We start from the raw sequence: 57,671 nt of genomic DNA, 5'->3' as shown, positions 1-57,671 counted from the left end.
TGCGCGATATTCGGCCTCGGACTGACCAAGATTATGATCCTGATTTTGACTCTGCTTATCAAACGGCTTTTTATCTGAGCGAAAGCCGGTGCGTTTTGCGGCAGGGTTTTTATCGTTCAAGACCACGGTCCTTTATAGGGTTTTTCCGGCTCATCATCCGGTGAAGAATCGCTGCCCGCTGCCTGCCCCCACGGATTATTCCGTGACGGTGTGCTGCGCGGGCGGTTCTGTGATTGGCTATTTGTCGGGCTATATGCACCAGACTGACGGTTCTGAAAACCATTATCTGTATTATCATAGACAGAATTAATGCCCATTTCCTGCGCAATGCCCTCCAGAGCGGCAATACGGTTTGCCGTATCAGGGTGGGTGGAGAACAGATTATCCGCGCCGCGGCCGCTCAAAGGATTGATAATAAACATATGCGCGGTTGCCGGATTATGCTCGGCCTCTTCATTGACAGTTTCATGGGCGCCGCGCGCAATCTTGTTGAGAGCCGAGGCCAGCCAGAGCGGGTTGCCGCAGATTTCCGCGCCGCGCCGGTCAGCAGCATATTCACGGGTACGGCTGACGGCCATCTGCACAATCATGGCCGCAAACGGTGCAACAATCATCGCGATGATTGTGCCGATCATGCTCAGAGCATTGTTGTTTTCACGATTGCCGCCAAAGAACATAGCGAAATTGCCGAGCATGGAAATCGCACCGGCAAGCGTCGCGGTGATCGTCATGGTCAGCGTGTCGCGGTTTTGCACATGCGCCAGCTCATGCGCCATCACCGCAGCAACTTCCTGCTTGTTCAGGCGCTGCAACAGGCCGGTTGTGGCAGCAACAGCTGCATTTTCCGGATTGCGGCCGGTGGCAAAAGCATTGGGCTGATCTTCGTTGATGACATAGATTCTAGGTGTTGGCAGACCGGCGCGATCCGACAATTCACGGACGATGCGGTAATATTCCGGTGCAGTATTTTCATCCGCCTCCTGCGCATTATACATACGCAGCACCATCTTGTCGGAATTCCAGTAGCTGAAGAAATTCATGGCAACAGCTATCACCAGAGCAATCATCATGCCGCCTGAGCCGCCGATCAGATAACCGATACTCATAAACATGGCTGTCATGAAGGCAATCAGCATGGCAGTACGCATCATGTTCATTCAGTATCTCCGTTCCGGTTCGTCAATAAGGTCTTTTTCATGTGATGATAAAATGGGGCTTGCAGACTATATCTTCAATAAGACAAGGGCTATGATAGCACTGCTAAAACTTAATTTGATATATGCTGCAGACGGACAGGACAAAACCCATGGATAATGAAACACCATCAGCGAATAATAATGTGGTTTCATTGGCAGATTATCAAAAATCGGATGCCCCTGCACCACGCAAAAAATTTGAAGACCTGCCACCTGCCGCCCGGCGTGCTTTGCTGGAGGCTGAAGAGCGGCGCGCCGCAGAACAGCAGGCGGAAGCGGCAAAAGAAATCGGTGGTCGTGGCGGCAAAGATCCGGCACGCTATGGTGATTGGGAAATCAAAGGTCGCACGATTGATTTTTAAAGGCGGATTTTTCCTTTTCTATGATTCACGTGAAATGGCGGGGAGGCGGGCATAATAGATGTCCCATTCATCCTCGCCGGTTTTGTGAAAGCCGTGTTTTTCATAAAATCGTGCAGCATCGCTTTTTTGTAAGACACTGAGCTTTATAATTTTCTTTGCCTGTTCAGCTTCGGTAATCAGTTGCGCTAAAACAAGGCTTCCTAAACCGCACCCTTGAAAAGCCGGTGCAATGTAAAAATGTTCCAGAAGCCAGTCACCTTCGTCAGGCCCCAGCGCAACACATCCGGCGAACTGGTTACCGATCAAGATTAAGCGTGTGTGCTGCGGGCGGAAGCTGTTTTGAAAACGTTCAAACGCTCGCTGCGGATCAAAACGGCCGATCCGTTCAAGGCTTTCCTGCATGGTGAGCAGACGCAGCTCCAATAATCTGCTGAAATCTTCTGAACGTGCGGGGCTGAAGTGAAAATGCATGATCCGGTCTCATTTGGCTGCAAAGCGGTATGATTATTGCCAGAGCATTGCTATCAGGAAAACAGGTATTTCAAATACGGGTTTGACAGATGAAAATTGCGGTTACCGGTGCAGGCGGGTTTATCGGGCGCAGGCTTGTCATGCATCTGCGTGAACAGGCGCATGAAGTACGGATTATTGCTCGTCATGAGCTGAGTGAGCCTGATTTTTCCGGTATAGAATGTGTCATCCATTGTGCAGGCATTGCGCATAGAAGCGGAAGCAATGCTGCCTCTCCCGCAGAAATGGACGCGGTTAATCACCGGCTGGTTTTGGCTTTGGCTGAACAGGCACGCATGGCGGGAGTGAAGCGCTTCATCTTTGTTTCGACAATTAATGTGGTTGCGGGGCATCCGTCACCGCTGACAACAGATTTGTCCTATCGCCCGCTGTCTGATTACGGGCATGCAAAAGCGCTGGCGGAGCAGGGGCTTTTGAAAATGCAGGGCATTGAGATTGGTATTGCACGGCCTGCGCTGGTTTATGGTGCCGGTGCCCCCGGTAATCTGCGCCTGCTATTGAAGCTCTGCGACAGTGCTGTGCCTCTGCCCTTTGGCTGTGCCAATAATCAGCGCAGTTTTGTTTCTTGTAATAATGTGGTGCGGGCACTGGAATTTATGGCTCTGGCTGATCAGGCGCAGATTGACCGCCGGATTTTCCATCTGGCTGATCCGGTGTTGCTGTCGACAAAAGAGCTTATTACAAAGTTGCGGCAGGCAATGGGTAAAGCCAACAGAATGGTGCCTGTGCCACGCCCGCTGATGAAAGCAGGCCTGACACTCTTGGGTAAAAAAGCCATTTATGAGCAGCTTTTTGAAGATCTGATTATTGATGGCAGTGATCTGGAGGTCGCTGGTTTTACCTATCATGACGGTCTACCGGATATGACCGCAATGGCCGATGCCTATATAAATAAAAAGGCCGGTTGAACCGGCCTTTTATTCTATCACTTACGGTTCTGACGCTTTTCGATCAGATCATCCACCACTGCCGGATCGGCCAGTGTTGATGTATCGCCGAGTGCACCAAAATCATCTTCCGCAATTTTACGTAAGATTCGGCGCATGATCTTGCCCGAACGGGTCTTTGGCAGACCCGGTGCAAACTGGATCATATCCGGTGTTGCAATCGGTCCGATTTCACTGCGCACATGCTTGGTCAGTTCTTTGCGCAGCGCATCTTCATCATGCTCTGCTTCGCCGGTCATCAGCGTGACATAGCAATAGATGCCCTGACCCTTGATCGGATGCGGATAGCCGACAACGGCAGCTTCCGATACCGAGTGATGCGAAACCAGTGCCGATTCAATTTCCGCAGTGCCGAGACGGTGGCCGGAAATATTCAGCACGTCATCAACGCGACCGGTAATCCAGTAATAGCCGTCTTCATCACGGCGGCAGCCGTCACCGGTGAAATATTTGCCCTTATAGGTGGTGAAATAGGCCTCAATGAAGCGGCGGTGATCACCATAGAGTGTACGCATCTGACCTGGCCATGAATCGGTGATGCAGAGATTGCCGTCGGCTGCGCCTTCGATCACGGCACCTTCCGCGTCCACCAGCTGTGGCTTGATGCCGAAGAACGGACGGGTTGCCGAGCCCGGTTTCAGATCGGTTGCACCCGGCAGCGGGGTAATCAGAATGCCGCCGGTTTCGGTCTGCCACCATGTATCAACAATCGGGCAGGTCTGATCGCCGACCACATTATAATACCATTCCCATGCTTCCGGATTGATCGGTTCACCGACCGAGCCGAGCAGACGCAGGGATTTGCGGGAATTGCGGGTCACGAATTCATCACCGGCACCCATCAGAGCGCGGATCGCCGTTGGTGCGGTATAGAAAATATTGACCTGATGCTTGTCGACCACTTCCCAGAAACGTCCCTGATCCGGGAAGTTCGGCACGCCTTCAAACATCAGCGTGGTGGCACCATTGGCGAGCGGGCCATAAACGATATAGGAGTGACCGGTGACCCAGCCCACATCCGCTGTACACCAGTAAATATCGCCTTCATGATAATCGAAGACATATTCATGGGTCATCGAGGCATAAACGAGGTAACCGCCGGTGGTGTGCAGCACGCCTTTTGGCTTGCCGGTCGAGCCGGATGTATAAAGGATGAAGAGCGGGTCTTCAGCCTTCATTGGTTCCGGTTCGCAGACCGCATCGACGCTTGCAACTTCCTGATGATACCAGAGATCACGGCCGCGACCCCAGTTGATCTTGCCGCCGGTACGGCGCACAACCAAGACCTTGTTTACAAAAACATATTGCTTAGCGGCGATATCAATCGCGGTATCGGTATTTTCTTTCAGCGGAATAGGTTTGCCGCCGCGGATACCTTCATCTGAGGTGATGACGAATGTGGATTCACAGTCAATAATACGACCGGCCAGCGCCTCCGGTGAAAAGCCTGCAAAGACGATGGAATGTACTGCGCCGATACGCGCACAAGCCAGCATCGCATAGGCGGCTTCCGGAATCATCGGCAGATAGATGGTAACGCGGTCGCCTTTGCGAACGCCGTGTTTTTTCATCACATTGGCAAGGCGGCAGACATTCTCATGCAGTTCGCGATAGGTGATTTTCTTGTCGATATAAGGGTTGTCGCCTTCCCAGATAATCGCGGTCTGATCTCCGCGCTTTTCGAGGTGACGGTCAATACAGTTGTAAGAGACATTGGTGACGCCGTCTTCATACCAGCGGATAGAGACGTTATCTTCGAAAGACGTATCTTTCACCTTGGTATAAGGTGTGAACCAGTCAATACGTTTGCCGTGTTTGCCCCAGAATGCGTCAGGGTCGCTGATGCTTTCATTGTACCATGAAAGATAGGTGTCATTGTCGATCAGCGCGCGCGCTTTCGCCTCCGGCAAAATCGGATATTTCTTCTCGGACATAGTTCCTCCTCGCGCCGGCGGCCCTCCTTGCCGGCACATTGCATAAAAAACCGCACCATTGTTAATGCGTGCGGTTCGCATCGTAAATCAGGCAAAAAGTCTGATCTGCTCCCGTATTGGTGTCGGGGTGCCCCATAGCGTTCCCTCTTAGGGTTCAATGACGGCGTAATCCCTCCGGCACAATTGTCGGAATTGCGCCGGAGTTTATAATTGTTACAGGGTGAAGCAAGACAATTATTTGCGACAAGTTGTTGTACTGTAAGATTACAGTGAAAAACTGCACAGCCTTGAAAGAAGATTTAATCAGGCTTTTGTTAAAGGCGGACGGCTGCCGAAAATTGCTGAGCCGACACGCACATAAGTCGCGCCGAAAGCAATGGCGGTCTCGAAGTCACCGGACATACCCATTGATAATTCAGAGACGCCTGCTTCAGCCGCCAGCTTGCGTAGCAGGGCAAAATGCGGGCCCGGATTTTCATCAACCGGCGGAATGCACATCAGACCGGCAATCTCCAGCCCGTGGACATCACGGCAACGGGCAACAAAGGCAACAGCTTCACGCGGATCAATACCCGCTTTTTGCTCTTCGCTGCCGGTATTAACCTGAACGAATAATTTGACGGCGCGGTTCTGCTTCCTGATTTCTCCGGCAAGACTTGCGGCAATCTTTTCGCGGTCAACAGTCTGGATCACGTCGAACAAGGCTACAGCGTCTGCCGCTTTGTTGGATTGCAGCGGGCCTATCAGATGCAGCTCGACGCCTGAGAATTTCTCACGCAGTTGCGGCCATTTGGCTTCTGCTTCCTGAACACGGTTTTCACCGAAAATACGCTGTCCCGCTTCCAGTGCAGGTGTGATTTCTGCGGCATCAAAGGTCTTGGAAACCGCAACCAACTGCACCGAACCTGCTGTCCGCTGCGCTTCATGTTCACTTTGCGCAATGGCCGTGCAAACTGCTTTGAGATTGTCAGCAAGGGGGCTGGCGGGTGCATTCATGGTATAAATCTCCTTTTTCTGCCGCTTCACTATGGGAGAAGGTTGACGCTTTGGCCAATCCATGATGAAGGTCGCACTACATATTCCATTCTCTTTGCATGAGTAAATACAGCCATGGTAACTGAACGGGCAACCGAACGATATAATCCGCGCGTAAGCGAAGCCCATTGGCAGAAGATCTGGGAAGAAAACAAGATCTTCGAAACGTCCAATGATGATCCACGCGAAAAATATTACGTGCTGGAAATGTTTCCTTATCCGTCCGGCCGCATTCACATCGGCCATGTGCGCAATTACGCAATGGGCGACGTGATTGCCCGCTATAAGCGCGCGCGCGGTTTTAATGTTCTTCATCCGATGGGATGGGACGCCTTCGGTATGCCAGCAGAAAATGCGGCGATGCAGAACAAGGTTCATCCGAAAGAATGGACCTATCAGAATATCGCCACCATGAAACGTCAGCTCAAAACCATGGGTCTGTCGCTGGACTGGTCTCGTGAATTTGCGACCTGTGATGTGGATTATTACCACCGTCAGCAGATGCTGTTCCTTGATATGTTTGAAAAAGGTCTGGTGACCCGCAAAACTTCCAAGGTCAACTGGGATCCGGTCGATAATACGGTTCTGGCCAATGAGCAGGTTGTTGACGGCCGTGGCTGGCGCTCCGGTGCGCTGGTTGAACAGCGCGAACTGACCCAGTGGTTCTTCAAGATCACCGATTTCAGCGAAGAGCTGCTCGCCGGTCTGGATACGCTTGACCAGTGGCCGGACAAAGTACGTCTGATGCAGAAGAACTGGATCGGTAAATCGGAAGGCCTGCAGCTGCGTTTTGCGCTTGCTGAACGCGAAGGCGATATTGAGGTTTATACAACCCGTCCGGATACGCTGTTCGGTGCGTCTTTTGTGGCGATTGCTGCCGATCATCCGCTGGCAAAACAGCTCGCTGAAACCAACGAAGGTCTGGCTGCTTTTGCTGCTGAATGCCGTCAGCATGGCACATCTGTTGCCACGCTCGAAACCATTGAGAAAAAAGGTTTCGATACTGGTTTGCGCGTTCAGCATCCGTTTGATCCTTCATGGACATTGCCGGTCTATGTCGCCAATTTCGTGCTGATGGAATATGGTACAGGCGCGGTCTTCGGTTGCCCTGCACACGATCAGCGCGATCTGGATTTCGCCAATAAATATAAGCTGACTGTTACACCGGTTGTTCTGCCTGCCGGTGCAGATGCTGCAAGCTTCACAATCACCGATACGGCCTATAGCGACGAAGGCACGCTGATCAATTCGCGTTTCCTCGACGGCATGACACCGGAAGCTGCGTTTAATGAAGTGGCAGATCGTCTGGAAAAGACGGATCTCTATGGCAAGCCGCAGGCATTCCGCAAAACACAATATCGTCTGCGTGACTGGGGTATTTCCCGTCAGCGTTACTGGGGCTGCCCGATTCCGATGATTCATTGCGAATCCTGCGGAACCGTGCCTGTGCCGCGCAATGATCTGCCGGTGCAGCTGCCGGATGATGTTACTTTTGACCGTCCGGGCAATCCGCTCGACCGTCATGATGGCTGGCGCCATATTAACTGCCCGAAATGCGGCAGCAAAGCCCGCCGTGAAACCGATACGATGGATACATTTGTTGATTCATCCTGGTATTTTGCGCGCTTCACTGCGCCTTGGGAAAATGAACCGACTGACCGCAAGGCTGCTGATGAATGGTTGCCGGTCGATCAGTATATCGGTGGTGTGGAACATGCGATCCTGCATCTGCTCTATTCGCGCTTCTTCACCCGCGCCATGAAAGTGGCCGGTCATCTGGAAGTGGAAGAGCCGTTCAAGGGTCTGTTCACGCAAGGTATGGTGGTTCACGAGACCTATAAGCATAATGGTCAGTGGGTATCACCGCTGGAAATCCGTATTGAAGACAAAAACGGTGTTCGTTCGGCAACCATGCTGGATTCCGGTGAAACGGTAGAAATCGGCTCGATTGAAAAAATGTCGAAGTCGAAGAAAAACGTTGTCGATCCGGATGATATTATTTCATCTTATGGTGCGGATACCGCGCGCTGGTTCACTTTGTCGGATAGTCCGCCGGAGCGTGATATTGTGTGGACAGAAGCCGGCGCGGAAGGTGCGCATCGTTTTGTGCAGCGCGTCTGGCGTCTGATTTCTGAAGCCGGTGAAAACCTGCAAGGTGTTGCTCCAAAAGCTGCCTATGAAGGCGATGCCGCACAGATTTCCAAGGCTGCCCATAAGACAGTAAAAGCCGTCGGCGACGATATTGAGAAAATCGTCTTCAACCGTGCGATTGCCCGTCTTTATGAGCTGCTGAATGTGCTGAGCACACCTTTGCAGGCTGTTGCTGCCGGTAAAGCCGATGATGTGACCAAAGCTGCCACCCGTGAAGCGACAGATATGTTCATCAGCATGATTGCACCGATGATGCCGCATCTGGCTGAACAATGTAATGCGGTACTGGGCGCGACAGATCTGGTTGCTACCCGTGGCTGGCCGGTGATTGATGAAGCATTGCTCGTTGAAAATGACATTACACTGCCGGTACAGATTAACGGTAAGAAGCGTGGTGACATTACAATTGCGCGTGATGCGGATCAGGCAACAGTGCAAGCAGCGGTTTTGGCTCTTGACTTTGTTCAGGCTGCGTTGAACGGTAGTCAGCCTAAAAAGCTCGTTGTTGTACCGCAGAGGATTGTGAATGTCGTTGTCTGATCATCACACTAAAGACAAATCTCCGATCCGCAAAAAGCGGCTGGCAGTGCTGACAGGTCTCGTCCTGTCAGCGTTTGTTGCCGGTTGTACGGTGCAGCCGCTTTATTCATCAAGTGGCAGTGCCGGTGTCGGTGGTGTGCCTTCCAGTGTTAAAACCAAGCTGGCAACCATCAAAGTGGATGATGTGGATTCCATTCCGGCGCAGGCGGTGCGTAACCGCCTGATCTTCGGGCTGTCCGGCGGGGCAGGGGAACCGTCACAGCCGGCCTATCATCTGGCGCTTGGTTTCTCGACAAGCACAGAATCTGCTGTTGAAGTGGATGTGGGTGATTCAACGGAAGGCCGTGCATCTGCCGGTACAGTTCGTATGAGCTCAAATTATGTGCTGCGTGACAGGGATGGCAAGGTTGTAGCCACCGGCCGCCGTCAGGTCAGTTCATCTTATGACCGTCCGCGTCAGGAATTTGCGAATCTGCGTGCCCATCGTGATGCCCAGCAGCGTGCAGCCGAAGAGCTGGCGCAGTATCTTGTATTATCATTAGCTCAAGATATGCAGAAACTCCCATAGTACCTGCTCCAAAACCGCCAGACTGGGCTGCAAATGGCAATTTCCTGCGCTCCGGTACTCATGTACCTCAAAGTACATTCCGTTCCGGTGCTCAAAAATCACCATTTTCGCCACAGCCTGACAATTTTTGACCGAGGTTCTATATCCGCGTTTCGTGAATATTAAAAAAGCCCGCTTTTCAGCGGGCTTTTTTATTCATTCGTTTATTGCCGGATTAAGCAATCGACTGACCGGTTTTTGCCCAGTCTGCCAAAAATGCTTCCAGACCCTTGTCTGTCAGCGGGTGCTTGACGAGGGCTTTCAGTGTGGCAGGCGGTGCAGTGATGACGTCAGCGCCGATCAGTGCAGCTTCCTTAACGTGATTGACGGTACGCACGGAAGCAGCAAGAATCTGGGTTTCAAAACCGTAATTGTCATAGATCGTGCGGATTTCACCGATCAGATCCATGCCATTCAGACCGATATCATCGAGACGGCCGATGAAAGGCGAGATATAAGTCGCACCGGCTTTGGCTGCAAGCAGCGCCTGATTGGCCGAGAAGCACAGGGTCAGGTTGGTTTCATGGCCATCAGAGGTCAGAGCCTTACAGGCTTTCAGACCATCCAGCGTTACCGGCAGTTTGATGCAGATATTGTCAGCGATTTTCGCCAGAACAGCTGCTTCTTTCATCATGCCTGCATAGTCAGTTGCGGTGACTTCTGCGGAAACAGGACCTTTAACAATCGAGCAGATTTCCTTGGTCACATCAATGATGTTGCCACCGGATTTCAGGATCAGCGATGGATTGGTGGTAACGCCGTCAACCAGTCCCAGATCGTTGAGTTCACGGATGTCTTTGACATCGGCGGTATCCACAAAGAATTTCATTTCAGCTTATCCTCCGTTATGGGCTTGCTGTACAGACGGTATTATATCCGACAAAGATAGGATTGTTTAACGCATATTTCCATAAACCGAAACTGCCTTTGGTGAATAACAGCGCATCTCATCAAGAATTGAATATAAGCAGTGTTTGCGGTTAAGTGCAGTTGTGAAAAATAGCGGTGAAAACAGCATGCCGGAACTGATCGGGATAATTTTTTGAACGGGAAAACAGAGATTAAGACGCGTCGTGTTGTTCCGGTTCTTGTGCCGATGCCAGCGGAACGTCCCTATAGTTATCTGGTTCCTGAGGAAATGGATGTTCAGGCCGGTTCAATTGTGCGCGTGCCGCTGGGCCCGCGTGAAGTAGCTGGTATTGTCACCGATGATGCGAGCGATCAGGTCGATCCTAAAAAGCTGAAATCCATTCTGCATGTTTTCGACTGCCCGCCGGTGAGCCGCGATATGCTGCGCTTTATCCGCTGGACGGCAGATTATACATTGTCACCGCCCGGTATGGTGGCAAAAATGGTGCTGCGTGCACCGGCCGCTTTCGATCCTGAACCGTTCATTCCGGGCTTGCGCTATATTGGCGGCAAAGCCGAGCGGCTGACAGCAGCGCGTGAAAAAGTGCTGGAGGTTGCCAATAATGGTCTGAGCTGGACGAAGTCCGGCCTTGCCCATGCAGCCGGTGTTTCCGGCAGCGTGGTTGAAGGGCTGAAAGCGCAGGGGCTGTTCGAAGAGGTGATGATCCCACCGCCGCCGGTGGTCGGTGAACCAGATCCGTTTTACGGGCAGGCGGAGCTGTCCGAGGATCAGCAGGCTGCAGCACAATGTCTTGTCGAAGCGGTGGAAGAGCAAGTCTATTCGGTCTCGCTGCTTCATGGTGTGACCGGTTCCGGTAAGACAGAAGTTTATTTTGAAGCTGTGGCGCGTGCTGTCGAGTTGGGCAAACAGGTTCTGATCCTGCTGCCGGAAATTGCACTGACTCAGCAATTTCTTGATCGTTTTGAAAGCCGTTTTGGCACGCGTCCTGCAGAATGGCATTCTGATCTGGCACCACGCCAGCGGGAGCGCGTCTGGCGGCAGATTGCGGAAGGTACGGTCAAAGTCGTGGCCGGAGCGCGCTCGGCTTTGTTTTTGCCTTTTGCCAATCCCGGTCTGATTATTGTCGATGAAGAACATGACCCCGCCTATAAGCAGGAAGACCGTGTGTTTTATAATGCCCGCGATATGGCAGTGGTGCGTGGTTCTATCGGAAAATTCCCTGTTATTCTGGCCTCGGCAACACCGTCGATTGAAAGTCTGGTCAATGCCAATCAGGGGCGCTATCGTTATGTGCCGTTGCAGGGACGCTATGCCGATGCGGCTTTGCCGGATCTAAAACCGGTTGATATGCGCCGTTCGCCACCAGTGGCAGGACGGTTTTTGTCACCGGCTTTGACGGAAGCTGTCAGGCAGGTTTTGCAGCGTAAAGAACAGGCTTTGCTGTTTCTCAACCGGCGCGGTTATGCGCCGCTGACTTTGTGTCGCGTCTGCGGGCACCGTTTTCAATGTCCGGATTGTTCAAGCTGGCTGGTAGAACATCGCTTTCGTGGTCAGTTGATGTGCCATCAATGCGGCTATCACGAGAAAAGTCCTGAAGCCTGTCCGTCCTGTGGGGCGCTGGATCATCTGGTGGCTTGCGGTCCCGGTGTGGAGCGTATTGCCGAGGAAACTGCTGCAACCTTTCCGGATGCGCGGATTATCGTGCTTTCATCCGATATGCTTGGCGGGGTGACACGGCTGCGTATGGAGATGGAGGCGATTGCCAAAGGGGAGGCGGATATTGTGATCGGCACCCAGCTGGTCGCCAAAGGCCACAACTTTCCTTTGATTACGCTAGTCGGTGTGATTGATGCCGATCTCGGTCTGGCCAATGGTGATCCGCGTGCTGCAGAGCGCACATTTCAGCTGCTCAATCAGGTGACAGGTCGTGCAGGGCGTACAGGGCGTAAAAGTGTTGGTCTCATTCAGACCTATCAGCCCGATCATCCGGTATTGAAAGCGATTATTGCCGGTGATGAGCAGGCTTTTTATGAACGGGAAATTGAAGAGCGTCAGCGCGGTATGTTGCCGCCTTTCGGGCGGCTGGCGGCGCTGATTATTTCGGCTGACAGCAGAGCAGAAGCGGAGAGCCATGCCCGTGCATTGCGACGTGCTGCGCCGAGAGATAGCGAGATTGAAGTGCTGGGGCCTGCTGAAGCGCCTTTGGCAGTGATTCGCGGGCGACATCGCTTCCGGTTGCTGGTGCAGGGATCGAAACGTTCTGATCTGCAGTCCTATTTGCGGGCATTGCTGCAGGCAGCGCCAAAAGCGCGCGGCTCCTTACGGGTGCAGGTGGATATTGATCCGCAAAGCTTCCTGTAACTTGCAGAGTTTTAGAAGCCTTGCTTGGCAGCGGTATCAATGCGAACCGATAATTTTGCTTTGCTTGGCTCGAAGTCAGGAATATAGCTCACTTATCGTGTTATGTTTGGTGCTGCTCACAGAGAAGCAACGACGGTTTTAAGAGGTGTAACGTGGCGTTTTATCTACCTTCAAGTCAGGGTGAATGGCTGGCATGGACTGTGGGCGTTATCACGTTGCTCTTTGGTTTGATCCTGATGTTTGCACCGGGAATGTCGCTGAAAATTCTGCGCCTCAACGCTCCTGATCTGCGTGCCAATGCTCTTTCATCGGTACGGGCGACCATTGCGGGGCCTTATATCGGCCTTGGCGTGGCCTGTCTGTTATTCGCGCAACCGTTCTTATGGATGGCGCTGGGTTGCGTCTGGGGCTTTGTGCTTTTCGGCCGTCTGATTTCGATGATGTCGGATAAGGCTAACAGTTTTTATAACTGGATTGCCGTTGTAGTTGAGTTGATGCTGGCCGCAGGCCCGTTGCTCTTTGCTTTCGGCTTTGTTGCCTGACTTTTGAAACAGGCCGCGCTTCAGCAGAATCTGTCAGACAGAGGCTGAAGCGGGAATCAGTTGCGGCTGAATTATGCTCCAAAGAAAAATCGTATGATGTGAGCATAATTTTGCCGGAATTCTACAAATGGTTAGCGAAATGCCTGTTTGGATAATCCGGCATTTTCTTCGCGGTAAAAACATCCTGAATATTCATTTAAGCTATTGTTATATTTGAATAATTATAAGCGGCGATGATTTTTACAGCCTGCAGTGCTTATGAACTTTAGCTCATGAAACTTGTCCGCAGCATCAAAATAGCACTGTAAAGCGCATGAAACGGCGGGATTCGCGTGTTGCGAGTCCTGATTGTCTATGCTAGACGGCTTTCGAATTTCAATGCAGTCAGGCGGGTCGTCCGCAGGGCACAGATGGCGGTGCAAATCGGCACTTCATCGGGGGGTATTGAAAAACATCAATAAAATCGCTGTTTTTGTGCATGGATAAACTATGCGTTAAAAGCGGGATTTCAACCAAGAGAGATGGTTATTCGTGACAGGATCGTCTTCGCTCATTTCCGGTGTTGCTCAGCGCTATGCTGGATCCCTGTTTGATCTGGCGCTTGAGTCTAAATCCGTTGCTCAGGTGGAGAAAGATCTTGGCCGCATCGAGGCTATGATCGGTGAAAGCGAAGAACTTCGCCGCCTGATCCACAGCCCGGTCTTCTCTGCTGAAGATCAGCTCCATGCAATCGCTGCAGTTGCAGACAAAGCCGGTATCACCGGTCTGGTCGGCAATTTCCTGCGTGTTGTTGCTGGTAATCGCCGGCTTTTCGTATTGCCGGACATGATCAAAGCTTTTTATCTGATCGCCGCTGAAAGCCGCGGTGAAGTTGCAGCTGATGTGACTTCTGCCCGTGAATTGACGCAGGCGCAGCAAAATGAATTGAAGGCGACGCTGAAGAGTGTGGCCGGCAAGGACGTGACAATCAATGTCACTGTCGATCCGTCGATTCTTGGCGGTCTCATTGTGAAGCTGGGATCGCGTCAGATTGACACTTCCCTTCGCACTAAACTTTCTTCTCTTAAGCTTGCACTGAAAGAGGTCGGCTGATGGACATCCGCGCTGCGGAAATTTCCGCAATTCTGAAAGAGCAAATCAAGAATTTTGGCCAGGAGGCAGAAGTCTCCGAAGTTGGTCAGGTTCTTTCCGTTGGTGACGGTATCGCCCGTGTATACGGTCTGGACAATGTTCAGGCCGGTGAAATGGTCGAATTTCCGGGTGGCATCCGCGGTATGGCGCTCAACCTTGAAAGCGACAACGTTGGTGTTGTTATTTTCGGTTCTGACCGTGACATTAAAGAAGGCGATACCGTTAAACGTACCGGCGCCATCGTTGACGTTCCAGTCGGTCCTGGCCTGCTCGGCCGCGTTGTTGATGCTCTTGGTAACCCGATCGACGGCAAAGGCCCGATCGTTGCAACCGAGCGTCGCCGCGTAGACGTTAAAGCTCCTGGTATCATTCCGCGTAAATCGGTTCACGAACCGATGTCGACCGGTCTGAAAGCCATTGACGCTCTTATCCCTGTTGGTCGTGGTCAGCGCGAGCTGGTTATCGGTGACCGTCAGACCGGTAAGACCGCAATCATTCTCGACACCTTCCTGAATCAGAAGCCGATCCATGATAACGGCCCTGACAAAGACAAGCTGTTCTGCATCTATGTTGCGATCGGCCAGAAGCGCTCGACCGTTGCCCAGTTCGTTAAAGTGCTCGAAGAGCGCGGCGCACTGGAATATTCGGTTGTTATCGCTGCGACTGCTTCCGATGCTGCGCCTCTGCAGTATCTGGCGCCGTTCACAGGCTGTGCAATCGGTGAATATTTCCGCGATAACAGCCAGCACGCTCTGATCGGTTATGATGACCTTTCCAAGCAGGCTGTTGCTTATCGTCAGATGTCCCTGCTGCTGCGTCGTCCTCCGGGCCGTGAAGCTTACCCAGGTGACGTATTCTATCTTCACTCCCGTCTTCTCGAGCGTTCAGCTAAGCTGAATGACGAACTCGGTGCAGGTTCTCTGACCGCTCTGCCGGTTATTGAAACTCAGGGCGGTGACGTTTCCGCGTTTATTCCGACCAACGTGATTTCGATCACAGACGGTCAGATCTTCCTTGAAACCAACCTGTTCCACCAGGGTATCCGCCCTGCTGTTAACGTTGGTCTGTCGGTTTCCCGCGTGGGTTCTGCCGCTCAGATTAAAGCGATGAAACAGGTTGCCGGTTCGATTAAGGGTGAGCTCGCTCAGTATCGTGAAATGGCTGCGTTTGCGCAGTTCGGTTCCGATCTGGATGCTGCAACCCAGCGTCTTCTGAACCGCGGTGCGCGTCTGACTGAACTGCTCAAGCAGCCACAGTTCTCGCCGCTGAAAACCGAAGAACAGGTTGCTGTGATTTTCGCCGGTGTTAACGGTTATCTCGATAAGCTGGCTGTTAATCAGGTTGGCAAATTTGAAGCCGGTCTTCTGGCATCGCTGCGCAACGAGCACAAAGATGTGCTGGATGCGATCCGCGATCAGAAGGCAATCAGCGACGAAATCAAGGGCAAACTCAAGGCAGCTATCGACGCTTTCGCCAAGAACTTTGCTTGATTAACTCTGACGGGATGAACGGATGCCTTCACTAAAGGATCTGAGAAACCGTATCGCCTCGGTTAAGGCGACGCAGAAAATTACCAAGGCGATGCAAATGGTCGCTGCGGCTAAGCTGCGTCGTGCCCAGGAAGCAGCCGAAGCGGCACGGCCGTATTCTCAGCGGATGAGTGCAGTTCTGGCCAATATTGCCCAGAATGTAAGCGGTGATGATGCACCGAAACTGATGGCGGGTACCGGTAAAGACGATGTGCATCTGCTCATCGTCGCTACTGCGGAACGTGGTCTGTGCGGTGGTTTCAACTCGCAGATCGCACGTCTCGCCCGTGAACATGCCCGCCAGTTGCTGGCAAAGGGTAAGACAGTAAAAATCATTACTGTCGGCAAAAAAGGTGCGGACATTCTGCGTCGTGACTTTAGCGGTCAGATCATCGATCACGTTGATCTGCGCGAAGTTAAGCAGCTTGGTTTCGCCAATGCCGACCAGATCGGTCGCAAACTGATCGCGCTTTTCAACAAGGGCGAGTTTGATGTTGCGACACTGTTCTACTCGCAGTTCAAGTCGGTGATTAATCAGGTTCCGACTGCTCAGCAGCTTATTCCGGCATCTGCCAATGGCGGAGCTGGTGATGCTGGGGAAGCGGTTTCTACTGGTGGTGCGATCTATGAATATGAGCCGGATGCGGCTGCTATTCTTGACGATCTTCTGCCGCGCAACATCTCTGTCCAGATTTTCAGCGCTCTGCTTGAAAATGTGGCCGGTGAAATGGGCGCAAAAATGAGCGCGATGGATAACGCAACGCGTAATGCGGGCGATATGATCAACAAGCTGTCGATCACATATAACCGTCAGCGTCAGGCTCAGATCACCACAGAACTGATTGAAATTATTGCGGGCGCGGAAGCGCTCTAATCGGAAGGTAAGGATCGATGGCTAAAGCAGCGACACCGAAAACTACCAAGACCACGGCAAAGGCTAAGTCCGGCGAGGCTGCATCTGGTGCAGTCGGCCGTATCAAGCAGGTCATCGGCGCTGTCGTCGACGTCCAGTTTGATGATCATCTGCCTCTGATCCTGAACGCGCTGGAAACCGACAACCTCGGTAACCGTCTCGTTCTGGAAGTTGCTCAGCATCTTGGCGAAAATACAGTACGTACCATTGCTATGGACTCGACCGAAGGTCTGGTTCGCGGTCAGGAAGTACGTGATACCGGCGATGCGATCCGCGTTCCGGTAGGGCCTGAAACACTCGGCCGTATCATGAACGTGATCGGTGAACCAGTTGATGAAGCTGGTCCGATCGTGACTGCTGCGACCCGCGGTATTCACCAGCCGGCTCCTGAATATATCGAACAGTCACCTGAATCCGAGATTCTGGTAACCGGTATTAAGGTTGTGGATCTTCTCGCCCCTTACGCTAAAGGTGGTAAGATTGGTCTGTTCGGCGGTGCGGGCGTTGGTAAAACCGTTCTCATCATGGAACTCATCAACAACGTGGCTAAAGCCCACGGTGGTTACTCGGTATTCGCCGGTGTTGGTGAGCGTACCCGCGAAGGTAACGATCTTTATCACGAAATGATCGAATCCGGCGTTAACAAGCTGGGTGGCGGCGAAGGCTCGAAAGCAGCTCTCGTTTACGGTCAGATGAACGAGCCGCCAGGTGCGCGTGCCCGTGTTGCTCTCTCCGGTCTGACGATCGCTGAAAGCTTCCGTGATGACGGTCAGGACGTGTTGTTCTTCGTGGATAACATTTTCCGCTTCACACAGGCTGGTTCGGAAGTGTCCGCGCTTCTCGGCCGTATTCCTTCCGCTGTGGGCTATCAGCCTACACTGGCAACGGATATGGGCGCGATGCAGGAACGCATCACCACCACAACCAAAGGCTCGATCACTTCGGTGCAGGCAATTTACGTTCCTGCCGATGACTTGACTGACCCTGCGCCTGCGACTTCCTTTGCGCACTTGGATGCGACAACGGTTCTTAACCGTTCGATCGCTGAAAAGGGTATTTATCCTGCTGTTGATCCGCTTGACTCAACATCCCGTATGCTTGACCCGATGATCGTTGGTGAAGAGCATTACGAGACTGCCCGTCAGGTTCAGTCAATTCTGCAGCGCTACAAGTCGCTTCAGGACATCATCGCCATCCTTGGTATGGACGAATTGTCTGAAGAAGATAAGCTGACAGTGACCCGTGCCCGTAAGATCGAGCGCTTCCTGTCCCAGCCGTTCTTCGTGGCTGAAATCTTCACCGGTTCGCCAGGTAAGCTGGTTGATCTTCAGGATACAATCAAAGGCTTTAAAGGCCTTTGCGCAGGCGATTACGATCACCTGCCTGAAGCAGCTTTCTACATGGTCGGTTCGATTGAAGAAGCGATTGAAAAAGCACAGAAGCTGGCACAGGCCGCTTAATGTGATTGGTCAGGCAGGCTTTGGTCTGCCTGACCGTTCTTACAACAGGTGTGTCTCTTCAGACCCTCTTGTAAAACAGAGTTAAAACTGACAGCGTTGTTTCGATACGCTGACCTATAGAATTCAACGCCGGAACACTGTTTCAGAGCAGCTTGTTCAGGAAATTTGAGTGAGAATCATGGCTGGAACCTTCAAATTCGAACTGGTATCACCGGAACGCCTGTTGCTCTCTGCAGAAGTGAGCGAAGTGGTCATTCCCGGTAGCGAAGGCTATCTGACAGTTCTGGCCGGTCATGCTCCTTTGATGACCACCATTATTCCCGGTAAAGTAACAGTCAAAACTGCTGACGGTAAGAGCGATGCTTATATCGTTTTCGGCGGCTTCACTGACATTACACCGGAAGGCTGCTCATTGCTGGCAGAATCCGCACTTCATATTGATGAAGTTAAGCGTGAAGATATTGCTGCCCGCATCGAGCATGCACGTCAACTGATTGATGATGCTGCTTCACCGGAGCATCGCACTGCTGCAGAATTGTTCCTGCATCAACTGACAACTCTTGAAGGCGCTATTCTGCCTGCATAATGCAGCGCGTTTGCAGCCTTTTGATTATAAAAAAACCGCGATAAATTTATCGCGGTTTTTTTGTATCTAAATAGATTTACAAAATCAGTTCTGTTCAATCGATACGCCTTGCTCACCGATTTTCAATTCGACACCTTTGGGTTTGGATTCCTGCTGATAGGTGTAAATCGAAAAGCCGATAATAATTACAATGAGCGCTCCGAGCAGAATATATAATCCGTTTTTATTCATAAGACCTCAGATATGCAGTGTTGTTCAGCGATCCCCATATTACAGGGATCACTTCTGTCTTGCTGAAATTATTCTCTTAACGGCGGGCTAACAGAGCCAGTAGCAGACCGATACCGGCGACAAGCGCTGCGGTTGCCAAAGGATTTTCTTTGGCTGTTTCGGTCACGACCTGTGCCTGATGTCTGACTTCTCTTGCTGCAACGCGGCCGCGTTTACGGAGAGTCTCATAGGTTTCGGATGCATTCTCGCGTGCATCATCGTAAAATGCAGAACCCTGCTCGGAGAGTTTCTTGGTCACCGAAGCCAGTTCGCTTTTCAGTTCCGCAATCTGGTCTTCAAATGTCTTTTCTGCATCATTACGCAATTTGGAAGCCATAGTGATCTCCTTGTGTGATGGCCATAAACCGGAGACGGGTATCTTCCGGTTCAGAAAACTATTCAAAGAGATAACGATGCAGCGCGAAATAAGTTCCTGAGTTTAATAAATTGCCTGTCTTCCCAGCCGAATAGGAGGAACTTAGTCCTGCTGCAAGCGGGTGGAGCAGGGGTCAATCACTACACCATCCTCAAAGCTGTTGGTCAGCATCCCGCTTACTTCCACATGATCTCCGGCTTTCAATGCACTATTGTCATATTCAAGACAGATGACTTGCAGTCTCTGGTTCGGGCAAAGCTCTGTTACGGCAATCGGATTGGCCTCATGTACAGCTTTGACTTTTGCCTGCAGAGTAATTTCCGGCCATTGTTCGGATGTTTTGTCCCATTTGTCTGCAAGGGTACCAATGGTCTTGCAGCTGGTTACAACCGGCCCCTGATAATCACTCTCAGCTGTTTGCGTAAAACCGGTACTGCTGAACAGGAATAGCAGGCAAGGTGCTGTTAATAATTTGAATGAAAAATGCGAATTAAAAACAAACATATAGCCGATAAGCCTTTCGGAGATGATGCAGGCTTATCGGCAGCAATTACGGCACTTATGGGGTGAGTGTACGCAGATAGGCGATGAGCTGTTTTGCGCTTTCAATGGCGGCTGTTTCATCGCGGGAGACAATTGCATCAATCATCTGCGTATGGGCGGTTGAAGAATCCTGCAGGCTGTTGTCACGGCGCAGGCGGAACCAGAAGCGGCGGCTGTGGCTTTGCAGAGGCGCGGCCAGACGTGTGGCATAGCTGTTGAGTGAGGCGCTGCCAAGAACTTCATCAAACGCTTTATCGGCGTCCAGAAATAACGGGATATCCTGCGTTGTGGCGGCTTGCTTCATCATGACCGCAGCTTCGCGCAGTTTCTCATGCTCATAAGCACCGGAATAACGCGCTGCATCGCGGCAAAGAATTTGTTCGACACCTTCGCGGGCATCCAGAACCTTGGTGAAATCCTTAGGGTCAAGGGCCGTAATCGCAATACCCGAGCGCGGCCGCACTTCCATAAGGCCTTCCCATGCCAGCCGCTGAATAGCTTCGCGCACCGGTGTTCTGCCCATGCCGGTGAGCTCGATCAGGACACGTTCATTGGTAACACTTCCCGGTTGCAGCTGCAGTGTAACAATATGGCGTTCGAGCAGCCGGTAAGCCTGATCCGAGAGGCTGAGTGCGGTTACTGTCTGCTGGTCGTCGGAATAGTCTGACTGCCCTGACATAAAGGCTTTATCCTTGTTCTTGATAGCAGTTCTGCTGCCGGCAGAATTTGCGGCAAGCTGTGCTCTGCTTTAGTTTTTGCGAAGCCGATATCGCTGAAGCGCAATATGCAGGATGTATAAATTTCAATGATATTTTTCTGAGAGATACTACAAGAAGCCGGTTTTCTCAATATGAGTGCCGGTCGTCCTGGCTGGGCGATTGTTTATAAGTCTGCATTATCCCGTGCAGAATTTAATTGACGCGCATTCTGAATTTAGATATATCAGAAATATATCAATTGGGAGAGTGATTATGTGGTCAGGTATTTTTCCGGCAGTCACAACAAAATTTACTGAAAATGATGCTCTGGATCATAAAGAAATGGAGCGTTGCTTCGGTCTGCAGATTGATGCGGGCGTTGACGGTTTTGTTGTCGGCGGCTCACTGGGTGAAGGCCCGATGCTGTCGGGAGAGGAAAAGCTGGAAGTTTTCAAAACCGCCCGTGCGGTTGCCGGAAAACGTCCGGTGCTGATGACCGTTTTCGAGGCCGGTACACGTGAAGGTGCTGCTGCTGCCAAAGCTGCTGCGAAAGCCGGTGCAGACGGACTGATGGTTGTGCCAAGCCCGATCTATTTCACCAATCCTCAGGAAACTGTCACCACATTGAAAGCCATGGCTGCTGCCGGTGGTCTGCCGGTGATGATCTATTCCAACCGCATGGCCTATCGTGTGGATGTGACCGGTGAATGCCTTGAGGAACTGGCGAAGGACGATCTGTTTGTTGCGATTAAGGAATCCTCGGATGATATCCGTCGCACAATCGATATCGTCAATCAGTTCGGCGATCGTTTTGATCTTTTCACCGGCGTAGACAATCTGGCTTTTGAAGCACTGACAACCGGTGCAATCGGTTGGGTTGCCGGTGTTGTGACTTCGCTGCCGCGTGAAACTGTGGTTCTGTATCAGCTCATCAAACAGAAGCGTTATGATGAAGCGCTGCCGCTTTATCGCTGGATGCGTCCGCTGCTTGATCTCGATGTTTCAACCTATCTGGTGCAGAATCTCAAGCTGATTGAAGTTCATGCTATTCAGTCGAATGACCGTGTTCGTCTACCGCGCCAGCCGCTGAGCGGAGAGCGCCGTGCACAGGTCGAAAAGATTGTAAAACAGGCTCTGGCGACACGGCCTGAACTGCCAAAAATCTGATGATCTGAACCCCGGTTAATTCAAAAATAATCGGGGTTTTTTCATAGCAAGAATGTATTTTACGGCGTAAGGTCTGCACCAGCTGAAATAACAATAAGTGTAGCAGGCAGGAGGGCACATGGCGTCGGTCAATAGCGTCAATGTGGATGGGAAGCAGAATAATTCTGAAATTATTATAATCGGGGCAGGTATTGTCGGTATCGCTGCAGCAGCTGTGCTGAGCGAGGCGGGGCATTCTGTGCTGGTTGTGGATCGCACCGGTATTTGTGAGGAGACAAGTTCCGGTAATGCGGCGGCACTGGCATTTTCTGAAGTCTTGCCACTCGCTTCCAAAGGTGTGATGAAAAAAGTGCCGGGCTGGCTGATGGATCCGCTGGGGCCCTTCGCTATCCGTCCGTCTTACTTGTTGAAATTGCTGCCATGGCTTTATCGTTTCTGGCGTGCGAGCAGCCCTTCGGCTTTGCGCAACAGTACTGTCGTGCAAGGGCAGATGATGCAGCTTGCCGAACGCGAAATGCTGGCATTGGCTGAACGTGCCGGTGTGACGGACATGATCCATCATGAAGGCAATCTTGAGCTTTATGAAAGTGAAGCTGAACTGCAGGCGGCTATGCCGGGCTGGGAAGCCAAAAAACAGGCGGGCATTGATTATACTGTGGTGCGTGGCGCTGAACTGGCAGCCTTGCAACCGGGATTATCACCGCGTTTTGTGGTTGGCTGTTTTGTTCCGAAATGGAAAAATGTCTCCGATCCGAAACTTTATGGCAAAGCTCTGTGGGCTTATGCAGAGAAACTCGGCAGCCGCTACCGGCAGGGTGTGGTTACTAAAATCGCGCATATGCAGGGCGGAGCTGAAGTCACGCTGGCTGACGGCAGTAAGCTGCAGTGCAAAAAACTCATTGTTGCCGCAGGAGCATGGTCACATCATCTGAGTGCCCAGCTGGGCGATGCGGTGCCGCTGGAGACAGAACGCGGATATAATACCACGCTGCCGGTCGGGGCTTATGACATCCGCCGTCAGCTGACATTCCCCGGTCATGCTTTTGTGATTACGCCGCTGACGACCGGCGTGCGTGTGGGCGGTGCGGTCGAACTCGGCGGGCTGACATTGCCGCCGAATTATGCGCGTTCAGAAGCTATGCTGAAAAAAGCAAAGCAGTTCCTGCCACAGATGAATATTGAGGGCGGGCGGCAATGGATGGGCTATCGTCCTTCAACGCCGGATACGCTGCCGGTCATCGGTTATTCATCGGCCTCCAAAGATATTGTCTATGCTTTTGGCCATGGACATCTGGGGCTGACACAATCGGCGGCAACAGCACGGCTGGTAACGCAACTGCTTAATCACGAAACAACCGCACTGCCTGTCAGTGCTTTCAGTCCGAAACGTTTTTGAGAAACATCATGGCAAAACATTCCTTCTTCTGTGTTGATGGTCATACCTGCGGGAACCCTGTCCGGCTTGTTGCCGGCGGGGGGCCGAACCTGCATGGCTCAACCATGATGGAAAAGCGGGCGCATTTTCTGGCCGAATATGACTGGATCCGTACAGGGCTGATGTTTGAACCGCGCGGTCATGACATGATGTCCGGCTCGATCCTGTATCCGCCGACACGGGAAGACTGCGATGTGGCAGTGCTGTTTATTGAAACATCGGGCTGCCTGCCGATGTGCGGACATGGCACGATCGGTACTGTAACCATGGCGATTGAGCAGGGACTGATCACGCCGAAAGTACCGGGCAAGATCAATCTGGATACACCGGCCGGTAAAGTCGCGATCGAATATGAGCAGAACGGCCAGTATGTGGAGAGCGTGCGGCTGACAAATGTGCCGGCATTTCTCTATGCGGAAGGTCTGGAAGTGGAATGTCCTGATCTCGGCATGCTGAAAGTTGATGTCAGCTATGGCGGAAATTTCTATGCAATTGTTGAAGCGCAACAAAATTACACGGATCTTGTCGATTATTCGGTACTGGATCTGATCGGCTGGAGCCCTGTTTTACGTCAGCGACTCAATGAGTTGTATAAATTTCAGCATCCGGAACTGGCTGATATCAACCGCCTCAGCCATATTTTGTGGACAGGAAAACCGACGAAACCGGAGGCTCATGCACGAAATGCCGTTTTTTACGGGGAAAAAGCGATTGATCGTTCACCATGCGGCACCGGTACTTCGGCGCGTATGGCGCAGCTGGCAGCACGCGGAGAGCTGAAGGCAGGCGACGATTTTGTCCACGAATCTGTGATCGGGTCACTGTTCCACGGACGTGTGGAGGCAGAGGTGCAAGTTGCTGATAAGAAAGCGATAATTCCGTCAGTTGCCGGCTGGGCGCGCATGACCGGATATAATACGATTTTTATTGATGACCGCGATCCGTTCGCGCACGGATTTGTAGTTCGTTAAAGACGTCGCAAACGGAACATTGTTCAATCTTTGAAACAATGCAGAAGGGCGATTGACCGGCATTAAATTATGAGTAATCTTAAATTTCAGGAGCAGAGCAGGGGGAATATAATACTATATTACTAGTCGTTATTTCTATAGTTTCTGTGTATGCGAGCTATCCGGTTTGGCGCATGTTCAGCCAAAGACAGAGGGAAGCTTGTCTGGCTACGCAGAAACTATCGGGGGAGAATTTTGCCTAAAATGCTGAAATGAATAATGCCGGTCTGTCCTTAGGGACATGCGGCGGATCTATAAATGCTGGGCGGTACCAAGGCGGATTTTGCCTGCCGGATTGTGCAGTAGGAGTAAACGATCTGAAATATAAGGGAAGAGCCTGTTAAAGGTGACAATAATTCAGATCATAAAAGGGTGACTTTGCAATGGAATATTTTATCCAGCAAGTGATCAACGGGCTCACGCTCGGATCGATCTATGGATTGATCGCCATCGGCTATACCATGGTTTATGGTATTATCGGCATGATCAATTTTTCTCACGGTGATGTTTTTATGCTCGGCGCCTTTATGGCGCTTATTGTTTTTTTATTGCTGACAACATTTGTCGGTGCAGTACCTGTCGTACTTGCAATCCTGCTGATGATGATTGTCGCTATGATCCTGACCAGTATGTGGAGCTGGACCATTGAGCGGGTCGCCTACCGGCCATTGCGCGGGTCTTTCCGGCTTGCACCGCTGATTACAGCAATCGGTATGTCCATTGCGCTGTCCAACTTCGTGCAGGTCACACAGGGGCCGCGTAACAAGCCGATCCCTTCGCTGATTAATGACTCTTATTCATTATTCGGTACCAGTGTTATCATCTCGCTGAAACAGATCGTTATCATTGCAGTTACCATCGTTCTGCTCACAATCTTCTGGTATATTGTTAACCGTACATCCTTGGGGCGCGCCCAGCGTGCCTGCGAACAGGATCGTAAAATGGCATCACTGCTCGGTATCAATGTTGACCGCACGATTTCTCTGACCTTCGTTATGGGCGCCGCACTGGCCGCCGTGGCCGGTACGCTTTATCTCACATTCTACGGGGTTATCTCGTTTACAGACGGCTTTATTCCGGGTGTGAAAGCGTTCACCGCAGCGGTTCTCGGCGGTATCGGCTCGCTTCCGGGCGCTGTGATCGGTGGCTTGCTGATCGGTCTGATCGAGGCGCTCTGGTCTGCCTATTTCTCGATTGATTATAAAGATGTTGCTGCGTTCTCGATCCTTGCGATTGTGCTGATCTTTATGCCTTCCGGCATTCTCGGCCGTCCAGAAGTTGAAAAGGTGTAACATGACCAATGCTTTTCAAACTTCTCCGGCGGGTGCGCCGAAGGCTGAACCGTCAGATTTTGCAGCCGGTATCCGCGAAGGTATCATTGCAGCCATTCTGGCATTCGGCCTGTTCGTACTGATCGTCGGTTTCAAAACCGAGCAGAATATCAATAATGAGCTGGTGCTGGTTCAGCGCTGGGGGCTGTTGTTTACCCTTGTAGCTCTGGCAGGTATCGGCCGTTTTCTGCACCGCGCTTTTCTTGTGCCATATATGGCAAAGCGCGGAAAATCCGAAAAACAGGTTGTTGCCAGCGGTGATGTTTCGTTCTTCCGTAAGAATTTTTCGAAACTGGCAATCCTTTTCCTGTTTATCTATCCGGTGCTGATTGTTCTGACACTTGGTTTTCAGGGCTCCCTGAAATGGGTTGATAATTTCGGCGTACAGATCCTCATCTATATCATGCTGGCATGGGGGCTGAATATCGTTGTCGGTCTCGCCGGCCTGCTGGATCTGGGTTATGTGGCCTTCTATGCGGTCGGTGCTTATTCCTACGCATTGCTGTCCTCCTATTTCGGTCTGTCTTTCTGGACGCTGCTGCCGGTTGCCGGTATTCTCGCAGCCTTCTGGGGCATTATTCTCGGCTTCCCTGTGCTGCGTCTGCGGGGGGACTATCTTGCGATCGTGACACTGGCTTTCGGTGAAATCATCAGACTTGTGCTGATAAACTGGACGGCGGTCACCAAGGGTACTTATGGTGTGTCGGGTATTGCCAAGGCCACCTTCTTCGGTATTCCGTTCAAAGCCGGTCCTGATGGTTTTGCTGCCACTTTCGGTCTGCAATTTTCCGCAGCCCATTATAAAATCTTCCTCTATTACGTCATTCTGCTGCTGGCGCTTTTGACCGCATGGGTCACAATCCGCCTGCGCCGTATGCCGATCGGCCGTGCATGGGAAGCACTGCGTGAGGACGAAATTGCGTGCCGTGCGCTGGGTATCAATACGACAACAACCAAGCTGACCGCCTTTGCAACCGGCGCGATGTTTGGCGGCTTTGCCGGTGCCTTCTTCGGCGCGCGTCAGGGCTTTGTCAGCCCGGAATCCTTCATCTTCCTCGAATCCGCGGTTATTCTTGCCATTGTGGTTCTTGGCGGCATGGGATCGCTGATCGGTATTGCGATTGCTGCAATCGTGATGATCGGCGGTACAGAAATCCTGCGCGAACTTTCATTCCTGAAAGCCGTGTTCGGCCAAAGCTTTACGCCGGAACTCTATCGTATGCTGATTTTCGGTCTGGCTATGGTTGTTGTGATGGTCTGGAAACCGCGTGGTTTTGTCGGTCATCGTGAACCAAGCGCCTTCCTGAATGAGCGTAAGCTGGTGTCCGGTTCCTTTACCAAGGAAGGTCACGGTTGATGGCGGGGATAAATACTATGGCAAATTCTGAACTTGCTGAAAAAAGACAAAACGCCGATACCATTCTGAAAGTCGAGCATCTTTCCATGCGTTTCGGCGGTCTGGTGGCAATTAATGATCTGAGCTTTGAAGCCAAACGCGGCGAGATCACTGCGGTGATCGGGCCGAACGGCGCGGGTAAAACCACCGTGTTTAACTGCCTGACCGGTTTCTACAAGCCGACCGGCGGTATGGTGACAATGCAGCATAAAAACGGCGATAAGTTCCTGCTGGAACGGATGCCGGATTTTGTGATTACCAAAAAAGCCAAGGTTGCCCGTACCTTCCAGAATATCCGCCTTTTCACAGGTCTGACGGTTCTGGAAAACCTGCTGGTTGCCCAGCATAATCCGCTGATGGTGTCATCCGGCTTTACCTTTCTGGGGCTGCTCGGATTTCCCGGCTATAAAAAGGCAGCGAAAGACGCGATTGAAAAAGCGCGTATCTGGCTTGAGAAGATCAATCTGATCCATCGTGCTGATGATCCGGCAGGTGATCTTCCTTATGGCGATCAGCGCCGTCTGGAAATTGCCCGTGCTATGTGCACCGATCCGGAAATGCTGTGCCTTGATGAGCCGGCTGCCGGTCTGAATCCGCGAGAATCTGCGGAGCTTAACAAGCTTTTGCTGGATATTCGTGCAGAGACAGGCACGTCCATTCTGCTGATCGAACATGATATGTCGGTGGTTATGGAAATTTCCGATCATGTGATTGTGCTTGAATATGGCACGAAAATCTCTGACGGCGCTCCGAGCTTTGTGCAGAATGACCCTAAAGTTATCGCCGCCTATCTTGGTGTTGATGATGATGAGGTAACCGATCTGATTGAAGGCTCCGGCGGTGACGTCGGGGAAGTCGATCAGCTGGTCACGCAGCTTGCAGATGTTGATCCTGCGGATGAGGTTGCTGCACCGGAGCATCTGGCCGGTGGTCTGGATGCGCCGCGCGGCGGTATCGCTGATAATCTGACCCTGATTAAAGGGATCGGCAGTGTTAACGAGACTAAGCTCAATGCCCATGGCATCTATCATTTCGATCAGATTGCCGCGTGGACAGAAGCTGAAATCAAACAGGCTGAGATGTATCTGAGCTTTGACGGCCGTATTGCCCGTGAAGACTGGGTAGGGCAGGCACGTCAGCTGGCCAGCGGCGGAAAAACGGAATTCTCATCCCGTGTGGAAGCCGGCAAAGTACCGTCCAGCCATGAGACATCCGAAGATACAGATTCGACGAAGAAAACTGAGGGGGGTAAATGATGCAGGCTCAGAACCCGCTTCTGGTTATCGATAAGGTTGAAACCTATTACGGCAATATCTGCGCGCTGAAAGGTGTTGATGTCACGGTTAAATCCGGTGAAATCGTCACGCTGATCGGTGCAAACGGTGCCGGAAAATCAACTCTGATGATGACGATTTTCGGTGCACCGCGTGCCCGCACCGGACGTATTCTTTTTGAGGGCAAAGATATTACTTCTATGCCGCCTCACGAGATTGCAAAACTGCGTATTGCGCAGTCTCCGGAAGGACGCCGTATTTTCCCGCGCATGAGCGTGATGGAAAATCTGCAAATGGGTGCCAGTCTCGATAATCAAAAATACTTTGATGAAGATGTGAAACTGATGTTTGATCTGTTTCCGCGTCTTAAAGAGCGTATCAATCAGCGCGGTGGTACTCTGTCGGGCGGTGAGCAGCAGATGCTGGCGATTGCCCGTGCATTGATGGCGCGGCCAAAATTGCTGATGCTGGATGAGCCGTCACTTGGTCTGGCGCCACTGATCGTCAAACAGATTTTTGAGGCGATTAAAGAGCTGAACCGCACTACCGGACTGACTGTGTTTCTGGTGGAGCAGAATGCTTTCGGTGCGCTGAAACTTGCCCATCGCGGTTATGTGATGGTCAATGGTGTGATTACTATGAGCGGCAGCGGGCAGGAGCTTCTGGCAAATCCGGAAGTCCGCGCAGCCTATCTGGAAGGCGGACGTCATTGATGGGAAAGCCGGACAAACAAATTGTCCGGCACTCTTCATAATGTTCAGCTTTAGACGAATTAACGCAGTTTCTGACAAGCCGGGGCGCTCAAAAATCAGCCTCACTTCCGGAAACTGCACCAGCCGGAAATTTCGTTCAGAAATCCGGTGAATTGGGGAGAATTATTGATGCAAGGCATTCTCTATGAAGAGCCGTCATTCTGGCTGTTTTTGTTGATTACCTGCATTCTCGGCGGTTGGGCCGCATGGATGACAGGGCGGGCCTGCGCACAAACATGGCGCCCATATGCAATGTTTGTGCTCTATCTCCTGCCTTTGACAGCGATGGTTCGTTTTATTCATTTTGCAATGTTTGAAGGAACATTGCTGTCGCTGCATTACTATCTGGTCGATTTTGTTGTGTTGCTGGTGATTGGCACGCTTGGCTATCGTTTCACAAAGGTGAAGCAGATGGTGCGTCAATATAACTGGCTCTATGAACAGACTTCACCATTTTCCTATAAGTCGAAATAACAGGCGATTTAAGGGAACCAAGAAACAACATCCCTGAGCTGATTATTGACTTTGGGGTGTTTGAAATTGCAATATTCCGCTTTGCGGGAACGAAGTGAGTATTGTGATACGCCGGTGTAACACTCCGGTATGAACTGCCCGGGAAACCGGTTTCTGCTTAATGATTGTAATAAAAATAACCGGCCGATCATCGGTATTGCACCGCAAAACTTTGATCTCCGTATTTAATAAAACAAGGAAACTGATCTGCGGCAGACGGTTTCCGGCATAATCATTGTAATGGGAGCAGTTAATATGAAAAAATCTTTATTCTACAGCGTAGCAGTGTCGGCTCTCGTGGCTTTCAGCGGCTCGGCTTTTGCGGATGTTCTGGTGGGTATCGGCGCACCGCTGACCGGACCGAACGCGGTTTATGGTCTCCAGATTCAAAAAGGAGCCGAGGCTGCAGCAGAAGTCATCAATGCTGAAGGTGGCCTGAACGGAGAGAAAATCGTTTTCACCCTTGGTGATGACGTTTCCGATCCGAAACAGGGCATTTCGGTTGCCAACAAGTTTGCCGCTGACGGTGTTAAATTCGTTATCGGACACTTTAACTCCGGCGTAACAATTCCGGCTTCGGAAGTGTATCAGGAAAACGGCATTCTGGAGATTTCACCAGGTGCGACCAACCCTGTTTATACTGATCGCGGTATGTGGAACACATTCCGTACCTGCGGCCGCGATGACCAGCAGGGTATTGTTGCAGGTCAGTATATTGCTGAAAAGTTCAAAGACGCCAAAGTGGCTGTTGTTCACGACAAGACACCTTACGGACAGGGTCTGGCTGATGAAACCAAGAAAGCACTCAATGCAGCAGGTATGAAAGAAACCCTGTATGAAGGTGTGAATATTGGCGAGAAGGACTTCTCGGCACTGATCGCAAAAATGAAGCAGGAAGGCATTACCGTTATTTATTGGGGCGGTATGCACGCGGAAGCTGGTCTGATTATTCGTCAGCTCGGCGATCAGGGTCTGAAAGCGCAGTTCATTTCCGGTGACGGTATCGTCTCCAATGAGCTGGCTTCCATTGCCGGTAATGCGGTTGAAGGAACTCTGAATACTTTCGGTCCTGATCCGCGCAACAATCCGGCCAATGCTGATCTGGTGAAGAAGTTCCGCGATGCCGGTTTCGAGCCTGAAGCTTATACACTTTACTCCTATGCCGCGATGCAGTCGCTGGCCGGTGCAGCGAAAGCTGCAGGCAGCAATGATCCGGAAACAGTTGCGAAAGCACTGAAGTCCGGCACATTCAAGACTGTGCTCGGAGATATCTCTTTCGATGAGAAAGGCGATCCGAAGCTGCCGGGCTATGTCATGTATAAGTGGGAAAAAGGCGCTGACGGTAAGTTCACTTACATTCAGCAGTAAACCTGTCTTTGAAAATCAGCGGGGCCGGCTCAGTCCGGCCCCGTTTGATTGAAGGCTGTATTGCAGACAGCGGAGACAGTTTTTGTTTCAGAACAGTTCCGTGTGAAACCGGTTTTCATAGAGGAGCTGTTGAAAGAAATTCTGCCGGATGTCTCATTCCGACAGAAAAATGCCGGTGTTCCGGCGACCTCAAAACCTGCTTTTTGTCAGTTTTTGAGCATATTCACGGGAGTAGGAAATATGAAGAAGTCTCTGTTCTGCGGTGTTGCACTGTCTGCAATGCTGGCCTTTAGCGGTTCATCATGGGCCGACATTCTGGTCGGTGTTGGTGCACCTCTGACGGGCGGTGGTGCCGCATATGGCGCACAGATTAAAAACGGTGTGGAAGCAGCTGTTGAAGTTGTGAATGCAGAAGGCGGTCTGAACGGCGAAAAGATCGTTCTTGTTTATGGCGATGATGTTTCTGATCCCAAGCAGGGCATGTCCGTTGCCAATAAATTTGCTGCTGATGGTGTGCAATTTGTCATCGGTCACTTTAATTCGGGCGTAAGCATTCCGGCTTCGGAAGTTTATGCCGAAAACGGTATTCTTGCGATTGCACCGGGCACAACCAATCCGGTTTATACCGATCGTGGTCTCTGGAATACATTCCGTACCTGCCGCCGCGATGACAATCAGGGTATCGCTGCCGCCAAATATATCGTCGATAATTTCAAAGACGGTAAAATCGCAATTGTTCATGATAAAACCCCTTATGGTCAGGGACTTGCGGACGCCACCAAGAACGCGATGAATGAACTGGGTCTGAAAGAGACAGTTTATGAAGGCGTGAATGTCGGTGAAAAAGATTATTCTGCGCTGATCGCCAAGCTGAAGCGTGACGGCGTTACTGTTATATACTGGGGTGGTCTGCATCCGGAAGCCGGTCTGATTATCCGTCAGATGGGCGATCAGGATCTGAAGGCGCAGTTCATTTCCGGTGACGGTATTGTGTCCAACGAACTGGCTTCGATTGCCGGTGATGCGGTTGCCGGTGTGCTGAACACTTTCGGCCCTGATCCGCGTGAAGATCCGGCCAATGCTGAACTGATTAAAAAATTCCGCGATGCCGGATTTGAACCGGAAGCCTATACTTTCTATTCCTATGCGGCAGTGCAGTCTCTGGCTGCGGCGGCAAAGGCTGCCGGTACCAATGATCCAATGACTGTTGCGACAGCCATGAAGGAAAAAGGTCCGTTCAAGACGGTTCTCGGCGAAATTTCCTATGATGAAAAGGGCGATCCGAATCTTTCGCCTTATGTCATGTTTGAATGGCGCAAAGGCGACGACGGAAAATATAATTATTTCCAGAAAAAATAATTCCTGAAATCAGGGAATTATTTCAGAATTAGAATAGTATTCTCTTTCTTGAAAAGAGGTCTAATACTTTGGAATAATTGGCTCAGTAATGCCCGGCACTTGTGTCGGGCATTGTTATTTTAAGGCGTATTTTCGCTGTTCTTTCACAAAAAAAACGATCAGTATGCAGGCGGAATTTTTGCCGGTCACGGGAACGACCGGCATGTGTCAGAATAGAGCATAATTCCTTAAACTTGGATCAGTTTAAGGTGAAATTATGCTCTAATTTTAAAGTGTTAGAGCGACCTTTGTGTGCCAAGTCTGGCACACGGCGCTCTAGTTTTGCAGTGAGGGAGACCTGCTTTGCCTATCCATAAAATTCTTGTCGCAAACCGCTCTGAAATTGCTATCCGCGTATTCCGCGCAGCAAATGAGCTGGGCATGAAAACCGTGGCGATCTGGGCAGAGGAAGATAAACTTGCATTGCATCGTTTCAAAGCCGATGAGAGTTATCAGGTCGGGCGCGGCCCGCATTTGCAGCGTGATCTGGGGCCGATTGAAAGCTATCTCTCAATTGATGAAGTGATCCGCGTTGCCAAACTCTCGGGTGCCGATGCCATTCATCCGGGCTATGGTTTGCTGTCAGAGAGCCCTGAATTTGCCGATGCCTGCGCTGAGAACGGCATTATTTTCATTGGTCCGAAAGGCGATACGATGCGCCGCCTCGGCAATAAGGTTGCGGCACGCAATCTGGCGGTTGAGGTCGGCGTGCCGGTGGTGCCTGCCAGTGACCCTCTGCCGGAGGATATGGATGAGGTGCGCAAAATTGCTGACAGCATCGGCTATCCGATGATGCTCAAAGCCTCATGGGGCGGTGGCGGGCGCGGTATGCGTGCCATTCGCGAGGCCAAGGATCTGGCGCGTGAGGTGACAGAAGCCAAGCGCGAGGCCAAAGCCGCTTTCGGCAAGGATGAGGTCTATCTCGAAAAACTCATTGAAAATGCGCGCCATGTGGAAGTGCAGATTCTCGGTGATACCCATGGTAATGCTGTGCATTTGTTTGAACGTGATTGTTCCGTGCAACGGCGTAACCAGAAAGTGGTGGAACGTGCACCGGCGCCTTACCTCAATGATGGGCAGCGTCAGGAACTGGCCGATTATGCGCTGAAGATCGCCCGCGCCACCCATTATATCGGGGCGGGGACGGTCGAGTTCCTGATGGATGTGACATCAGGGAAATTCTATTTTATCGAGGTCAATCCGCGCATTCAGGTGGAGCACACGGTGACGGAAGAAGTCACCGGCATTGATATCGTCAAAGCGCAAATCCGTATTCTGGAAGGCGCAGCTATCGGCTCGCCGGAATCCGGTGTGCCGGAGCAGAGCAAGATTGTTCTGCGCGGTCATGCATTGCAATGCCGTATCACGACAGAAGATCCGGAGCAGAATTTCATTCCGGATTACGGGCGGATTACTGCATATCGCGGAGCGACCGGTTTCGGCATTCGTCTGGATGGCGGCACCGCCTATTCCGGCGCCTTCATCACCCGTTATTATGACCCGTTGCTGGAGAAAGTGACCGCATGGGCATCGACACCGGAAGAGGTGATCCTGCGTATGCATCGTGCTTTGCGGGAGTTTCGTATCCGCGGTGTGTCGACCAATCTGACCTTTCTGGAAGCGATTATTACGCATCCGAAATTTCGCAGTAACGAATATACTACGCGATTTATTGATACGACGCCGGAATTGTTCGAGCATGTGAAGCGGCAGGATCGTGCGACCAAACTTCTGACCTATATTGCCGATGTGACGGTCAATGGTCATCCGGAAACCAAAGGCCGTGCCTTGCCGGATATGAATGCGGCCGCACCGAAAGTGCCTTATGTGCCTGATGGTGATATTCAGCACGGCACCCGTCAAAAACTGGCAGAGCTGGGGCCGCAGAAATTTGCGCAATGGATGCGTGAGCAAAAGCGGGTGCTGGTAACCGATACGACCATGCGTGACGGGCATCAGTCGCTGCTGGCTACGCGTATGCGTACCTATGATATTGCGCAGATTGCGGAAACCTATGCGCGTTTGTTGCCGAACCTGTTTTCTCTGGAATGCTGGGGCGGTGCGACTTTCGATGTTTCCATGCGCTTTTTGACGGAAGATCCGTGGGAGCGTCTGAGCAAGGTGCGTGACGGTGCGCCCAACCTGCTGCTGCAAATGCTGCTGCGCGGTGCCAATGGCGTGGGCTATAAGAGTTATCCCGATAATGTGGTGACGCAATTTGTGCGTGAGGCCGCACGCGGCGGCATTGATCTGTTCCGCGTGTTTGACAGCCTCAACTGGGTTGAGAATATGCGCGTGTCGATGGATGCCGTGCTGGAAGAGGGCAAGCTATGCGAGGCAGCGATTTGCTATACCAGCGATTTGATGAATGCAGCGCGCCCGCAATATGATCTCAATTATTATCTGAAACTGGCACGTGAGGTTGAAAAGGCCGGAGCGCATATCATCGCCATTAAAGACATGGCGGGGTTGCTGAAGCCGCAATCGGCACGCAAATTATTCACGGCCTTGCGGCAGGAAACCGATCTGCCGATCCATTTCCATACGCATGATACATCCGGCATTGCCGCAGCAACGGTACTGGCGGCCGTGGAGAGCGGTGTGGATGTTGTCGATGCGGCGATGGATGCATTGTCGGGTAATACTTCGCAGCCATGCCTCGGCTCGATTGTTGAAGCACTGGCAGGCAGTGAACGTGATCCGCAGCTTGATCCGGCTTCGATCCGCCGGATTTCCTTCTATTGGGAGGCGGCGCGTAATCAATATGCAGCTTTCGAGAGCGACCTGAAAGGCCCTGCCTCGGAAGTTTACCTGCATGAAATGCCGGGCGGACAATTCACCAATCTGAAGGAGCAGGCACGCTCATTGGGACTGGAGAGCCGCTGGCATGAGGTGGCGCAGGCCTATGCCGATGTGAACCTGATGTTCGGCGATATTGTCAAAGTCACGCCGTCTTCCAAAGTGGTGGGCGATATGGCGCTGATGATGGTCAGTCAGGATCTGACGACAGGTGATGTGACCAATCCTGCCAAGGATATTGCGTTCCCGGATTCCGTGGTGTCGATGATGCGCGGCGATCTTGGCCAACCGCCAGCAGGCTGGCCGAAGGATTTGCAGGCCAAAGTGCTGAAGGGTGAGAAGCCGTTTACAGAGCGGCCGGGGGCGTTGTTGCAACCGGCTGATCTGGAAGCAGAGCGCAAAGAGATTGAAGCAAAACTGGAGCGCAAAATCAGCGATCAGGAATTTGCGTCCTATCTGATGTATCCGAAAGTCTTCACCGATTTTGCCGGTGCGCAGACCCTTTACGGGCCGACAAGCGTACTGCCGACGCCGGTCTATTTTTACGGGCTGGCGCAGGAACAGGAAGTCTTTGTTGAGATTGAGCGCGGCAAGACACTGGTTATCCGCAATCAGGCGGTGGGCGATGTTGACGATCAGGGCATGGTCACTGTGTTCTTTGAACTGAATGGTCAGCCGCGCCGTATCAAAGTGCCGGATCGCACACGCGGTGCCGCCAAAGGTGCCCGCCGTAAAGCCGAACTGAACAATGAGGCCCATATCGGCGCGCCGATGCCCGGCATTGTTTCAACCGTTGCAGTGGCCAGCGGGCAGAGTGTGAAGGCCGGAGATGTCTTGCTGTCGATTGAGGCGATGAAGATGGAAACCGCCCTTCATGCCGAGCGGGACGGTGTGCTGGCAGAAGTGCTGGTACGCGCCGGAGATCAGATTGATGCCAAGGATCTTCTGATTATTTACACATAAAACTCAGACCGGCAGAGTGTACTTGCTCTGCCGGTTAATCCTGTTCGCTGAAACTGATCAGGCGTGCCAGTTCTACGGCATTGCGCGCACCCATTTTCTCCATAATATGGGCGCGATGCACTTCAACAGTGCGGATGGTGATCTCCAGCCTGTCGGCGATCTGCTTATTGAGCAGACCTTCCAATATCATCGACAGGACTTCATTCTCGCGCGGCGAAAGCTGGGTGCGTTTGCGTCGTAATTCATCGCGCTGGCGGTCTGAGGCGGCACGCTCTTTTGCTTTGTGCAGGACAGCAAGAACCCTGTCGACCAGATTATTATCATTGAACGGCTTTTCGAGAAAATCCGCAGCGCCCTGTTTCAGACATTCCACGGCCAGCGGAATATCGCCGTGGCCGGTCAGAAAAATCACCGGCTGACGGGCATGAAGCTTGATGAGCTTGTCGAAAACCTCAAGACCGGACATGCCGTCCATTCGCATATCCAGCAGAATACAGCCCTGAAGATCTGGCGTCCAGTTTTGCAGAAAATCCTCACCGGACGGCCATGTGACAACGCTCACACCACGGGAGCGAAATAGCCATGACAGGCTGTCACGAATGGCTTCATCATCATCAACAATATGGACGGTCATTGCGCGGTTTCCTGCGTGCTTAGCGGTAAAGAAAGACAGAAGCTGGCACCTTGCCTGTCAGGTGTTGCCTGCAACCATAAGCGGCCTTTGTGCGATTCCAGAATGGAACGGCAGATCGGCAGCCCCATGCCCATGCCTTCCGATTTTGAGGAGATAAAGGGCGTGAAAATCTCATTCTCCATACCTTCCGGAATACCGTGCCCGTGATCGGTGATGGTGATAACGGCTTCATGCTCATCACTCTCAAGGCTGATATGTAATTTCTGCCGGTTACGCGGCAGGCCTAGGGCTGCCTCGCGGGCATTGCGGATCAGGTTCAGCAGGACCTGCTGGATCAGCACCGCATCAGCCCGCACGGCTACCGGCATATCGGGCAGGCGCATGTCGATATGACCGCCGCCCTTGATTATATCGCTACTGACAAAACTGGCAGCATCCTGCAAAATTTTGCGCAGGTCATGCTGCTCCGGTGTTACGGAGCGCTTGCGCACAAAATCATGCACACGGTGGACAATTGTACCGGCGCGCTGTGCCTGATCGGAGAGTTTTTGCAAGGCTCCGGTCAGATCAACCGGCTGTACCGTGCCTGATTGCAGCAGATTGAGACTGCCGGTCGCATAGCTGGTAATGGCAGCCAGTGGCTGATTGAGCTCATGCGCCAGTGTGGAGGCCATTTCCCCCATCGTAATCAGGCGGGCATTATGCTGAAGTTTTTCAGCTTCGGTCTGGCGGGCCTCTTCCAGTTTCTTTTTCTCGGTCACATCAACAAGAGAACCCATCCAGCCGATATGGGTGCCATCCGCATCAATCAGGGGGGCTTCATAGACCTGAATATCAATCAGCTTGCCATCAGGCCGGATGAAACGTGTTTCAAATTCACGCGGGGCAATACCGGTACTGCGCATATCATTCTGGCGCTGGATACCTTCCGACATGATTTCCGGTGCCCAATAGGGATGCGGCGGCATCATGCCGATCAGCTGTTTTTCTTCATAGCCGACCATGCGGCAGAATTCCGGATTCACATAGATAATGCGTCCGTCGCGGTCACGGGCACGCATGCCGATGGTCAGGGAGTTTTCCATCGCCTGCCGGAATGCATATTCGGTGCGCAAAGCGTGTTCAGCTGCGGCTCTGCGCCGGTTCTGGCGATAGGCCATCCAGAGATTGATAATCACCAGAATAGTCAGGCCGATAATGGCGGCAGAAATGACAATCGGGCCGATGGCGGCACGGCTCTGATAGGGCGTGACAGTGATATAGGTGCCGGTCAGCGGCGGATCGAAAGAAATCGTGTGACGCGCCTGATCGTTGGTCGGCATGATGCTGGATTTTGAGATCAGGGGATCGCCGCCGGAATCTGTGAGCGAGACCTGATATTTTCCCGCAACCCACCAGGGCACATTGCGCGACAGCAATCTGTCCAGTGAGATGATGACCCAGATCGTGCCTGCGGAACGGTTATTATTGTAAACCGGCGCCACCATATCGACCACCCAGCCTTCGCTCGTATGGCGGGGTGAGGAATAGACCGGCTTGCCGAACAGGCGGCTGTGTTCGGCCAGTGCCGGTTTATAATCGGCGATAACATTGAGACCGGGTGGTGCGCTTTCCAGCAATTGGCCGTCCGGCGTGAACCAGCTGATATCGATGAATTCCGAATGGATGGAAACCAGATGCTGAGCCTTGGTTCTGATCGTGTCTTTCTGCTGCGGATCGCGTTCGATATCTGCCCCGAGATCGCGTAATTCTGTCTCAAAGGTTTGCAGCTGAAAACGCAGATATTGCTCAACCCAAAGCGCGTCAGTTGTGAGTTTTTTCTCCGTTTCTGACTGGTTATCACGCGAGGTCATCCAAATCAGCGCAACGATCAGGGTCACAATCAGCAGGATCGCGAGCAGGGGAATAGCCAGCGTATAATCACGCACAGATGCGCGGAAGCCGGAGAGACTCTGGCTGTTGTCTTGCGAATTTGCTGCTGTATGACGAAATTTCATGTGATCGTCTGAATATCCTCACTATGCTTTATAAGCATAACCTCTTGTCTGCACGAAGTTATGCCTGTGGTAAACCACAATAGAAATACTGTGGGTTTCCACAATAGAATTGAGGCTCTACTCCTTTTAAGGATTTTATCTGATTTTTACTCCGTTTGGAGTCCGTGCCGGTTTATCCGCCGGAATGTTTTACTGACAGATGCAGGCTTGGGAGGGCCTCTCAATGAAATTTCTTACAACTGCCGGTCTTGCTGCAATTCTCGCTTTTGGTGTGAGCACAACTGCGCTTGCGCAGGCAATTACCATTAAATTCAGCCATGTTGTGGCACCTGATACACCAAAGGGCAAAGCCGCCGAGAAGTTCAAGGAACTCGCTGAATCCTACACTGAAGGCAAAGTGAAGGTCGAGGTCTATCCGAACTCGCAGCTTTACAAGGATAAAGAAGAGCTGGAAGCCCTGCAGCTTGGCGCTGTGCAGATGCTGGCACCGTCTCTGGCAAAATTCGGCCCGCTCGGCGTGCGTGAATTTGAAGTTTTCGATCTGCCGTTCATTATGAAAGACTATAATGATCTGCGCAAAATCACCGATGGTCCGGTTGGCCGTGCGCTGCTCGACAAGCTGGATGCCAAGGGCATCAAAGGTCTGGCCTATTGGGATAACGGCTTCAAAGTGATGTCGGCCAACAGCCAGCTGCATGTGCCGGATGATTTCCTTGGTCTGAAAATGCGTATTCAGTCTTCCAAAATTCTGGAAGCACAGATGAAGGCGCTGGGTGCCGTGCCGCAGGTTCTGGCTTTCTCCGAAGTCTATCAGGCTTTGCAGACCGGCGTTGTGGACGGTACGGAAAACCCGCCATCCAATATGTATACCCAGAAAATGCATGAAGTGCAGAAACATGCCACGGTCTCAAACCACGGCTATCTGGGCTATGCGGTGATCGTCAACAAAGCGTTCTGGGAAGGCCTGCCGGAAGATGTGCGCACCCAGCTTGATAAAGCCATGGCTGAATCAACTGCCTTTGCCAACGAAATCGCCCAGAAAGAAAATGACGATTCTCTGGCAGCAATGAAGGCGGCCGGTACGACCACATTCTACGAACTGACACCGGAAGAGCGTGAAGAATGGGTTGCAGCGCTCAAGCCTGTGCATACTGAAATGGCTGACCGCGTGGGCGCAGACCTGATTAAGCAGGTTTATGAAGCCGTCGGTATGAAAGAGTAATCCTCTCAAGCCCCGCTGCCGGAGTTTCTCCGATCGCAGCGGGCCTGCCTGCCCTGACGATGGTGCTTGGGGCAGGCACATTTTCCGAATTCTGTTTTCAATCACATTTGTGCGTATCGGCTGTTATCACGGCTGGTTTTTTGCGCTCATAATTAACAAGACGGAGCACCGAAAAGCGGTGCGCCCTCACATGAGGAGCATCCTATGGTGTTGCGTATCCTCGACCGCTTTGAAGAAATATTGCTGTCTTTTTTGATTGCAGCGGCCGTTGTGCTGATCTTTGTCGCGGTTGCTCACCGTTATTCTATCGGGCTGGTTGCCGATGTGCTGTCCTGGGCACGCGCCAATGATTATGCCGAATTGCAGGGCTATGCCCGCAGCTTTTATCGCTGGCTGGCATCAATCAATCTGACCTGGGCTCAGGAAGCCTGTATTTATCTGTTTGTGTGGATGGCGAAATTCGGCGCGGCCTATGGCGTGCGTATTGGCATCCATGTCGGCGTTGATGTGCTGGTGGAGCGCATGTCACCGAAAAACCAGCGCCTGATGATTATTATCGCTTTTCTGGCCTGTATTCTGTTCACGGGCATTGTGGCGTGGATCGGCACGGATTTCGTCTGGCATATTTCCAAAACCGGCCAGATTTCCGCTGATCTCGAAATGCCGATGTGGATTGTGTATCTCGCCGTGCCGCTCGGTTCCGCGCTGATGTGTTTCCGCTTTATTCAGGCGCTGTGGCTCTATCTCACCACAGGCACTATCGCCCATCACGATCATGGTCATGTTGACGGGCTGGAAGATGCGGAGGCCGCACGATGACCGCTCTGATTATCTTCCTCATTCTGGCACTGTTGCTTGTGACAGGGATGCCGGTTTCCATTGCGCTGGGTTTGACGGTTTTCACCTTCCTGTTCGGTTTCACCTCGATCCCGATGGATTCAATTGCGCTGAAACTGTTCACCGGTATTGAAAAATTTGAGATCATGGCGATTCCGTTTTTCATTCTTGCCGGTAACTTCCTCACCCATGGCGGTGTGGCCAAAAGGATGATCCGCTTTGCCACCTCGATGGTCGGGCACTGGTATGGCGGTATGGGGCTGGCTGCGGTTGCCGCCTGTTCGCTGTTTGCTGCAATTTCCGGCTCGTCACCGGCAACGGTGATGGCGGTTGGTTCCATCCTGATACCGGCAATGGTCAAGCAGGGTTATCCGCCGCAATTCGGTACCGGCGTTATCGCGACCTCCGGCGGGTTGGGTATTCTCATTCCGCCGTCGATTGTGATGGTGATGTATGCGGTGGCAACCTCCGGCATGGTGGTAACCGGCCCTGACGGTGCGCCGGTCATGTCGGCCTCAATCGGCACATTGTTTATGGCGGGTGTTGTTCCGGGGCTGATGCTGGCGGCAATGCTTGGCAGCACAACCATCTGGCGCGCATGGAAAAACGGCTATCCGCGGATGCAGAAAGCCAGCTGGCGTGAGCGCTGGGAAGCCTTCCGCTCCTCCGTCTGGGGGCTGATGCTGATCGTCATCATTATGGGTGGTATTTATGGCGGTATTTTCACACCGACTGAAGCTGCTGCGGTTTCTGCCGTCTATGCATTCGTGATTGCAGTCTTTGTCTATAAGGACATTAAACTGCGCGATGTGCCGAAAGTGCTGCTGTCTTCGGCGGCGATGAGCGCCATGCTGCTCTATATCATTACCAATGCGGTGATGTTTGCCTTCATCCTGACCTCGGAACAAATTCCGCAGCAGATGAGTGCATGGATCGTTGAGCAGGGCTTCGGCATGATCGGCTTCCTGCTGATGGTCAATATCATCCTGCTGCTGATCGGCATGGTGATGGAGCCTTCTGCCGTGGTGCTGATTATGGCGCCGATCCTGTTCCCGATTGCCGTGAAGCTCGGTGTTGATCCGGTGCATTTCGGGGTGATGATGGTGGTGAATATGGAGATCGGTCTGTGTACACCGCCGGTGGGGCTCAATCTCTATGTGGCCTCATCCATATCGAAAATGGGGCTCACGGCCGTGACCAAATCGACATTGCCTTGGATTATCACAACGCTGATCTTCCTCGGGCTGGTCACCTATGTGCCGCAGATCACGCTCTGGCTGCCACATACGCTGGGCATGAAATAAAGGCTTTAATAATCAGACAAAAGGCGGCTTCGGCCGCCTTTTTCTTTGGCTGCAACAGCTGACAGGCTTGTGACGGTTAGGTGATTTCTTTTGTCATAAAAATCGACTAAACAGAGGCTCAGGAGCAACTCTCGCTTTTCGGGATACGCTTTAAATAATGTTCTGAACCTGATGGAGCGGTTTTGTGAGCGGAGATGCAGGGATCAGTACAGTGCAGCCTGCTGTCATAGACAGTAGTGCGCGTTATTACCGCTGGGCAGTGGCGGGTGCATTTTTTTCCAACGGCTTTGTTACCGGCAGCTGGGCTTTGCATATTCCGTTGATGATGAGCCGGTTGGGCGTTTCTGAAGGTGTCTTCGGATTGCTCATTCTGGTTTTCGGTCTTGGCGCTCTGGCGGCCATGGGACTGTGCGGCCCGTTGCTGGCGCGCTATGGCTCGGATCGCGTCACCAAAAGCTTTGCCGTCGGCGTGGCGTTCTGGCTGATTGTCGTTGCTCTCACCAATAATCTTTATCTGGCTGTGCCGGTACTGTTTATGCTGGGCGCGGTCTTCGGCGGTATGGATGTGGCGATGAATGCCAATGCCGTTGCAGTGGAGAAAACGCTCGGCCGCGCGCTGATGTCTTCCTCTCACGGTTTCTGGAGCCTTGGCGGTTTTGCAGGCAGTGCGCTTGGCAGCTTTTACCTGCACTATCAGGGCGCATTCAGCCATGCGGTTCTGGTGAGCGTGATTGCCGGTATCATCATGCTGATAACTTTGCCGCGTTTGGTCATGGATCGTCAGCAGCAGACCAGCGAGAAAATCCGCTTCCGCCTGCCTAATCAGCCGGTGATCTATCTGATCGGTATGATGGCGCTGTTTGCAATGGTGCCGGAAGGTGCGGTGCTGGACTGGGCAGCGGTCTATATTCAGCAGGCCTTTTCTGCAGATCTGACCACAGCCGGTTATGGCTATGCGGCTTTTTCTGCCACCATGGCGCTGGTTCGTTTTCTCGGCGACGGCGTGCGTAACCGCTTCGGTGCCGTGCGGACATTCCGCGTGTCGATCATTATTGCCGCAGCGGGCTTGTTTGTCAGCGGTTTTGCACCACATGCGTGGATAGCAATTCTGGCTTTTGCCGTTGCCGGACTTGGTGTGGCCAATATTGTGCCGATCATTTTTTCGGCGGCAGGCAATCAGAGCGGCATCCATGCGGGTACGGCGTTAAGTCTTGTCACATTGATGGGCTATTCAGGCATTCTGGTTGCACCGTCACTGATCGGCTATATCGGCGGGCATATCGGTTTCGGCCCTGTCTATATGGTGCTGGCGCTGATGCTGGTGGTGGTGTTTATGCTTTCATCGCTCGCAAGTGCCGCAGATCAGAAAAGAGAATAGAAGTTTTGAACGACCTGCTGTAAGACTGTCACAATTGCGGTTCAAAAGCTGTTCCGTCACGGTTATGGAACAGCATTGAACCGAGATGTTCCCGTATCACTGTAAGATTGCCCACTTTAAGATTGTATAATTATGGCTTCTGATAATCTGCACTATTATGCCCATCCCTTTGCCCGCCGCACATCTGTCGGGGTCAATGTCGGCGGCGTGATTGTTGGCGGTGATGCGCCGGTGGTTGTGCAATCCATGACCAATACGGATACGGCGGATATTGACGGCACAGTTGCGCAGGTGGCCGCCCTGCATCATGCGGGTTCCGAACTGGTACGCATCACGGTTGACCGTGATGAATCTGCTGCCGCCGTGCCGAAAATCCGTGAGCGCCTTGAGCGCCTCGGCCTCAATGTTCCGCTGATCGGTGATTTTCATTATATCGGCCATAAGCTGCTGTCAGACCATCCGGCCTGTGCGGAAGCGCTGGCGAAATACCGTATCAATCCGGGCAATGTCGGTTTCAAAGACAAAAAAGACAAGCAGTTTGCCGAAATTATCGAAATGGCAATTCGCTATGATAAGCCGGTGCGTATCGGCGTGAACTGGGGTTCGCTGGATCAGGAATTGCTGACCACGCTGATGGATCGCAATCAGGCTGCCGGTGCACCAATGACCGCGCAGGAAGTGATGCGCGAGGCGATTATCCAGTCTGCACTGATTTCTGCTGATCTGGCTGAGGAAATCGGCCTGCCGCGCGACAAAATCATTCTTTCCGCCAAAGTCAGTCAGGTGCAGGATCTGATTGCCGTTTATGCGGAACTGGCCAAACGTTGCGATCATGCGCTGCATCTGGGGCTGACCGAAGCCGGTATGGGCACCAAGGGCATTGTGGCGTCTTCCGCCGCGATGGGGATTCTGTTGCAGCAGGGCATCGGCGATACAATCCGTATCTCCCTGACACCGGAGCCGAATGGCGACCGTACCCGCGAAGTGCAGGTCTCGCAGGAATTGCTGCAGGTGATGGGCTTCCGTCAGTTTATCCCGATTGTAGCGGCGTGTCCGGGTTGCGGCCGCACCACCTCAACGGTATTTCAGGAACTGGCGCAAACCATTCAGAATGATATCCGCACCAATATGCCGATCTGGCGTGAGAAATATCCGGGCGTTGAAGGCCTGTCTGTTGCGGTGATGGGCTGTATCGTTAACGGGCCGGGTGAATCCAAACATGCGGATATTGGCATTTCTCTGCCGGGAACCGGTGAAACACCATCCGCACCGGTTTTCGTAGACGGCAAGAAAGTTGCCACATTACGCGGTCCGGCAATCGCTGAAGATTTCCAGAAGATGGTGGCCGAATATATCGAAAACCGTTACGGGCTCGGCGCGAAAAAGCCGGAAGCCGCAGAATAAGAATAATAAAAAAGCTCTCATAAAATATGAGAGCTTTTTTATTGCGACTTTTATTGAATTTAGTTCTGACGCAGAGCGATAAAATGCGCGGCTTCTTTCAGAACCTGTGCTTTTTCACCGAAAGGTGCCAGCAGGTCTTCGGCCTGCGCGACCAGACCGGCCAGCTGTTTCTTTGTCCAGTCAATGCCATGCAGTGAAACAAGGGTCGCTTTGCCTGCGGCGGCATCTTTGCCGGTGGCTTTACCCATAGTGGCTGCATCGGCGGTCACATCAAGCAGATCATCGGCAAGCTGGAAAGCCAGACCAATGGCCGAGCCGAATTCGGCAAGGCGCTCACGCTCTTCCGTGCTGGCATTGCCGATAATCGCACCGGCTTCACAGGCGAAGCGGATCAGCGCGCCGGTTTTCATCGCTTGCAGAGTAATAATGTCTGCTTCATCGGGGCTGGTGGTTTCTGCCATCAGGTCAAGTGCCTGACCGCCGACCATGCCGCCGACACCGGAGGCACGTGACAAAGCCAGTACCAGATCAAGACGGGTTTTCACCGGCAGCTCTGTGGCATCATCGGCGATGATGTCAAAAGCATAAGTGAGCAGACCATCACCGGCGAGAATCGCTGCCGCTTCATCATAGGCTTTATGAACGGTTGGCTGGCCGCGACGCATATCATCATCATCCATAGCCGGCAGATCATCATGAACCAGCGAATAGCAATGGATACATTCCAGCGCTGCGGCAACGCGCAGTGCAGCTTGGGGATCAGCATCATAGAGACGGGCGGTTTCCGTGACCAGAAACGGGCGCAGGCGTTTGCCGCCATTCAGCGCACCATGGCGGATTGCGGCCATGAGACGCGGCGGACGGATAACCTCGCCGAGACGCGGGCGCTCATCCAGAAGTGAGACCATCAGTTGCTCAACGGAAGCGGCATGAAGTGCCAGCCGCTGTCCGAAACCGGAAATGTCATGATCGTTTTTCATGGACAAGGGCATGAACCATTCGCCTGTAATAATCAACTCCTGTCCGGTCGGCTCAATATGAAATTTCTGTATCAGAGGTGATGCAGAAAAGCCGCGAAATGATTTTTACCAACAAAAAATGCCTGAAAACTGATATGTCTTGCAGCACCGGCTTTTCAATCGGCTGAAATTATGCAGTAACGATATGGCAAGTAACGGAGACACTGCGGGCACAATGACAAAATTTGTCATGTATAAGGAGGACGGAGATAAAGGGGACGGTCATCATGAAACCGCAGCTCCGAAAACCGTCGCCAGCTTTGTGGCGGATCCGGTGAGCGTGCGGCCGTGGTATTGGCTGAAGCGCTTTTTGCTGTTGCTGGCAATTGCGCCTTTCGCTCTGCTTTTTCTCTACAAGCTGCCCTTTGTGCATCCGGTCTCAACCCTGATGATCAAGGATCTGGTGACGCTGAAAGGCTATGAGCGCCACTGGGTGCCGCTGGAGGATATTGCGCCGGTACTGGTCAATTCGGTGATGATGTCCGAGGACGGGCAGTTTTGCAGCCATTATGGCATTGACTGGAATCAGCTGAAACTGGTGCTGGGCAGTGACGGTGAGCCAAGCCGCGGCGCCTCGACAATCCCGATGCAGACGGTGAAAAATCTGTTTCTCTGGAACGGGCGCTCTTATGTGCGCAAGGCACTGGAATTCCCGCTGGCGCAGGCCGCTTCATTGATTCTTTCCAAGCGCCGGATGATGGAGATTTATCTCAATATCGTGGAGTGGGGTGACGGGATTTAAGGCATTGAAGCCGCTGCCCAGCATTATTTCAAGCGTCCGGCATCCAAATTGACGGCGCGGCAGGCTGCCTATCTCGCAGTCACGCTGCCGAATCCGATTCTCCGCGATGCGTCCAAGCCAAGCCGCGGTATGGTGCGGATTTCCCGTATTATTGAGCGCAGAGCCCAAAACAGCGGCGCTTATGTCGGCTGTGTGCAATAAAATCAGCAAAATTTGAGCAAAAGCGCGAAATTTTTTGTCCTTTAGCCGTGAATGATGCTATAGGGCAGCGACTGAAATACATTTCTGAGCAGGTTTTTAAGCCGGTAAATCGGGATTTGCATAAAAAAAATGCGAGTCCTGCTGGTCAAAAGACGTTTGAGCGTGTATAGGCAGCAAAACTTTCCGGAACAATGTCCGATGTGACAGCCTTGCTATGAGGCACCGGACATTCGATTGACTAATCACTGGAGCAGAATCAATGGCTGTACCTAAACGAAAAACTTCCCCTTCGAAGCGCGGCATGCGTCGTTCGGCTGATGCGCTGAAGGCTCCGACATATGTTGAAGACAAGAACTCCGGCGAACTGCGTCGCCCGCACCATATCGACCTGAAAAGCGGTATGTATCGCGGCCGTCAGGTTCTGGAGCCAAAGGAAGCGTAATTTCGCTTTTTCTTGGAGCTTTTAAAAAAGACCGGCTTTTCAGCCGGTCTTTTTTGTTTGCAATTTGCCTGTCTATTCCGCCAGCGCATCACCTGTGCAGCGAGGACCGGTTGTTTCTGGCATGTTTTGCGCAAAAGCACGGTAATCTGCCTGTAATGCAGCACGGGGTTATGCGAAAAATTCAAAACCTTGATCGCAATTAGTGCCAGCATCATTTGTAACTGACGTTATACTGAGGAAAAGCCGGTTCTGCGTATATGCGGGAAACAGGCATTATTGGGATGTGAGGAAGTTATCTGTCATGAGCAAAGAAACAACAGTCGTCATTGCCAGCGCTGCGCGTACTCCTGTCGGTTCATTCAACGGGGCTTTCGCCAATGTGCCTGCCCATGAGCTGGGTGCAACAGCGATCAAGGCTGCGCTGGAACGCGCCGGTGTTGCTGCGGCTGATGTTGATGAAGTGATTTTCGGTCAGGTGCTGACAGCAGGGCAGGGGCAGAATCCGGTGCGTCAGGCGGCGATTGCTGCCGGTTGTCCGATTGAGACAACGGGTTTTGCCGTGAACCAGCTTTGCGGCTCCGGCCTGCGCTCTGTGGCGCTGGGCTTGCAGCAGATTGCCAATGGTGATGCATCGGTGATTGTTGCCGGTGGTCAGGAATCCATGTCGATGGCTCCGCATTGTGCGCATCTGCGCTCCGGTACCAAAATGGGCGACATGACCATGATTGATACCATGATGAAGGACGGTCTGACGGACGCTTTCCACGGTTATCCTATGGGCGTAACAGCCGAGAATATTGCTGATCGCTGGCAGCTGACCCGTGAGGATCAGGACAATTTCGCTCTTGCTTCCCAGAACAAGGCCGAGGCAGCGCAGGTTGCCGGTCGTTTTAAAGATGAGATCGTGCCTGTCACCATCAAAACCCGTAAGGGTGAGGTGATCGTGAGCGAGGATGAATATATCCGCCACGGCACCACGATTGAGGCTTTGCAGAAGCTGCGTCCGGCTTTTGCCAAGGAAGGTACGGTTACCGCCGGTAATGCATCCGGTATCAATGATGGTGCGGCCGCAACAGTGCTGATGAGTGAAGCGGAAGCGGAGCGTCGCGGTATCAAACCATTGGCACGCATCACCTCCTGGGCAACGGCAGGCGTTGATCCGGCAGTGATGGGCACAGGACCTATTCCGGCCTCACGCAAAGCGCTGGAAAAAGCCGGCTGGACAGTGAAGGATCTGGATCTGGTTGAAGCCAATGAGGCTTTTGCGGCGCAGGCTTGCTGTGTGACCCGTGAGCTGGGGCTTGATCCGGCAATTGTCAATGTGAATGGCGGTGCTATCGCTATCGGTCATCCTATCGGCGCTTCCGGTGCCCGTGTTCTGACCACGCTGCTTTATGAAATGCAGCGCCGTGATGCCAAGAAAGGTCTGGCGACCCTGTGTATCGGCGGCGGCATGGGGGTTGCGCTCTGTGTTGAGCGCGACTGAACGTATTTGCAGATAAGTTAACAAGGCCCATTGTTACGAAAATCGAAGCCCCGAAGGAAATTAATCTTTTCGGGGCTTTTTGTTGCAGTGAAATTGCGTTTCATAAAGGCCTAATACTATATATAGTATCTATAATTTGTTTTGGCTCTGTATTTTGTGAAAACGAAACGGGAACTTTCATATAGCAGCGATTCGTCGCCGATTCGTTCAGGGTTTGGCCGAAAGCTTAATGAAAGCATGTTGTTTCGCTGCAATGTAGCGCATTCCGGTAATGTATTTTTAATCTTTATTAATGCTGTGCGGGTTTTTAAATTGGTATTATGTGCATATTACCACATCGCTATGTGCGGTCAGTGGTAAAAGTTAATTTCTCCGCTTTTTATTGCGTCGTTCCTATGTTGTTGAATCTGTATATTGTGTCTCTTTTTCTTAAAAACACAGGATGTTGTTTTGAACAAAATGAGAACTCGTGAAAACCATTGATTCGTAGCCTCTTTGTTCTTCTCGTGTTCTTTTCATTAAAATACAGGGTTTTTGCGGGCATTTTAGTGGATTCTAACGCCTGAAATGCGCGTAAAATTCTGACAAGATCGGGTTTTTGTGAAGAGCTGACATGGTTTCCTGTCATTTTCTGAAGTTTTGATACAAAAGAAGTCATAAAGGTGCCGTTGTTACCCTTTTAGTCAGAGACAGATAATGCTACCTGCTTTGCTCAATCTGTACTGGCTGACGGCAGGCAGACAGAAAAAATGGGGTTTGCCGGATCGGGTTGGCTATATTGCAAAATATGGCACTGACCTGCGGGGCGGATTTCATGTGTAACGACTTCATGAGACGGGGAATAATCAATTCCGCATGAATGACCAGAAGAACTCATTGACGCCTCCGCTTGGGGCGGCGTCTCTGCATCAGGGAACAGCACCGCTTATTGTGAGTGGGCGCGATGTAACCGCTGTGCTCGGGCCTACCAATACCGGTAAGACTCATCTGGCGCTGGAGCGTATGCTCGCCCATGAGAGCGGGATCATTGGTCTGCCGCTGCGCCTGCTGGCGCGTGAAGTTTATAATAAGCTGGTTACCAAAGTCGGCCCTGAAAAAGTAGCGCTGGTCACCGGCGAAGAAAAAATCATTCCGGCCGGTGCGAAATATTCCGTATGTACCGTTGAGGCTCTGCCGCGCCAGACCAATGCAGCTTTCGTTGCCATTGATGAAATACAGCTGGCTGCCGATCTGGAACGCGGCCATATTTTCACAGACCGTCTTTTACATTTACGTGGCCGGCAGGAAACCCTGCTGCTGGGCGCGGCAACTATGCGGCCTATTCTCGAAAAGCTGCTGCGCGGTATCAATATTATTACCCGTCCGCGTTTGTCGCATCTGGCCTATGCGGGTTCGAAAAAGATTACCCGCCTGCCACGTCGCAGTGCCATTGTCGCTTTCTCTGCCGATGAGGTTTATGCGATTGCCGAGCTGATCCGCCGACAGCGCGGTGGCGCAGCCGTAGTGATGGGCGCTTTGAGCCCGCGCACCCGCAATGCGCAGGTGGAGCTTTATCAGTCCGGCGATGTGGATTTTCTGGTGGCCACCGATGCGATCGGCATGGGACTTAATCTTGATGTTGACCATGTGGCCTTTGCGCAAGCGCGTAAATTTGACGGATTTCAGTATCGTGATCTGAACCCCGGTGAGCTCGGGCAGATTGCCGGTCGTGCGGGTCGTCACCTGCGCGATGGTACATTCGGCGTCACCGGTCAGGTTGATCCGTTTGATAAAGATCTTGTCGAGCGGATAGAATCGCATAATTTCGACGCGGTTAAAGTGTTGCAATGGCGCACGGCTCAGTTTGATTTTTCATCTGTTCGTGCATTGAAACACTCATTAGACCGTTCAGCGCCTTTGGAAGGGTTGACACGGGCGCTACCTGCGGTTGACATGCAGGCGCTTGAAAATCTGGCGCGTGATGAAGACATTATGCGGCTTGCGGATACGCCCAAGCGTGTGGAAATTTTGTGGGATGCCTGTGCGCTTCCCGACTATAGAAGGATTGCGCCGGCACAACATGCCGATATTATTGCCGCAATCTATAAGGATATCATCCGCAAAGGTTTTGTGGATGAAGACTATATGAGCGAGCAGGTGCATCGGTCCGACAGGACTGACGGTGAGATCGACACTCTATCTCATCGTATTGCACAAATTCGCACATGGACTTTTGTGTCGCATCGGCCGGGCTGGCTGGCAGATCCGGCACATTGGCAAGAAAAGACGCGCGAAATTGAGGACAGATTGTCTGACGCGCTGCATGAACGGTTGACGAAACGCTTTGTAGACCGCAGGACAAGCGTGCTTATGAAGCGCCTGAGAGAGAATGCCATGCTAGAAGCAGAAATTAGCCCGACAGGGGATGTACTTGTCGAAGACCACAATGTCGGGCAGTTGGAAGGATTCCGATTTACCGCCGACGTCAAGGCCGAAGGGCCGGACGCGAAAGCGGTAAAGGGGGCTGCACAAAAAGCGCTGGCCGCTGAATATGACCGTCGTGCAGAGCGCTTCTCTGCTGCGGCCAATGGCGATTTCGCCCTTGGCTCGGATGGTATTCTGCGCTGGGTCGGCGCTCCGGTTGCAACTCTGGTTGCCGGTGACAGCGTGATGCGTCCGCGCAGCGTTCTGCTGGCTGACGAGCAGCTGACAGGTGCTTCCCGTGAGAAAGTACAGAGCCGTATTGACCGCTTTGTCGCTCATCATATTGAGACCGTTCTCAAGCCATTACACGATCTGACTGAGGCTGATGCCCTGACCGGCATGACCCGTGGTCTGGCTTTCCGTCTGGTTGAGAGTTTCGGTGTGATCCAGCGTCGTGACATTGCTGAGGAAATCCGTGGTCTCGATCAGGATTCCCGCGCAGCTCTGCGTCGTTTCGGCGTACGCTTCGGTGCCTATCATGTATTTATCCCAGCATTGCTGAAACCGGCACCGGCAGGTTTGATGACACTGCTCTGGGCGCTAAGCAATGATGGCCGTGAACGCGCCGGTTACGGTGATGTTGTTCATGTTCTGGCCGCAGGCCGTACCTCGGTTGTTGTTGATCCGGCTTTCGATCCGGTTTTCTACACACTGGCCGGTTACCGCGTTCTTGGCCGCCGCGCTGTGCGTTTCGATATTCTGGAGCGTCTGGCCGATCTGATCCGTCCGGCTCTGGCCTGGCGTCCGGGTGCGGGTCTGCGCGCCGAAGGTGCCTATGACGGTGCCCGTTTCATGGTAACGCCGTCGATGATGTCTATTCTTGGTGCGACACCGGAAGACATGGAAGAAGTGCTGAAAAGCCTCGGCTACCGTCATGAAGCGATGGAAGCACCGGTTGTTGCTGCCAAGCTTGCAGAACTTGATGCTTTTGCTGAAGCTGATGCTGCCAAGCAGACCGGCGAAGCTGTAACAGAAGCTGCTGCTGAAGCTGAAGAACAGCCGGAAGCTGTGGCCGAAACCGTGAATACGGAAGAAGCTGAAGCACCGGTTGCAGAAGCGGCTGAGACTGCTGATGCTGTTGCAGAAGAACCAGTGAAAATGGTTCTGCTGTGGCGTCCGGGTCGTCACGACAACCGTGGCCGCGAGCAGGGCAAGGGACGCGAGCAGAATCGCAACCGTCCGCAGGGCAATCGCCGTGCGCCTGCTAAAGACGGCGCACCGGCTGATGCAGCTAAAGACAATGCGGGTGATAATCAGAACCGTGAAGGTCGCAGCAAGCGGTTTGAAAAAGCCGCACGGGTTGATTTCCGCAATGGTGAGCAGAAATCCGGCCGTAATGAACATCACGGCAAGCCGCGTCATGGCAAACGGGATCATGCTCAGGATCAGAAACGCGTTGAGCGCAATGAGCGTCCGGTGCAGATCGATCCTGATTCACCATTCGCCAAGCTGCTTGCTCTGAAAGAGCAGCTGAAGAAATAAGCGCATGAATACAGGTGCTTTAAAACAGCGCATTGATAAATGGTTGTTTTTCACCCGTGTCGTTAAATCACGCTCGCTCGCGGCAAAACTTGCTGCCGGCGGGCGTGTTCGTATTAACCGCGATAAAATAGATCAGGCATCTCACGGTATTAAAATCGGAGATGTAGTGACGGTCACGCTGGATCGCCGCATATTGATTTATAAAGTGCGCGAACTCGGAGAGCGTCGCGGCTCTTTTTCCGAAGCGCAATTGCTCTATGAAGATCTGACACCGCCAGCTGAAAAGACGGAAGAGCAGATGGCTGCGGTTGGTGAAAAACGGGATGCCGGTTCCGGCCGTCCGACAAAACGCGACCGCAGGGCAACGGAACGACTGAAACAAGGTGGTTCCGGTTTTGATGAGTTCTGAACTGCTTGATCGGGCTGATGTGAGTCGCATTCAGAGCATAATTCCGCAGGTTGACCGGTGTTTTCAGAAGCTGAACTATGCTTGAGATACTGAGTCGGGTCTGACCATTCTTTCAAATCTTCGTGTTGGCTTATTTTCTGTCCGGAATGAAGAATGATGCGGCGGAAGGATTGTGCTTTGTTAAAAGCCAGCGGGGACGCAGTTTTTCAGAAATTACGGCGATACAGAATGTGGTTCTTTTTTGCGGCGGAGCGTCGCGGCTGAGGGAAAACCCTCTTGCAAGCTGCGGCTAAAGCCTTTACCTGACAGACAGGTTTTCTGCCGTATTTCATATAGCGCAGTTGCTGAAAAACGGCATTCCGGTTTCGCAGGCCGGATGGCAGGATCAGTCAGTTATCCTGACACCTGCCGGATGTTATGCCAAATGATATGATTGTAATTTTGGCCGCAGATTATGTGTGGCAGTTCAAAGCTCTGGGAGTTCGACAATGACTTATGTCGTGACCGATAACTGCATTCGTTGCAAATATACGGATTGCGTGGAGGTCTGCCCTGTCGATTGTTTCTATGAAGGCGAGAATATGCTCGTCATCAATCCTGATGAGTGTATTGACTGCGGCGTATGTGAGCCAGAATGTCCTGCAGAAGCAATCCGTCCGGATACAGAGCCGGGTCTTGATAAATGGATTGAGCTGAATTCTGAATATTCAGCGAAATGGCCAAATCTCACCGTGAAAAAAGACCAGATGCCTGAAGCCGCTGAAATGGATGGCGTCGCTAATAAGCTTGAACAGTTCTTCTCGGCAGAGCCTGGCGAAGGCGATTGATTCTCCGCTGATATGCCGGAATAACCACAGGATCAGCCGTGTCAATTAACGGTTTATTAACACAAATCGCCCGGTCGGGCGGCTTGTGACGGCATTTTGTTGATTCTGCCGGTTTTTTGTGTTACTGTCCACGATAATGTCGATGAGCAGGCGTCATTTCGTGGCGGCTACAGGTATTCACTGAAAGGCTGATATAAATTACAGGCTGAAATAGTGCCGGGGCAAGTTTGTTTTTAAATTTTGCTCCCACCGTTTATCCTGTGATTTTTTTTGCTTAAGTTTTGCCTCAGCATCCCTTTTACATTCTGTTTCGGCACTTGTTTTAATCAGCTGTTATGCCTGTTCCGTTTCCCGCGGGGCTGGTCGCAGGACTGATTGTATCACCGCGTGTAAACCGGCGCTCCAGGTGCCGGACACTACAGGGAGTATTGAAGCGTATGTCATCCCAGCAGAAGAAGGCCGCCGTCCGTCAGGGTTTTAAGACGGGTGAGTCGATTGTGTATCCGTCGCATGGTGTGGGACAGATCGTTGCAATCGAAGAGCAGGAAGTTGCAGGCATGAAGCTTGAGCTTTTTGTTATTGATTTCGATAAAGATAAGATGCGCCTTAAAGTGCCGGTGGCTAAAGCGGCTACCATTGGTATGCGTAAATTGTCAGAAGGTGATTTCGTAGAACGCGCCTTGAAAGTCTTGCAGGGTCGTGCCCGTATCAAGCGCACCATGTGGTCGCGCCGGGCTCAGGAATATGATGCAAAAATCAATTCCGGTGATCTGATTTCCATTGCAGAAGTCGTGCGTGATCTTTTCCGTGCAGAAAACCAGCCGGAACAGTCTTATTCCGAGCGTCAGCTTTATGAAGCAGCTCTGGATCGTATGGCGCGTGAAGTTGCAGCTGTAAACAAGCTGTCTGATACAGAATCTGTACGCCTCATTGAAGCTAATCTGGCTAAAGGACCGAAACGCGGTGCGAAGACTGATGAAGCTGAAGTTGAGGATGATGAAGCCGAAGCTGCATAATTCTACGCAATTCAGGCTGAAACATAGTCGTTTATAACAATAACGCCGTTCTGTTCACTCAGAGCGGCGTTATTGTTTTATGTATATTTTCGCTACGTAGTAATGATTGCACAGCATGTATCTGCTCTGAAGCATGTGCTGGAGCACAAAAAGTGTTTTTCAAGCTCTCTGTTCAAAAAAATCATAAAATTAGCAGAAGATGAAGGAACCGGCCTTCCATTGATGCGTTTAACTCCTAGAGCGGTTTACGTCCAAATTGGATCATAGTGCTCGCTCTAGATTCTTTATTTGGTCGCATTATCACGGGCGTCAAGTTGATCCAACTTAACTGTGAAATGCTCTAGCGGATAACGTGATCCTCATAAGCAGGTTGCGTTGATATTTTCGTTATGGAGATTGAAATGAAGCCTGTAGCGTCCTCCTCCACCGAAGTTACGAAACGTACCGTCTCTTTTGTATCCTCCAGAAATCTTATTCGCAGTGCTATGTCCGCGCCTTATCTTGAACGGGAACAGGAACAGGAACTTGTTCAGCGCTGGAAAGAGCAGGGCGATCAGCATGCGCTGGATGAAATTACCTCATCCCATATGCGGCTGGTGATTTCCACCGCCGGACGGTTCCGCAAATTTGATTTGCCGATGGCCGATCTCATACAGGAAGGGACAGTGGGGCTTATGGAGGCTGCTTTCCGCTTTGAACCGGAGCGGGAGGTGCGTTTTTCCACCTATGCGATCTGGTGGATCAGAGCATCGATACAGGACTATATTCTGCGCAATTGGTCGATTGTGCGTGGCGGTACAAGTTCAACGCAGAAAGCTTTGTTTTTCAATCTGCGCCGTTTACGTGCAAAACTGGTGCAGAGCAATGAAACCCTGTCGAAGCGCGAATTATATACCCGTATTTCCGATCAGCTCGGCGTGTCTGAAAAAGATGTGGAACTGATGGATTCCAGATTATCCGGCCCCGACAGTTCTTTAAGTATGACTGTTTCGCCGGATGACAGCAGCAGCGCGGAGAAGATTGATTTTCTGGTCGACGATCACCCGCTGCAAGATGAAATTGTTGAGAATATGATCGACAGCGAGCGACGTGTCAGCTGGCTGAAACAGGCATTATCTGTACTCAATGATCGCGAATTGCGTATTATCCGCGAGCGTCGTTTGAAAGATGATGCCGTGACACTGGAAATGCTGGGAGAAAAACTTGGTATTTCCAAAGAACGTGTCCGCCAGATTGAAAACCGTGCTTTGGAAAAATTGCGGGCTGCGTTGCTTTCCCAGAATGGTATTGCAGCCTATCACGCCTGAGTACGACCAATGTGCTTATAAAAAAGCCCGCTTTAAAGCGGGCTTTCTCGTTTCAGGTTGAAGGTGTCGTCAGATGCCTGTCAGACCGTCCATACCGATATAGGCAATGCGCAGCATATTGGTATTGCCAGGAGTTCTGAGCGGCACACCGACAGTGATAATCACACGATCGCCCGGTTTGGCGAACTCTTCCCGATGGGCAATATGACAGGCGCGGTTGACCACATCATCCAGATCACGCGCATCTTCAGTCACCACGCAATGCAGCCCCCAGACGATCGACAGACGACGTGCTGTCTCAACGACCGGCGACAGGGCAATAATCGGCGTCAGCGGGCGCTCACGCGACGCTCTGAGGCCTGTGGTGCCCGATGAAGTATAGCAAATGATCGCCGAAAGGTTGAGTGTGGTGGCAATCTGGCGGGCTGCCAGCGATACCGCATCCGCACCGGTGGCTTCCGGTTCGGAACGCTGATTATTGACGATGGACGGATAATTCGGATCGCGTTCTACTTTCTCAGCAATCCGCGCCATGGTCGCAACCGCTTCCACCGGATAATCACCGGCGGCAGATTCCGCAGACAGCATCACCGCATCTGCACCATCAAACACGGCAGTCGCCACATCGGAGACTTCCGCACGGGTTGGCACCGGAGCTGTAATCATGGATTCCAGCATTTGGGTGGCAACCACAACAGGCTTACCGGCTTTGCGGCAGGCGCGCACAATCTGTTTCTGAATGCCCGGAACGCTTTCCAGCGGCATTTCTACACCCAGATCACCACGGGCAACCATCAGCGCATCCGACAATTCGATAATTTCATCGAGACGGGTAACTGCCTGCGGCTTTTCAATTTTCGACATCAGCGCCACGCGACCACGCGCAATCTTGCGCACTTCCGCCAGATCTTCCGGCCGCTGAATGAAGGACAGTGCTACCCAGTCAATATCTTCCAACAACACAGCATCAAGATCACGGCGATCTTTTTCTGTCAGCGCGCCGACCGGCAATGTCGTATCCGGCAGGCTTACACCTTTGCGGTCAGAAATTTTGGTGCCGGAGATTACTTTACAACGGATAGACTTACCGTCGGTCGCTTCAGCCTGCAAAGCTAAACGACCATCGTCAATCAGCAGACGGTCACCGGCCTGTACGGCCTGCAGAATTTCCGGATGCGGCAGGAAAACACGATTTTCATCGCCCAGTGTTTCATCGTCATCAAGCGTGAAAATCTGACCCGGTGTGAGTTCGACTTTGCCGTCTTTGAATTTGCCGACACGTAGTTTCGGGCCCTGCAAATCTGCGAGAATACCGATCGGGCGTCCGAGTTTGCGCTCTACATTGCGGATGCGGCGCACCAGCTCACGCATCAGGTCGTGATCGGCATGGCTCATATTGATGCGGAAGACATCGGCACCGGCCGCGAATAATTTCTCAATAACCGCTTCATCCGAAGATGCGGGCCCAAGTGTTGCGAGGATCTTTACCTTACGCGCACGTCTCATTGGTGA

Annotated in this window: 48 protein-coding genes and 2 pseudogenes (2 of these 50 cut by a window edge); 35 read left to right on the top strand and 15 right to left on the bottom strand. The window is 52.1% G+C overall.

Going from position 1 to position 57,671, the window contains the following annotated elements; all coding sequences use genetic code 11:
* Window positions 1–120: the beginning of an RsmB/NOP family class I SAM-dependent RNA methyltransferase gene (locus JNC80_RS14340; RefSeq protein WP_376710673.1), read on the bottom strand. The gene continues 1,320 nt to the left of window position 1, outside the view; only the first 120 of its 1,440 coding nucleotides appear in the window; the start codon lies at window positions 118–120; its stop codon lies off the left edge, out of view.
* The gene (htpX, locus tag JNC80_RS14335; RefSeq protein ID WP_376710672.1) at window positions 117–1,157 is read right to left on the bottom strand and encodes a zinc metalloprotease HtpX; all 1,041 of its coding nucleotides are present in this window, start codon (window positions 1,155–1,157) and stop codon (window positions 117–119) included. Before htpX ends, JNC80_RS14340 begins: the two co-directional genes overlap by 4 nt.
* 149 nt (window positions 1,158–1,306) lie before the next feature.
* Here htpX and JNC80_RS14330 point away from each other — a divergent pair, with 149 nt between their 5' ends.
* Window positions 1,307–1,558 (top strand): DUF1674 domain-containing protein, encoded by a 252-nt coding sequence (locus JNC80_RS14330; RefSeq protein WP_376710671.1) that lies wholly within the window; start codon window positions 1,307–1,309, stop codon window positions 1,556–1,558.
* 18 nt (window positions 1,559–1,576) lie between these two features.
* On the opposite strand, the gene JNC80_RS14325 is transcribed toward JNC80_RS14330, so the two are convergent.
* Entirely contained in the window at window positions 1,577–1,981 is a 405-nt protein-coding gene (locus tag JNC80_RS14325; RefSeq protein ID WP_376710670.1) for a GNAT family N-acetyltransferase, read from the bottom strand.
* 137 nt (window positions 1,982–2,118) lie between these two features.
* Between JNC80_RS14325 and JNC80_RS14320 the strand changes: the two genes are divergently transcribed.
* The gene (locus tag JNC80_RS14320; protein ID WP_376710669.1) at window positions 2,119–2,997 is read left to right on the top strand and encodes an NAD-dependent epimerase/dehydratase family protein; all 879 of its coding nucleotides are present in this window, start codon (window positions 2,119–2,121) and stop codon (window positions 2,995–2,997) included.
* Between the two features lie 17 nt (window positions 2,998–3,014).
* Here the strand turns inward: JNC80_RS14320 and acs are convergent, their stop codons facing one another.
* Together acs and JNC80_RS14310 are read right to left on the bottom strand one after the other, a co-directional pair.
* A complete protein-coding gene (gene acs, locus JNC80_RS14315; protein ID WP_022709886.1) occupies window positions 3,015–4,970 on the bottom strand; it encodes an acetate--CoA ligase in 1,956 nt (651 codons plus the stop codon).
* Between the two features lie 303 nt (window positions 4,971–5,273).
* Window positions 5,274–5,966: a YggS family pyridoxal phosphate-dependent enzyme gene (locus JNC80_RS14310; RefSeq protein WP_376710668.1), complete on the bottom strand. Its 693-nt coding sequence runs from the start codon at window positions 5,964–5,966 to the stop codon at window positions 5,274–5,276.
* A gap of 114 nt (window positions 5,967–6,080) precedes the next feature.
* Here JNC80_RS14310 and leuS point away from each other — a divergent pair, with 114 nt between their 5' ends.
* Together leuS and lptE are read left to right on the top strand one after the other, a co-directional pair.
* Complete coding sequence (gene leuS / locus JNC80_RS14305) at window positions 6,081–8,696, top strand: leucine--tRNA ligase (RefSeq protein ID WP_376710667.1); 2,616 nt, start codon at window positions 6,081–6,083, stop codon at window positions 8,694–8,696.
* Window positions 8,683–9,264, top strand: coding sequence for an LPS assembly lipoprotein LptE (gene lptE / locus JNC80_RS14300; protein ID WP_075657253.1), 582 nt, complete (start codon window positions 8,683–8,685; stop codon window positions 9,262–9,264). The genes leuS and lptE overlap by 14 nt, the downstream gene beginning before the upstream one ends.
* A 214-nt stretch (window positions 9,265–9,478) precedes the next feature.
* On the opposite strand, the gene fsa is transcribed toward lptE, so the two are convergent.
* Complete coding sequence (gene fsa, locus JNC80_RS14295) at window positions 9,479–10,132, bottom strand: fructose-6-phosphate aldolase (protein ID WP_075657254.1); 654 nt, start codon at window positions 10,130–10,132, stop codon at window positions 9,479–9,481.
* Window positions 10,133–10,399: 267 nt separating this feature from the next.
* On the opposite strand from fsa, the gene JNC80_RS14290 reads away from it, so the two are divergent.
* From JNC80_RS14290 to JNC80_RS14260, 7 genes are all read left to right on the top strand, one after another.
* Window positions 10,400–12,535: a primosomal protein N' gene (locus JNC80_RS14290; protein ID WP_445482810.1), complete on the top strand. Its 2,136-nt coding sequence runs from the start codon at window positions 10,400–10,402 to the stop codon at window positions 12,533–12,535.
* 152 nt (window positions 12,536–12,687) lie between these two features.
* On the top strand, window positions 12,688–13,077 hold the full coding sequence (locus tag JNC80_RS14285; protein WP_376710665.1) for an AGROH133_08824 family phage infection protein: 390 nt from the start codon (window positions 12,688–12,690) through the stop codon (window positions 13,075–13,077).
* A 531-nt stretch (window positions 13,078–13,608) separates the two neighbouring features.
* Complete coding sequence (locus JNC80_RS14280; protein WP_022709893.1) at window positions 13,609–14,169, top strand: F0F1 ATP synthase subunit delta; 561 nt, start codon at window positions 13,609–13,611, stop codon at window positions 14,167–14,169.
* A complete protein-coding gene (gene atpA / locus JNC80_RS14275; RefSeq protein ID WP_022709894.1) occupies window positions 14,169–15,698 on the top strand; it encodes a F0F1 ATP synthase subunit alpha in 1,530 nt (509 codons plus the stop codon). Before JNC80_RS14280 ends, atpA begins: the two co-directional genes overlap by 1 nt.
* 22 nt (window positions 15,699–15,720) lie before the next feature.
* Window positions 15,721–16,611, top strand: a complete 891-nt coding sequence (locus JNC80_RS14270) for a F0F1 ATP synthase subunit gamma (RefSeq protein WP_022709895.1) — start codon at window positions 15,721–15,723, stop codon at window positions 16,609–16,611.
* A 17-nt stretch (window positions 16,612–16,628) separates the two neighbouring features.
* Window positions 16,629–18,110: a F0F1 ATP synthase subunit beta gene (atpD, locus tag JNC80_RS14265; RefSeq protein WP_022709896.1), complete on the top strand. Its 1,482-nt coding sequence runs from the start codon at window positions 16,629–16,631 to the stop codon at window positions 18,108–18,110.
* Window positions 18,111–18,288: 178 nt separating this feature from the next.
* Window positions 18,289–18,696, top strand: a complete 408-nt coding sequence (locus tag JNC80_RS14260; RefSeq protein WP_022709897.1) for a F0F1 ATP synthase subunit epsilon — start codon at window positions 18,289–18,291, stop codon at window positions 18,694–18,696.
* Window positions 18,697–18,780: 84 nt separating this feature from the next.
* Here JNC80_RS14260 and JNC80_RS14255 read toward each other — a convergent pair whose 3' ends face one another.
* The 4 genes from JNC80_RS14255 to JNC80_RS14240 form a co-directional block, all read right to left on the bottom strand.
* Window positions 18,781–18,927, bottom strand: coding sequence for a hypothetical protein (locus JNC80_RS14255; RefSeq protein WP_170265303.1), 147 nt, complete (start codon window positions 18,925–18,927; stop codon window positions 18,781–18,783).
* 76 nt (window positions 18,928–19,003) lie between these two features.
* A complete protein-coding gene (locus tag JNC80_RS14250) occupies window positions 19,004–19,303 on the bottom strand; it encodes a hypothetical protein (RefSeq protein ID WP_376710664.1) in 300 nt (99 codons plus the stop codon).
* Between the two features lie 141 nt (window positions 19,304–19,444).
* A complete protein-coding gene (locus JNC80_RS14245) occupies window positions 19,445–19,846 on the bottom strand; it encodes a hypothetical protein (protein ID WP_376710663.1) in 402 nt (133 codons plus the stop codon).
* A 55-nt stretch (window positions 19,847–19,901) separates the two neighbouring features.
* Window positions 19,902–20,564 (bottom strand): GntR family transcriptional regulator, encoded by a 663-nt coding sequence (locus JNC80_RS14240; RefSeq protein ID WP_220158541.1) that lies wholly within the window; start codon window positions 20,562–20,564, stop codon window positions 19,902–19,904.
* Window positions 20,565–20,856: 292 nt separating this feature from the next.
* On the opposite strand from JNC80_RS14240, the gene JNC80_RS14235 reads away from it, so the two are divergent.
* The 11 genes from JNC80_RS14235 to pyc all read left to right on the top strand — a co-directional run bounded on the left by JNC80_RS14235 (window position 20,857) and on the right by pyc (window position 35,989).
* On the top strand, window positions 20,857–21,750 hold the full coding sequence (locus JNC80_RS14235; protein ID WP_028233386.1) for a dihydrodipicolinate synthase family protein: 894 nt from the start codon (window positions 20,857–20,859) through the stop codon (window positions 21,748–21,750).
* 118 nt (window positions 21,751–21,868) lie between these two features.
* Window positions 21,869–23,146 (top strand): NAD(P)/FAD-dependent oxidoreductase, encoded by a 1,278-nt coding sequence (locus tag JNC80_RS14230; RefSeq protein WP_376710662.1) that lies wholly within the window; start codon window positions 21,869–21,871, stop codon window positions 23,144–23,146.
* A gap of 8 nt (window positions 23,147–23,154) precedes the next feature.
* On the top strand, window positions 23,155–24,156 hold the full coding sequence (locus tag JNC80_RS14225) for a 4-hydroxyproline epimerase (RefSeq protein ID WP_376710661.1): 1,002 nt from the start codon (window positions 23,155–23,157) through the stop codon (window positions 24,154–24,156).
* A 422-nt stretch (window positions 24,157–24,578) separates the two neighbouring features.
* The gene (locus JNC80_RS14220; RefSeq protein WP_022709905.1) at window positions 24,579–25,487 is read left to right on the top strand and encodes a branched-chain amino acid ABC transporter permease; all 909 of its coding nucleotides are present in this window, start codon (window positions 24,579–24,581) and stop codon (window positions 25,485–25,487) included.
* 1 nt (window position 25,488) lies between these two features.
* A complete protein-coding gene (gene livM / locus JNC80_RS14215; RefSeq protein WP_022709906.1) occupies window positions 25,489–26,883 on the top strand; it encodes a high-affinity branched-chain amino acid ABC transporter permease LivM in 1,395 nt (464 codons plus the stop codon).
* A gap of 17 nt (window positions 26,884–26,900) precedes the next feature.
* Window positions 26,901–28,178: an ATP-binding cassette domain-containing protein gene (locus tag JNC80_RS14210; protein WP_225685293.1), complete on the top strand. Its 1,278-nt coding sequence runs from the start codon at window positions 26,901–26,903 to the stop codon at window positions 28,176–28,178.
* Entirely contained in the window at window positions 28,178–28,909 is a 732-nt protein-coding gene (locus JNC80_RS14205; protein WP_376710709.1) for an ABC transporter ATP-binding protein, read from the top strand. Before JNC80_RS14210 ends, JNC80_RS14205 begins: the two co-directional genes overlap by 1 nt.
* 168 nt (window positions 28,910–29,077) lie before the next feature.
* A complete protein-coding gene (locus tag JNC80_RS14200; protein ID WP_022709909.1) occupies window positions 29,078–29,422 on the top strand; it encodes a DUF6867 family protein in 345 nt (114 codons plus the stop codon).
* Window positions 29,423–29,716: 294 nt separating this feature from the next.
* Complete coding sequence (locus JNC80_RS14195; RefSeq protein WP_028233388.1) at window positions 29,717–30,829, top strand: branched-chain amino acid ABC transporter substrate-binding protein; 1,113 nt, start codon at window positions 29,717–29,719, stop codon at window positions 30,827–30,829.
* A gap of 240 nt (window positions 30,830–31,069) precedes the next feature.
* The gene (locus JNC80_RS14190; RefSeq protein ID WP_028233389.1) at window positions 31,070–32,188 is read left to right on the top strand and encodes a branched-chain amino acid ABC transporter substrate-binding protein; all 1,119 of its coding nucleotides are present in this window, start codon (window positions 31,070–31,072) and stop codon (window positions 32,186–32,188) included.
* Between the two features lie 342 nt (window positions 32,189–32,530).
* Window positions 32,531–35,989: a pyruvate carboxylase gene (gene pyc, locus JNC80_RS14185; RefSeq protein WP_376710660.1), complete on the top strand. Its 3,459-nt coding sequence runs from the start codon at window positions 32,531–32,533 to the stop codon at window positions 35,987–35,989.
* Window positions 35,990–36,023: 34 nt separating this feature from the next.
* Here pyc and JNC80_RS14180 read toward each other — a convergent pair whose 3' ends face one another.
* Window positions 36,024–36,623: a response regulator transcription factor gene (locus JNC80_RS14180; protein WP_376710659.1), complete on the bottom strand. Its 600-nt coding sequence runs from the start codon at window positions 36,621–36,623 to the stop codon at window positions 36,024–36,026.
* Window positions 36,620–38,620 (bottom strand): sensor histidine kinase, encoded by a 2,001-nt coding sequence (locus JNC80_RS14175; RefSeq protein WP_376710658.1) that lies wholly within the window; start codon window positions 38,618–38,620, stop codon window positions 36,620–36,622. The genes JNC80_RS14180 and JNC80_RS14175 overlap by 4 nt, the downstream gene beginning before the upstream one ends.
* 223 nt (window positions 38,621–38,843) lie before the next feature.
* Here JNC80_RS14175 and JNC80_RS14170 point away from each other — a divergent pair, with 223 nt between their 5' ends.
* The 5 genes from JNC80_RS14170 to ispG all read left to right on the top strand — a co-directional run bounded on the left by JNC80_RS14170 (window position 38,844) and on the right by ispG (window position 44,765).
* Window positions 38,844–39,842, top strand: a complete 999-nt coding sequence (locus JNC80_RS14170) for a TRAP transporter substrate-binding protein (protein ID WP_028233390.1) — start codon at window positions 38,844–38,846, stop codon at window positions 39,840–39,842.
* A 204-nt stretch (window positions 39,843–40,046) separates the two neighbouring features.
* Window positions 40,047–40,661: a TRAP transporter small permease gene (locus JNC80_RS14165; RefSeq protein WP_075657263.1), complete on the top strand. Its 615-nt coding sequence runs from the start codon at window positions 40,047–40,049 to the stop codon at window positions 40,659–40,661.
* Entirely contained in the window at window positions 40,658–41,983 is a 1,326-nt protein-coding gene (locus tag JNC80_RS14160) for a TRAP transporter large permease (RefSeq protein WP_022709917.1), read from the top strand. The genes JNC80_RS14165 and JNC80_RS14160 overlap by 4 nt, the downstream gene beginning before the upstream one ends.
* A gap of 184 nt (window positions 41,984–42,167) precedes the next feature.
* Window positions 42,168–43,361, top strand: coding sequence for an MFS transporter (locus JNC80_RS14155; protein WP_376710657.1), 1,194 nt, complete (start codon window positions 42,168–42,170; stop codon window positions 43,359–43,361).
* A gap of 132 nt (window positions 43,362–43,493) precedes the next feature.
* The gene (ispG, locus tag JNC80_RS14150; RefSeq protein ID WP_116089080.1) at window positions 43,494–44,765 is read left to right on the top strand and encodes a flavodoxin-dependent (E)-4-hydroxy-3-methylbut-2-enyl-diphosphate synthase; all 1,272 of its coding nucleotides are present in this window, start codon (window positions 43,494–43,496) and stop codon (window positions 44,763–44,765) included.
* 59 nt (window positions 44,766–44,824) lie between these two features.
* On the opposite strand, the gene JNC80_RS14145 is transcribed toward ispG, so the two are convergent.
* Window positions 44,825–45,673 (bottom strand): polyprenyl synthetase family protein, encoded by an 849-nt coding sequence (locus JNC80_RS14145; protein WP_376710708.1) that lies wholly within the window; start codon window positions 45,671–45,673, stop codon window positions 44,825–44,827.
* Between the two features lie 286 nt (window positions 45,674–45,959).
* On the opposite strand from JNC80_RS14145, the pseudogene mtgA reads away from it, so the two are divergent.
* From mtgA to JNC80_RS14105, 8 genes and pseudogenes are all read left to right on the top strand, one after another.
* Window positions 45,960–46,727, top strand: a pseudogene (mtgA, locus tag JNC80_RS14140) (monofunctional biosynthetic peptidoglycan transglycosylase).
* A 259-nt stretch (window positions 46,728–46,986) separates the two neighbouring features.
* Window positions 46,987–47,169, top strand: a complete 183-nt coding sequence (gene rpmF / locus JNC80_RS14135; protein ID WP_022709922.1) for a 50S ribosomal protein L32 — start codon at window positions 46,987–46,989, stop codon at window positions 47,167–47,169.
* 301 nt (window positions 47,170–47,470) lie between these two features.
* Complete coding sequence (locus JNC80_RS14130; RefSeq protein WP_376710656.1) at window positions 47,471–48,655, top strand: acetyl-CoA C-acetyltransferase; 1,185 nt, start codon at window positions 47,471–47,473, stop codon at window positions 48,653–48,655.
* An 876-nt stretch (window positions 48,656–49,531) separates the two neighbouring features.
* Window positions 49,532–52,600: a helicase-related protein gene (locus JNC80_RS14125; RefSeq protein WP_376710707.1), complete on the top strand. Its 3,069-nt coding sequence runs from the start codon at window positions 49,532–49,534 to the stop codon at window positions 52,598–52,600.
* 4 nt (window positions 52,601–52,604) lie between these two features.
* The gene (locus JNC80_RS14120; RefSeq protein ID WP_376710655.1) at window positions 52,605–53,009 is read left to right on the top strand and encodes an Hsp15 family ribosome-associated heat shock protein; all 405 of its coding nucleotides are present in this window, start codon (window positions 52,605–52,607) and stop codon (window positions 53,007–53,009) included.
* A gap of 488 nt (window positions 53,010–53,497) precedes the next feature.
* Window positions 53,498–53,836: a ferredoxin FdxA gene (gene fdxA / locus JNC80_RS14115; protein ID WP_022709929.1), complete on the top strand. Its 339-nt coding sequence runs from the start codon at window positions 53,498–53,500 to the stop codon at window positions 53,834–53,836.
* Window positions 53,837–54,273: 437 nt separating this feature from the next.
* A complete protein-coding gene (locus JNC80_RS14110; RefSeq protein ID WP_028233395.1) occupies window positions 54,274–54,852 on the top strand; it encodes a CarD family transcriptional regulator in 579 nt (192 codons plus the stop codon).
* A 401-nt stretch (window positions 54,853–55,253) separates the two neighbouring features.
* A complete protein-coding gene (locus JNC80_RS14105; RefSeq protein WP_151160273.1) occupies window positions 55,254–56,159 on the top strand; it encodes an RNA polymerase factor sigma-32 in 906 nt (301 codons plus the stop codon).
* Between the two features lie 69 nt (window positions 56,160–56,228).
* Here JNC80_RS14105 and pyk read toward each other — a convergent pair whose 3' ends face one another.
* Together pyk and JNC80_RS14095 are read right to left on the bottom strand one after the other, a co-directional pair.
* Complete coding sequence (pyk, locus tag JNC80_RS14100; RefSeq protein ID WP_075657271.1) at window positions 56,229–57,665, bottom strand: pyruvate kinase; 1,437 nt, start codon at window positions 57,663–57,665, stop codon at window positions 56,229–56,231.
* Window positions 57,662–57,671, bottom strand: a pseudogene (locus JNC80_RS14095) (DUF1036 domain-containing protein) (its annotated part continues 383 nt past the right edge of the window); the annotation flags it as partial. The gene pyk and the pseudogene JNC80_RS14095, both read right to left, overlap by 4 nt.

This window comes from Pseudochrobactrum lubricantis, assembly GCF_041929865.1.
GTDB classification, from domain to species: domain Bacteria; phylum Pseudomonadota; class Alphaproteobacteria; order Rhizobiales; family Rhizobiaceae; genus Pseudochrobactrum; species Pseudochrobactrum saccharolyticum.
Note: the sequence above shows the minus strand (reverse complement) of the source record. Positions and strands in the feature narration are given on the sequence as shown.

What these genes read in the sequence shown, in the direction of transcription:
- htpX (WP_376710672.1), bottom strand. Translation starts at nt 1,157, where the DNA reads ATGAACATGATGCGTACTGCCATGCTGATTGCCTTCATGACAGCCATG.
- JNC80_RS14330 (WP_376710671.1), top strand. Translation starts at nt 1,307, where the DNA reads ATGGATAATGAAACACCATCAGCGAATAATAATGTGGTTTCATTGGCA.
- JNC80_RS14320 (WP_376710669.1), top strand. Translation starts at nt 2,119, where the DNA reads ATGAAAATTGCGGTTACCGGTGCAGGCGGGTTTATCGGGCGCAGGCTT.
- acs (WP_022709886.1), bottom strand. Translation starts at nt 4,970, where the DNA reads ATGTCCGAGAAGAAATATCCGATTTTGCCGGAGGCGAAAGCGCGCGCG.
- JNC80_RS14310 (WP_376710668.1), bottom strand. Translation starts at nt 5,966, where the DNA reads ATGAATGCACCCGCCAGCCCCCTTGCTGACAATCTCAAAGCAGTTTGC.
- leuS (WP_376710667.1), top strand. Translation starts at nt 6,081, where the DNA reads ATGGTAACTGAACGGGCAACCGAACGATATAATCCGCGCGTAAGCGAA.
- lptE (WP_075657253.1), top strand. Translation starts at nt 8,683, where the DNA reads ATGTCGTTGTCTGATCATCACACTAAAGACAAATCTCCGATCCGCAAA.
- fsa (WP_075657254.1), bottom strand. Translation starts at nt 10,132, where the DNA reads ATGAAATTCTTTGTGGATACCGCCGATGTCAAAGACATCCGTGAACTC.
- JNC80_RS14290 (WP_445482810.1), top strand. Translation starts at nt 10,400, where the DNA reads ATGCCAGCGGAACGTCCCTATAGTTATCTGGTTCCTGAGGAAATGGAT.
- atpA (WP_022709894.1), top strand. Translation starts at nt 14,169, where the DNA reads ATGGACATCCGCGCTGCGGAAATTTCCGCAATTCTGAAAGAGCAAATC.
- JNC80_RS14270 (WP_022709895.1), top strand. Translation starts at nt 15,721, where the DNA reads ATGCCTTCACTAAAGGATCTGAGAAACCGTATCGCCTCGGTTAAGGCG.
- atpD (WP_022709896.1), top strand. Translation starts at nt 16,629, where the DNA reads ATGGCTAAAGCAGCGACACCGAAAACTACCAAGACCACGGCAAAGGCT.
- JNC80_RS14260 (WP_022709897.1), top strand. Translation starts at nt 18,289, where the DNA reads ATGGCTGGAACCTTCAAATTCGAACTGGTATCACCGGAACGCCTGTTG.
- JNC80_RS14255 (WP_170265303.1), bottom strand. Translation starts at nt 18,927, where the DNA reads ATGAATAAAAACGGATTATATATTCTGCTCGGAGCGCTCATTGTAATT.
- JNC80_RS14250 (WP_376710664.1), bottom strand. Translation starts at nt 19,303, where the DNA reads ATGGCTTCCAAATTGCGTAATGATGCAGAAAAGACATTTGAAGACCAG.
- JNC80_RS14245 (WP_376710663.1), bottom strand. Translation starts at nt 19,846, where the DNA reads ATGTTTGTTTTTAATTCGCATTTTTCATTCAAATTATTAACAGCACCT.
- JNC80_RS14240 (WP_220158541.1), bottom strand. Translation starts at nt 20,564, where the DNA reads ATGTCAGGGCAGTCAGACTATTCCGACGACCAGCAGACAGTAACCGCA.
- JNC80_RS14235 (WP_028233386.1), top strand. Translation starts at nt 20,857, where the DNA reads ATGTGGTCAGGTATTTTTCCGGCAGTCACAACAAAATTTACTGAAAAT.
- JNC80_RS14230 (WP_376710662.1), top strand. Translation starts at nt 21,869, where the DNA reads ATGGCGTCGGTCAATAGCGTCAATGTGGATGGGAAGCAGAATAATTCT.
- JNC80_RS14225 (WP_376710661.1), top strand. Translation starts at nt 23,155, where the DNA reads ATGGCAAAACATTCCTTCTTCTGTGTTGATGGTCATACCTGCGGGAAC.
- JNC80_RS14220 (WP_022709905.1), top strand. Translation starts at nt 24,579, where the DNA reads ATGGAATATTTTATCCAGCAAGTGATCAACGGGCTCACGCTCGGATCG.
- livM (WP_022709906.1), top strand. Translation starts at nt 25,489, where the DNA reads ATGACCAATGCTTTTCAAACTTCTCCGGCGGGTGCGCCGAAGGCTGAA.
- JNC80_RS14210 (WP_225685293.1), top strand. Translation starts at nt 26,901, where the DNA reads ATGGCAAATTCTGAACTTGCTGAAAAAAGACAAAACGCCGATACCATT.
- JNC80_RS14205 (WP_376710709.1), top strand. Translation starts at nt 28,178, where the DNA reads ATGCAGGCTCAGAACCCGCTTCTGGTTATCGATAAGGTTGAAACCTAT.
- JNC80_RS14200 (WP_022709909.1), top strand. Translation starts at nt 29,078, where the DNA reads ATGCAAGGCATTCTCTATGAAGAGCCGTCATTCTGGCTGTTTTTGTTG.
- JNC80_RS14195 (WP_028233388.1), top strand. Translation starts at nt 29,717, where the DNA reads ATGAAAAAATCTTTATTCTACAGCGTAGCAGTGTCGGCTCTCGTGGCT.
- JNC80_RS14190 (WP_028233389.1), top strand. Translation starts at nt 31,070, where the DNA reads ATGAAGAAGTCTCTGTTCTGCGGTGTTGCACTGTCTGCAATGCTGGCC.
- JNC80_RS14180 (WP_376710659.1), bottom strand. Translation starts at nt 36,623, where the DNA reads ATGACCGTCCATATTGTTGATGATGATGAAGCCATTCGTGACAGCCTG.
- JNC80_RS14175 (WP_376710658.1), bottom strand. Translation starts at nt 38,620, where the DNA reads ATGAAATTTCGTCATACAGCAGCAAATTCGCAAGACAACAGCCAGAGT.
- JNC80_RS14170 (WP_028233390.1), top strand. Translation starts at nt 38,844, where the DNA reads ATGAAATTTCTTACAACTGCCGGTCTTGCTGCAATTCTCGCTTTTGGT.
- JNC80_RS14165 (WP_075657263.1), top strand. Translation starts at nt 40,047, where the DNA reads ATGGTGTTGCGTATCCTCGACCGCTTTGAAGAAATATTGCTGTCTTTT.
- JNC80_RS14160 (WP_022709917.1), top strand. Translation starts at nt 40,658, where the DNA reads ATGACCGCTCTGATTATCTTCCTCATTCTGGCACTGTTGCTTGTGACA.
- ispG (WP_116089080.1), top strand. Translation starts at nt 43,494, where the DNA reads ATGGCTTCTGATAATCTGCACTATTATGCCCATCCCTTTGCCCGCCGC.
- JNC80_RS14145 (WP_376710708.1), bottom strand. Translation starts at nt 45,673, where the DNA reads ATGGTCTCACTTCTGGATGAGCGCCCGCGTCTCGGCGAGGTTATCCGT.
- rpmF (WP_022709922.1), top strand. Translation starts at nt 46,987, where the DNA reads ATGGCTGTACCTAAACGAAAAACTTCCCCTTCGAAGCGCGGCATGCGT.
- JNC80_RS14130 (WP_376710656.1), top strand. Translation starts at nt 47,471, where the DNA reads ATGAGCAAAGAAACAACAGTCGTCATTGCCAGCGCTGCGCGTACTCCT.
- JNC80_RS14120 (WP_376710655.1), top strand. Translation starts at nt 52,605, where the DNA reads ATGAATACAGGTGCTTTAAAACAGCGCATTGATAAATGGTTGTTTTTC.
- fdxA (WP_022709929.1), top strand. Translation starts at nt 53,498, where the DNA reads ATGACTTATGTCGTGACCGATAACTGCATTCGTTGCAAATATACGGAT.
- JNC80_RS14110 (WP_028233395.1), top strand. Translation starts at nt 54,274, where the DNA reads ATGTCATCCCAGCAGAAGAAGGCCGCCGTCCGTCAGGGTTTTAAGACG.
- JNC80_RS14105 (WP_151160273.1), top strand. Translation starts at nt 55,254, where the DNA reads ATGAAGCCTGTAGCGTCCTCCTCCACCGAAGTTACGAAACGTACCGTC.
- pyk (WP_075657271.1), bottom strand. Translation starts at nt 57,665, where the DNA reads ATGAGACGTGCGCGTAAGGTAAAGATCCTCGCAACACTTGGGCCCGCA.